Origin of the sequence: Butyricicoccus sp. OF27-2pH9A (genome assembly GCF_027693185.1) — a bacterium.
Taxonomy (GTDB): Bacteria; Bacillota; Clostridia; order Oscillospirales; family Butyricicoccaceae; genus Agathobaculum; species Agathobaculum butyriciproducens.
Genome location: NZ_JAQEXK010000009.1, coordinates 57,672 through 115,061 on the forward strand (window position 1 = coordinate 57,672; position 57,390 = coordinate 115,061).

The 57,390-nt window shown below is 57.1% G+C and carries 59 protein-coding genes, 1 riboswitch and 1 other annotated feature (2 of these 61 running past the window's edge); of the genes, 12 read left to right on the forward strand and 47 right to left on the reverse strand.

The genetic code is table 11. From position 1 onward, the window contains the following. The 16 genes from dxs to PG722_RS08465 all read right to left on the reverse strand — a co-directional run. Positions 1-1,644, reverse strand: the 5' portion of a protein-coding gene (dxs, locus tag PG722_RS08390) for a 1-deoxy-D-xylulose-5-phosphate synthase (protein WP_270580264.1). Its footprint begins 234 nt before the window's first position; the window shows 1,644 of its 1,878 coding nt (coding positions 1-1,644); its start codon is at positions 1,642-1,644; its stop codon lies beyond the left edge, outside the window. A 46-nt stretch (positions 1,645-1,690) separates the two neighbouring features. Beyond that, on the reverse strand, positions 1,691-2,275 hold the full coding sequence (locus PG722_RS08395) for a hypothetical protein (protein WP_199677294.1): 585 nt from the start codon (positions 2,273-2,275) through the stop codon (positions 1,691-1,693). Between the two features lie 861 nt (positions 2,276-3,136). Beyond that, on the reverse strand, positions 3,137-4,021 hold the full coding sequence (locus PG722_RS08400; protein WP_270580265.1) for a polyprenyl synthetase family protein: 885 nt from the start codon (positions 4,019-4,021) through the stop codon (positions 3,137-3,139). Next, positions 4,018-4,254: an exodeoxyribonuclease VII small subunit gene (xseB, locus tag PG722_RS08405; RefSeq protein WP_117490672.1), complete on the reverse strand. Its 237-nt coding sequence runs from the start codon at positions 4,252-4,254 to the stop codon at positions 4,018-4,020. Before xseB ends, PG722_RS08400 begins: the two co-directional genes overlap by 4 nt. Position 4,255: 1 nt before the next feature. Continuing rightward, positions 4,256-5,530, reverse strand: a complete 1,275-nt coding sequence (gene xseA / locus PG722_RS08410) for an exodeoxyribonuclease VII large subunit (RefSeq protein ID WP_270580266.1) — start codon at positions 5,528-5,530, stop codon at positions 4,256-4,258. A gap of 98 nt (positions 5,531-5,628) precedes the next feature. Continuing rightward, the gene (locus tag PG722_RS08415; RefSeq protein ID WP_270580267.1) at positions 5,629-6,558 is read right to left on the reverse strand and encodes a DNA-binding protein; all 930 of its coding nucleotides are present in this window, start codon (positions 6,556-6,558) and stop codon (positions 5,629-5,631) included. Further along, positions 6,551-7,030 carry a transcription antitermination factor NusB gene (gene nusB, locus PG722_RS08420; RefSeq protein WP_117750856.1) on the reverse strand — a complete coding sequence of 160 codons (480 nt, stop codon included), beginning with the start codon at positions 7,028-7,030 and terminating at the stop codon, positions 6,551-6,553. The genes PG722_RS08415 and nusB overlap by 8 nt, the downstream gene beginning before the upstream one ends. Positions 7,031-7,187: 157 nt before the next feature. Further along, positions 7,188-7,634: an Asp23/Gls24 family envelope stress response protein gene (locus PG722_RS08425; protein ID WP_110436702.1), complete on the reverse strand. Its 447-nt coding sequence runs from the start codon at positions 7,632-7,634 to the stop codon at positions 7,188-7,190. A 103-nt stretch (positions 7,635-7,737) separates the two neighbouring features. Beyond that, the gene (locus PG722_RS08430; RefSeq protein ID WP_117750857.1) at positions 7,738-8,268 is read right to left on the reverse strand and encodes a SpoIIIAH-like family protein; all 531 of its coding nucleotides are present in this window, start codon (positions 8,266-8,268) and stop codon (positions 7,738-7,740) included. 30 nt (positions 8,269-8,298) lie between these two features. Continuing rightward, on the reverse strand, positions 8,299-8,844 hold the full coding sequence (locus tag PG722_RS08435; RefSeq protein WP_270580268.1) for a hypothetical protein: 546 nt from the start codon (positions 8,842-8,844) through the stop codon (positions 8,299-8,301). Beyond that, entirely contained in the window at positions 8,841-9,317 is a 477-nt protein-coding gene (locus PG722_RS08440) for a stage III sporulation protein AF (RefSeq protein ID WP_270580269.1), read from the reverse strand. The genes PG722_RS08435 and PG722_RS08440 overlap by 4 nt, the downstream gene beginning before the upstream one ends. Further along, on the reverse strand, positions 9,314-10,426 hold the full coding sequence (locus PG722_RS08445) for a stage III sporulation protein AE (RefSeq protein ID WP_110436698.1): 1,113 nt from the start codon (positions 10,424-10,426) through the stop codon (positions 9,314-9,316). The genes PG722_RS08440 and PG722_RS08445 overlap by 4 nt, the downstream gene beginning before the upstream one ends. Further along, entirely contained in the window at positions 10,423-10,809 is a 387-nt protein-coding gene (locus tag PG722_RS08450) for a SpoIIIAC/SpoIIIAD family protein (protein WP_116705260.1), read from the reverse strand. The genes PG722_RS08445 and PG722_RS08450 overlap by 4 nt, the downstream gene beginning before the upstream one ends. A gap of 2 nt (positions 10,810-10,811) precedes the next feature. Then, complete coding sequence (spoIIIAC, locus tag PG722_RS08455) at positions 10,812-11,006, reverse strand: stage III sporulation protein AC (RefSeq protein WP_110436696.1); 195 nt, start codon at positions 11,004-11,006, stop codon at positions 10,812-10,814. Positions 11,007-11,019: 13 nt separating this feature from the next. Continuing rightward, positions 11,020-11,538 carry a stage III sporulation protein AB gene (locus PG722_RS08460; protein ID WP_270580270.1) on the reverse strand — a complete coding sequence of 173 codons (519 nt, stop codon included), beginning with the start codon at positions 11,536-11,538 and terminating at the stop codon, positions 11,020-11,022. After that, positions 11,532-12,428, reverse strand: a complete 897-nt coding sequence (locus PG722_RS08465) for a stage III sporulation protein AB (protein ID WP_270580271.1) — start codon at positions 12,426-12,428, stop codon at positions 11,532-11,534. Before PG722_RS08465 ends, PG722_RS08460 begins: the two co-directional genes overlap by 7 nt. Positions 12,429-12,718: 290 nt before the next feature. After that, positions 12,719-12,969 (forward strand) — a binding site (T-box leader). A 78-nt stretch (positions 12,970-13,047) separates the two neighbouring features. Here PG722_RS08465 and aroF point away from each other — a divergent pair. From aroF to PG722_RS08500, 7 genes are all read left to right on the forward strand, one after another. After that, entirely contained in the window at positions 13,048-14,064 is a 1,017-nt protein-coding gene (aroF, locus tag PG722_RS08470; protein ID WP_270580272.1) for a 3-deoxy-7-phosphoheptulonate synthase, read from the forward strand. Positions 14,065-14,191: 127 nt separating this feature from the next. After that, entirely contained in the window at positions 14,192-15,235 is a 1,044-nt protein-coding gene (gene aroB, locus PG722_RS08475) for a 3-dehydroquinate synthase (RefSeq protein WP_270580273.1), read from the forward strand. A 12-nt stretch (positions 15,236-15,247) separates the two neighbouring features. Next, a complete protein-coding gene (aroC, locus tag PG722_RS08480) occupies positions 15,248-16,342 on the forward strand; it encodes a chorismate synthase (protein WP_117750867.1) in 1,095 nt (364 codons plus the stop codon). Beyond that, positions 16,335-17,465: a prephenate dehydratase gene (pheA, locus tag PG722_RS08485; protein WP_117750868.1), complete on the forward strand. Its 1,131-nt coding sequence runs from the start codon at positions 16,335-16,337 to the stop codon at positions 17,463-17,465. Before aroC ends, pheA begins: the two co-directional genes overlap by 8 nt. A gap of 15 nt (positions 17,466-17,480) precedes the next feature. Beyond that, positions 17,481-18,752, forward strand: coding sequence for a 3-phosphoshikimate 1-carboxyvinyltransferase (aroA, locus tag PG722_RS08490; RefSeq protein WP_270580274.1), 1,272 nt, complete (start codon positions 17,481-17,483; stop codon positions 18,750-18,752). Positions 18,753-18,755: 3 nt separating this feature from the next. Continuing rightward, positions 18,756-20,141: a shikimate kinase gene (locus PG722_RS08495; RefSeq protein ID WP_270417974.1), complete on the forward strand. Its 1,386-nt coding sequence runs from the start codon at positions 18,756-18,758 to the stop codon at positions 20,139-20,141. A 99-nt stretch (positions 20,142-20,240) separates the two neighbouring features. Continuing rightward, a complete protein-coding gene (locus tag PG722_RS08500; RefSeq protein WP_270580275.1) occupies positions 20,241-23,243 on the forward strand; it encodes an S-layer homology domain-containing protein in 3,003 nt (1,000 codons plus the stop codon). Between the two features lie 323 nt (positions 23,244-23,566). Here PG722_RS08500 and brnQ read toward each other — a convergent pair whose 3' ends face one another. From brnQ to PG722_RS08520, 4 genes are all read right to left on the reverse strand, one after another. After that, on the reverse strand, positions 23,567-24,850 hold the full coding sequence (gene brnQ / locus PG722_RS08505) for a branched-chain amino acid transport system II carrier protein (protein WP_270580276.1): 1,284 nt from the start codon (positions 24,848-24,850) through the stop codon (positions 23,567-23,569). A 75-nt stretch (positions 24,851-24,925) separates the two neighbouring features. Beyond that, positions 24,926-26,068: a tRNA guanosine(34) transglycosylase Tgt gene (gene tgt / locus PG722_RS08510; RefSeq protein ID WP_118761531.1), complete on the reverse strand. Its 1,143-nt coding sequence runs from the start codon at positions 26,066-26,068 to the stop codon at positions 24,926-24,928. A 23-nt stretch (positions 26,069-26,091) separates the two neighbouring features. Next, entirely contained in the window at positions 26,092-27,117 is a 1,026-nt protein-coding gene (gene queA / locus PG722_RS08515) for a tRNA preQ1(34) S-adenosylmethionine ribosyltransferase-isomerase QueA (RefSeq protein WP_161273941.1), read from the reverse strand. An 80-nt stretch (positions 27,118-27,197) separates the two neighbouring features. Next, positions 27,198-28,904: a SpoIID/LytB domain-containing protein gene (locus PG722_RS08520; protein ID WP_270580277.1), complete on the reverse strand. Its 1,707-nt coding sequence runs from the start codon at positions 28,902-28,904 to the stop codon at positions 27,198-27,200. 94 nt (positions 28,905-28,998) lie between these two features. Beyond that, positions 28,999-29,181: riboswitch (Lysine riboswitch) on the forward strand. Between the two features lie 221 nt (positions 29,182-29,402). On the opposite strand from PG722_RS08520, the gene asd reads away from it, so the two are divergent. Genes asd through dapB form a run of 3 tightly spaced genes read left to right on the forward strand, consistent with a single transcriptional unit; the run spans position 29,403 to position 32,174 of the window. Next, positions 29,403-30,485, forward strand: coding sequence for an aspartate-semialdehyde dehydrogenase (gene asd / locus PG722_RS08525; protein ID WP_270580278.1), 1,083 nt, complete (start codon positions 29,403-29,405; stop codon positions 30,483-30,485). An 18-nt stretch (positions 30,486-30,503) separates the two neighbouring features. Next, entirely contained in the window at positions 30,504-31,394 is an 891-nt protein-coding gene (gene dapA, locus PG722_RS08530) for a 4-hydroxy-tetrahydrodipicolinate synthase (protein WP_270580279.1), read from the forward strand. Positions 31,395-31,409: 15 nt separating this feature from the next. Further along, positions 31,410-32,174: a 4-hydroxy-tetrahydrodipicolinate reductase gene (dapB, locus tag PG722_RS08535; protein ID WP_270580280.1), complete on the forward strand. Its 765-nt coding sequence runs from the start codon at positions 31,410-31,412 to the stop codon at positions 32,172-32,174. 79 nt (positions 32,175-32,253) lie between these two features. Here dapB and PG722_RS08540 read toward each other — a convergent pair whose 3' ends face one another. The 6 genes from PG722_RS08540 to PG722_RS08565 all read right to left on the reverse strand — a co-directional run bounded on the left by PG722_RS08540 (position 32,254) and on the right by PG722_RS08565 (position 38,787). Further along, on the reverse strand, positions 32,254-34,032 hold the full coding sequence (locus PG722_RS08540; RefSeq protein WP_270580281.1) for an Rqc2 family fibronectin-binding protein: 1,779 nt from the start codon (positions 34,030-34,032) through the stop codon (positions 32,254-32,256). A 12-nt stretch (positions 34,033-34,044) separates the two neighbouring features. Continuing rightward, positions 34,045-34,821 carry a Nif3-like dinuclear metal center hexameric protein gene (locus PG722_RS08545; protein ID WP_116705256.1) on the reverse strand — a complete coding sequence of 259 codons (777 nt, stop codon included), beginning with the start codon at positions 34,819-34,821 and terminating at the stop codon, positions 34,045-34,047. Then, on the reverse strand, positions 34,818-35,504 hold the full coding sequence (locus PG722_RS08550; protein WP_118645685.1) for a tRNA (adenine(22)-N(1))-methyltransferase: 687 nt from the start codon (positions 35,502-35,504) through the stop codon (positions 34,818-34,820). The genes PG722_RS08545 and PG722_RS08550 overlap by 4 nt, the downstream gene beginning before the upstream one ends. Positions 35,505-35,567: 63 nt before the next feature. Beyond that, positions 35,568-35,768: a DUF1858 domain-containing protein gene (locus tag PG722_RS08555; RefSeq protein ID WP_110436676.1), complete on the reverse strand. Its 201-nt coding sequence runs from the start codon at positions 35,766-35,768 to the stop codon at positions 35,568-35,570. 379 nt (positions 35,769-36,147) lie between these two features. Beyond that, positions 36,148-37,725: an oligosaccharide flippase family protein gene (locus tag PG722_RS08560; protein ID WP_270580282.1), complete on the reverse strand. Its 1,578-nt coding sequence runs from the start codon at positions 37,723-37,725 to the stop codon at positions 36,148-36,150. Between the two features lie 144 nt (positions 37,726-37,869). Then, positions 37,870-38,787: a helix-turn-helix transcriptional regulator gene (locus tag PG722_RS08565; RefSeq protein WP_270580283.1), complete on the reverse strand. Its 918-nt coding sequence runs from the start codon at positions 38,785-38,787 to the stop codon at positions 37,870-37,872. A 545-nt stretch (positions 38,788-39,332) separates the two neighbouring features. Here PG722_RS08565 and iolE point away from each other — a divergent pair. Together iolE and PG722_RS08575 are read left to right on the forward strand one after the other, a co-directional pair. Next, on the forward strand, positions 39,333-40,232 hold the full coding sequence (iolE, locus tag PG722_RS08570) for a myo-inosose-2 dehydratase (RefSeq protein ID WP_110436673.1): 900 nt from the start codon (positions 39,333-39,335) through the stop codon (positions 40,230-40,232). Between the two features lie 223 nt (positions 40,233-40,455). Beyond that, positions 40,456-41,472 (forward strand): Gfo/Idh/MocA family oxidoreductase, encoded by a 1,017-nt coding sequence (locus PG722_RS08575; RefSeq protein WP_116705252.1) that lies wholly within the window; start codon positions 40,456-40,458, stop codon positions 41,470-41,472. A gap of 135 nt (positions 41,473-41,607) precedes the next feature. On the opposite strand, the gene PG722_RS08580 is transcribed toward PG722_RS08575, so the two are convergent. The 21 genes from PG722_RS08580 to PG722_RS08680 all read right to left on the reverse strand — a co-directional run. Next, positions 41,608-42,408, reverse strand: coding sequence for a Cof-type HAD-IIB family hydrolase (locus tag PG722_RS08580; RefSeq protein WP_270580284.1), 801 nt, complete (start codon positions 42,406-42,408; stop codon positions 41,608-41,610). Positions 42,409-42,411: 3 nt separating this feature from the next. Beyond that, entirely contained in the window at positions 42,412-43,122 is a 711-nt protein-coding gene (locus PG722_RS08585) for a YoaK family protein (RefSeq protein WP_270580285.1), read from the reverse strand. A 162-nt stretch (positions 43,123-43,284) separates the two neighbouring features. Next, positions 43,285-43,686: an ATP synthase F1 subunit epsilon gene (gene atpC / locus PG722_RS08590; protein WP_117490615.1), complete on the reverse strand. Its 402-nt coding sequence runs from the start codon at positions 43,684-43,686 to the stop codon at positions 43,285-43,287. Position 43,687: 1 nt separating this feature from the next. After that, entirely contained in the window at positions 43,688-45,085 is a 1,398-nt protein-coding gene (gene atpD / locus PG722_RS08595; RefSeq protein ID WP_117750882.1) for a F0F1 ATP synthase subunit beta, read from the reverse strand. 99 nt (positions 45,086-45,184) lie between these two features. After that, complete coding sequence (atpG, locus tag PG722_RS08600) at positions 45,185-46,048, reverse strand: ATP synthase F1 subunit gamma (protein WP_117750883.1); 864 nt, start codon at positions 46,046-46,048, stop codon at positions 45,185-45,187. A 21-nt stretch (positions 46,049-46,069) separates the two neighbouring features. Further along, positions 46,070-47,575 carry a F0F1 ATP synthase subunit alpha gene (atpA, locus tag PG722_RS08605; protein WP_118359612.1) on the reverse strand — a complete coding sequence of 502 codons (1,506 nt, stop codon included), beginning with the start codon at positions 47,573-47,575 and terminating at the stop codon, positions 46,070-46,072. 5 nt (positions 47,576-47,580) lie between these two features. Beyond that, complete coding sequence (atpH, locus tag PG722_RS08610) at positions 47,581-48,129, reverse strand: ATP synthase F1 subunit delta (RefSeq protein WP_270580286.1); 549 nt, start codon at positions 48,127-48,129, stop codon at positions 47,581-47,583. 6 nt (positions 48,130-48,135) lie between these two features. Further along, positions 48,136-48,639: a F0F1 ATP synthase subunit B gene (gene atpF, locus PG722_RS08615; protein ID WP_118359616.1), complete on the reverse strand. Its 504-nt coding sequence runs from the start codon at positions 48,637-48,639 to the stop codon at positions 48,136-48,138. A 241-nt stretch (positions 48,640-48,880) separates the two neighbouring features. Next, complete coding sequence (atpE, locus tag PG722_RS08620) at positions 48,881-49,138, reverse strand: ATP synthase F0 subunit C (RefSeq protein WP_110436663.1); 258 nt, start codon at positions 49,136-49,138, stop codon at positions 48,881-48,883. Positions 49,139-49,192: 54 nt separating this feature from the next. Then, positions 49,193-49,915: a F0F1 ATP synthase subunit A gene (locus tag PG722_RS08625; RefSeq protein WP_270580287.1), complete on the reverse strand. Its 723-nt coding sequence runs from the start codon at positions 49,913-49,915 to the stop codon at positions 49,193-49,195. A 4-nt stretch (positions 49,916-49,919) separates the two neighbouring features. Further along, positions 49,920-50,294, reverse strand: coding sequence for an ATP synthase subunit I (locus PG722_RS08630; RefSeq protein ID WP_110436662.1), 375 nt, complete (start codon positions 50,292-50,294; stop codon positions 49,920-49,922). 5 nt (positions 50,295-50,299) lie between these two features. After that, a complete protein-coding gene (locus PG722_RS08635; RefSeq protein ID WP_158557226.1) occupies positions 50,300-50,557 on the reverse strand; it encodes an AtpZ/AtpI family protein in 258 nt (85 codons plus the stop codon). Positions 50,558-50,899: 342 nt separating this feature from the next. Further along, a complete protein-coding gene (locus PG722_RS08640) occupies positions 50,900-51,310 on the reverse strand; it encodes a hypothetical protein (RefSeq protein ID WP_117490610.1) in 411 nt (136 codons plus the stop codon). A gap of 147 nt (positions 51,311-51,457) precedes the next feature. Continuing rightward, complete coding sequence (locus PG722_RS08645) at positions 51,458-52,603, reverse strand: D-alanyl-D-alanine carboxypeptidase family protein (RefSeq protein ID WP_270580288.1); 1,146 nt, start codon at positions 52,601-52,603, stop codon at positions 51,458-51,460. Positions 52,604-53,123: 520 nt separating this feature from the next. Continuing rightward, on the reverse strand, positions 53,124-53,489 hold the full coding sequence (locus tag PG722_RS08650) for a CPCC family cysteine-rich protein (protein WP_270580289.1): 366 nt from the start codon (positions 53,487-53,489) through the stop codon (positions 53,124-53,126). Next, positions 53,482-54,237, reverse strand: coding sequence for an exodeoxyribonuclease III (locus tag PG722_RS08655; RefSeq protein ID WP_110436656.1), 756 nt, complete (start codon positions 54,235-54,237; stop codon positions 53,482-53,484). The genes PG722_RS08650 and PG722_RS08655 overlap by 8 nt, the downstream gene beginning before the upstream one ends. Positions 54,238-54,249: 12 nt before the next feature. Then, positions 54,250-54,633, reverse strand: a complete 384-nt coding sequence (locus tag PG722_RS08660; RefSeq protein ID WP_110436655.1) for a VOC family protein — start codon at positions 54,631-54,633, stop codon at positions 54,250-54,252. A 9-nt stretch (positions 54,634-54,642) separates the two neighbouring features. Continuing rightward, positions 54,643-55,809, reverse strand: a complete 1,167-nt coding sequence (locus PG722_RS08665; protein ID WP_270580290.1) for an aminotransferase class I/II-fold pyridoxal phosphate-dependent enzyme — start codon at positions 55,807-55,809, stop codon at positions 54,643-54,645. A gap of 5 nt (positions 55,810-55,814) precedes the next feature. Next, entirely contained in the window at positions 55,815-56,537 is a 723-nt protein-coding gene (locus tag PG722_RS08670; protein WP_270580291.1) for an alpha/beta fold hydrolase, read from the reverse strand. A gap of 2 nt (positions 56,538-56,539) precedes the next feature. Beyond that, the gene (locus PG722_RS08675) at positions 56,540-57,010 is read right to left on the reverse strand and encodes a VOC family protein (protein ID WP_118359680.1); all 471 of its coding nucleotides are present in this window, start codon (positions 57,008-57,010) and stop codon (positions 56,540-56,542) included. A gap of 156 nt (positions 57,011-57,166) precedes the next feature. Further along, positions 57,167-57,390: the 3' portion of a hypothetical protein gene (locus tag PG722_RS08680; RefSeq protein ID WP_270580292.1), read on the reverse strand. It continues 22 nt past the right edge of the window; 224 of the gene's 246 nt are visible here — the last part of the coding sequence; the start codon falls outside the window, past its right edge; its stop codon occupies positions 57,167-57,169.

Genomic DNA, 57,390 nt, shown 5'->3' on the forward strand with positions numbered 1-57,390 from the left:
CTCCTCGGCATACGCCTGTTCCAGTCCGCTGCCGATTTCATTTACCTTGTAAACCTGTGCGCGGATGCCCTCGTGCATGAGGATTTCCGCGGCGTCGATCGCCTGATTGACCATAATGCCGTGTGTGACGATCGTCACCTCGCTGCCGGATTGCTCGTGTACGCACACGAGCGGCTGTGCCGACAGCTCCCTGCGGTACGCGCCTTCGCTGCCGCGCGGGTAACGGATAGCGACCGGTCCGGTCTCCCTGTAAATCGCACGGGACAGCATGGCTCGGAGTTCCGCAAAGTCGGACGGACAGAAAATCTTCACGCCCGGGACAGACCGCAGGAACGCGATATCCAGCACACCATTATGCGTTGCGCCGTCCGCGCCGACAATGCCCGCGCGGTCCACGCACAGGACAACGTGCAGACCTTCGATTGCAATATCGTGAACGATCTGGTCATAAGCGCGCTGCAGGAAGGTCGAGTAAATGGCCGCTACCGGCACCAGTCCCTGTGCCGCCATACCGGCCGCCATACCGATGGCGTGCTCCTCGGCGATGCCGACATCGAAAAAGCGTTCCGGGAATTTCTCGGCAAAGCGGGTCAGTCCCGTGCCGGACGGCATAGCCGCTGTGATCGCGCAAATGCGGTTGTCCTTCTCGGCCAGTGCGCAAAGCTCTTTGCCGAAGAACGCAGAGAAGTCCTCCTTCTTCGCGGCAAGCGGTGCGCCTGTTACGCGGTCGAACTTGGAAACGCCGTGGTATTTCTCCGGCTGCTGCTCACTCGGGGCATATCCTCTGCCCTTCTGTGTCATAACGTGCAGCAGAACCGGTTTTTTCATTTTTTTCGCCAGTGCGATGAACTCACACACGCTCTTGATGTCATGACCGTCCACCGGACCGAGATAGGTAAAGCCCATCTGCTCGAACAGCGAGGTCGGCAGGACAGCCCGCTTGATCTTCGCCTTGAAGCGCGATACCGCGCGCGTGATCGTTCCGCCGCCCGGAATACGGCTGAGCCGCTCCTTGATGCGGGTTTTTGCACGCAGATACTGCGGACTGACGCGCAGGCGCGACAAATGGCGGCTGAGTCCGCCGACATTCTTGGCGATTGACATATTGTTGTCGTTGAGCACCACGAGCAACGGCTCCCGCGAGGTGCCGGCGCTGCTCAGCGCCTCATATGCCATGCCGCCGGTCAGTGCACCGTCGCCGATGACCGCGACAACGTGGTATTTCTGGTTTTTAATCGTGCGTGCATGCGCCATGCCGAGCGCCACCGAAACCGAATCCGAGGCATGTCCCGTGATGCACGGGTCGGTGATGCTCTCCTCCGGCTTCATAAAGCCGCACAGGCCGCCATACTGCCGCAGCGTGTCAAAGCGATCGCGCCGACCGGTCAGGATCTTGTGGACATAGCACTGATGGCCTACATCGTAGATGATGCGGTCGCGTGAGGAGTCGAACTCGCGCTCGAGTGCGACAGCCAGCTCTACAATGCCCAGATTGGACGCCAAATGACCGCCGGTCTGCGACACCGAGTCCACAATGAACTCGCGCAGCGCAGCGCACAGCACGCCGAGTGTGTCGTACGACAGTCCGCGCAAATCGGCAGGACTGCTTATATTGTCTAAAATTCCGTATCGTTTCTGCTTCATCAATATCCCCACCTTTGGAAAGGCAGATTTATCTAAAATATCTTTGTTACTTTCTGTTATCCAGCTTGAGCGGCAGAACGGACAGCACGCGTCCGCAGAGCGCCAGCACCTTGCTGCTGCACATCACCGCGATGCCCTTGCCGGCTGCCTTGCCGCCGATGGTCAGTGCCGAAATCAGACCGGTAATCAGCAGCGATACCACAACCTTGAGTCCCGCACTCACACCCGAGGTGATATGTGCAACAATGAGTGCTCCGGTCGCACCGGAGATAATGCCGCAGATATCGCCCACCACATCGTTGCAGATGCTGGAAACCTTCTCTGCGTTTCGCACCATCCAGACCGCCTCGCGCGCGCCGCGCACACGGTGGGCCGCCATCGAGTGAAATTCCTTCTCGGTCGCCGAGGTGGATGCTACGCCGATCATGTCAAACACAATGCCGAGCGCAATGAAGAGCAGCAGCACAGCAAAGGACAGAATCGTGCCCGCACTGGCCAATGCTTCGTTCGAGATATAGGACATGACAACGCTCAGCGCAAAGCTGATGACAGTGATCAAGCCGACCCATGCGGTATTAACAGCCTTGGGCTTTTGCGGCGGTTTTTTCTTTTGTTTGTCGGTCGTATCCACTGAAGATAACTCCTTCACCGATTTTTGCCCCGGATTTATTCCATAATAGCAGAAAATTGCGGCAAACCGCAAATTCCGCCGCCGGGACGTATAGACAATACCGCATAGCAGTGTTGCCTTTATAACCGCTTTCGCGGGTTCTTTATTAAGGTAAGTGACGGCAGACCGAGTAAATCTTGCGGCTTGAGGTTCGGTTGGTTTTCCCCGCGGACTGCCTCGCGTCGCCGTCAAGGGGGTTTCCCATTAAAGTCCGTGCCGAGATGTTACCATGTTCGGGACCGAATTGCCACTGAGTCCGCACTGCAATCCACGGTCTGCCTCGTTAGAATAGCCTAGGTGATTTCCACTACAGTCAAAACGATTCTTAGCCTCTTTTGCAGACATGGTTTCAAAAGTCAATTCCCGCGGCATTCCTGGCCGGGAAACCGCAGGCGGATACCTTATTCACCATGGCCACTCAAGGCAGGCTACACTGCACACAGCACTTTGGTCCTTACGTCGGTGATCAATCCTTTGTAACTTCCGCTGCACCGCATTGCAGGTTTCATCCCGTGCCGTTGGACGTCCATCAATCTCTTATGAAATGCTATAGGCATCCGACAGTCACGGGTCTCCACGGCAGGAGGGTCGGTACTTCATGCCATTGAAGCGCGCCCTCAAGCCTTAACCTCCAGCATCCACCCCAAACTGGGCGTAAGAAGCAAACACCAGAGACTTCATCGATATGCCCGTCTACGGATTTTTAGGCCCGTCTTGGGAATCGCATGAACTGACTAGGATACTACGTCACTTATCTGTTATATTAACACAGAACGCATAAATATTCAAGAAATGTGTGTAAATTTTATGTGAATGTGTGTCTTACCTGGTGCGGCCGGTCAGGCTGCGTGCCAGTTCGACGAGGAATGCATGACCGTTCAGCGGTTTTACCGCGTCCACCGCGTCCTCGGTCAGCTTTGCCGCAAGCTCTCGGCATTCCTCCAGACCGAGCAGAGACGGAAACGTGGATTTCTCGCTGGCCGCGTCCTTGCCGATGGATTTTCCGAGTGTTGCGGCATCTCCCTCAATATCGAGGATATCGTCCTCAATCTGGAACGCCAGACCCAGCTTTTCACCGTAAGCGCGTGCCCGAGTGAGGGTATCCTCGTCAGTCGCACCGGCAGCCGCACAGCCGAGTTCACACGCCGCACGGAGCAGGCACCCGGTCTTGAGCTTCTGCAGCAGACGCAGCTCGTCGAGCGAGATTTTGCGGTGCTCGGCGCCCATATCGAGCACCTGACCGCCGATCATGCCATTCATGCCCGCGTTTTCGCCCAGAATACGAATGCAGCGCACGATGGTTTCTGCCGAAACATCCTTTGCCGCCGAAGCCGTCTCAAAAGCCGCCGTCAGCAGTCCGTCACCCGCGAGGACCGCCGTCGCTTCATCGAAAGCCTTGTGGCAGGTCGGTCTGCCGCGGCGCAAGTCGTCGTTGTCCATACACGGAAGGTCATCATGGATGAGTGAGTAGGTATGGATCATCTCAAGCGCACACGCGAACGGCAGCGCCTTCTCGATATCGCCGCCGCACAGGCGGCAGAATTCCAGCACGATTACCGGACGCAGGCGCTTGCCGCCTGCCATCGCGGAGTACTTTGCAGCCTCGAAAATGCGGTCGTAGCCCTCGCCGGTCTCCCGCGAGAGGTATTTCTCCAGTGCAGGTTCAATGAGCGCAATATCTGCCTTTAACTGCTCGGAAAACGTCATTTTGCTTCCTCCTCTGCCGCAAACGGCTGCTCTGTGAGTTCACCCTGCATGTTCTCCTGCATGACGGTGACCTTCTGCTCGGCCTTGTCCAGCAGCTTGCCGAGGGACGCGGACAGTCTGGTGCCCTCCTCGAACAGCTTCATGCTTTCGTTCAGCGGTGCTTCACCGCGCTCGAGCAGCCGCACAATCTCTTCCAGACGTGCCATCTGGCTTTCAAATGTTCTTTCCGCCATGTTACTTGTCCTCCTCGATATCGGTCACGCGGCAGTCTGCCGCACCTTTTGCAAATTGAATATGCAGGGTGTCTCCCTGCTTGAGTGCCGCTGCATCGGTTACAACCGTATGCTTGACACCCTTGGTCGCTACCGCGTAGCCGCGTCCCAGAACGCGCAGCGGGCTCATTGCGTCGAGTGTCGCTACGGTCTGTGCGAACCGCAGTTTACAGCGGTGCAGACCGCTTTGTCCTGCCGTGAGCAGGCGCTGCCGCAGTCCGTTCAGTCGGTTGCGCTCGGTCTCCAGCCGCGCCGGAACCGCCGAAAGCAGGCGTTCCTCGGTCTGGGTCAGCAGCAGGCGTTTTTCCTCGATGTATTTCATCGGTGTGCGGTTCGACAGCCGCTCCTGCAGACCGTCCAGCAGCTTTCTCTGCTGCTCTGTTCTGCGGTGCGCCGCCGTGTGCAGACGGGCATCCAGTGTGCGTAAGTTCAGCGCGTACTCGGCTCTGTCAGGCACGGCAAGCTCCGCCGCACCGGACGGCGTAGGCGCACGAAGATCGGCAACAAAGTCCGCAATCGTGAAATCCGGCTCGTGACCGACCGCAGAAATCACCGGAATCTCGGAGTCAAAAATCGCCCGTGCGGTCACTTCCTCGTTGAACGCCCACAAATCCTCCATCGAGCCGCCGCCTCGGCCGCACAGAATGACATCTGCTTCGCCGATGGCGTTCGCCAGAGCGATCGCACGTGCAATACTCTCTGCCGCGCCCTGTCCCTGCACCTGCGCAGGATAAAGCACGACCTTCGCCAGCGGCCACCGGCGTCCTAAAATGCGGATCATATCGCGCACTGCCGCGCCGGTCGGCGAGGTCACGAGCGCAATGCTGTTCGGACAGGTCGGAATCGGCTTCTTGTACCGCTCGGAGAACAGGCCTTCCGCCTGCAATTTAGCCTTGAGCTGCTCAAACGCAAGGTTGAGCGCACCTGCACCGTCCGGAATGATCTCGGAGACGTAAAGCTGCACCGCGCCTGTGCGCGGGAACGAGCTGACGCGCGCCTTGACGATGACCTTCATGCCGTTCTGCAGACGGAATTTCAGCCGCATCGCATCCGAGCGGAACATGACCGCATTGATGGCCGCATTTTCGTCCTTGAGCGTCATGTAGTGGTGCCCGGACGAATGCGCCTTGTAGTTCGAGATTTCGCCCTGCACCATTAACCCGCGGTAGCCGGGAATTGTATCGAGCAAGTCCTTTATTTCATTGTTTAATTGAGATACTGTGTAAATCGTTGCCATTCCAACAAGTTAGGAGTGAGGAGGCAGGACTGAGGAGTTTGGTTCATTTTCCATCCTCCATTTTCAATTTTCCATCCCTACCACCGAACTCCTACCTCCTATCTGTTACAGAGTTTTGCCGCCAGCACTGCCACACCCACAGCATTATCTCCCGAAAGTGTCGGCTCCGCGAAGGAGATCTCCCCGCCGAACCGCTTATTCATGCGGGCACGGATGATCTGGCTGGCCATGACGCCGCCGGCGCATAAAATCGGGCAATAATACTGCTCGCGCGCCTGCTCGGTCGCCTTGATGACGGCATTCGCCACGGTCTCGAGTGCAAAACGTGCCATCTGCTTCGGTTCGGCGGTCTTGAACTTGTTTTCTACCTGATTCTGCATCCCGGAGAGCGAGAATTTACACTCGTTTACCTTGGGTTTGAAACCCTTTTCCGGCTCGGCGGTAAGCGCCAGCTCATCGAGTGCGCCGCCGGACGGGAATTGCAGCCCGAGCAGGCTGCCTGCCCGGTCGAGCAGCTGACCGGCCGCGAGATCGGTCGTACCGCCGATGCAGGTACAGTCCGGCAGACCGTCCGCACCGCAGCGAACGTGCAGCAGCTCACTCGTGCCGCCGGACAGATGCCACGCTAAAAATTCGCCGTCGAGCAGGTCCAGCTTGCCGGCCGACAGCGCCGCCGCCGCGATATGTCCCTGCTGATGAGACACGGTAAAAAGCGGCACGGAAAGCAAATGCGCCGCGCTCCGCGCGACGCTCTCTCCTGCCAGAAAACACGGCATATACGAGCCTTCCACCGCGCGGGGACGGGTGCTGACGCCGATGGCGCGCACCTCTCCCTGCGGCAGAGCCTCGATTTTTTCATGCAGACGCACGGTATGCTGGAACAGCGCATCCGACTGGCGCAGACCGATCGCGCCTTCCGGCACGGTCAGCAATCCGCCGCGATTGACCCACTCACCGGTCTCGGCGTTGTAAATCGCCGCTGACGTGCGATAGTTGGACGTATCAATTCCCAGAAAGCGCTCAGGCATTGGTGCTCTCCTGCTTTCCCTGCGGGAACTCTGCACGAGCGGCAGAGCCGAGCACGCCGTTGATGAAGGAAGCCGCATCCTCGGTGTCATACTTCTTCGCCAGTTCAACGGCCTCGTTGATGGCTACGCCAACCGGAACGTCGTCCACATCGCGCATCTCAAAGAGTGCCAGACGCAGTACCGCGATCGTCATGTGGGACAGGCGGTTGAGCGACCAGCCCTTGGAATTGGCCTCGATAATGGTATCGAGCACCGGCAGGTCGTTCGCCACGCCCTTTACCACCGCGCGGATATACGCGGTCTGTTCCTCGCTCAGCTTGCCCGCATACAGTGCGATATCGCCGCTGATGGACTTCATGATTTCCTCATCCAGTCGCTCGTTCAGGTTTTCTTCTTCAAACTGCTGGAACCCCATCTCAAAGATCAGGTGCAGCGCAATTTCTCTTGCTTTTGTTCTGCTCATCACACTCATGCGGCAGGACCTCCTATATTTACGCAAATTTTCGCCTACTATTCAGTATAACTATTTTATCCTATTTTCGGGCAAAACGCAAGGCGGTATTCCATATTTCATAAAACCGGGCAACAGAAAAACAGGCACAGCCGCAGCCATGCCTGTTTTGCTCATGTTACTCAGCGTCTGCCGTCTCCGCCGGAGTTTCGGTCTCGGACGGTGCCGGCTCGGCCTTTTCCTCAGCCGAAGCGGACGGCTTGAAGGTCACGCCGCCGACATGCACGTTGATCTCGACAACGCGCAGACCGGTCATGGACTCGATCGAGGACTTGACGTTCTCCTGCACTTCCTTTGCCACATCACAAATGTTGTAGCCGAACAGTGCGAGGAAACCGATCTCTACCTTAACGGTATCATCGTCGCCGAGTTCGATACGAACGCCCTTGGACAAATTCTTTTTACTGATAAAGCCGACAATGTCGCTCGTCAGGCTGGAATACAAACCGCTGACACCCTTGGTTTCCGAGGCCGACAGTGCTGCGATAGACGCAACAACATCCTCAGAGATACGGATAGAGCCTTGATCGCTTTCGGTGGACCAGTACTCCTTGTGATCTGCCATAGTGCTCACTCTCCTTTTTTGAGACAATCCCATCATCCGGCATTGTCTAAGAGCATTATAGCACAGTTTGTGCAAAAAGCAAAGTAAAAATACACGCTGTCTATTAAGATGCTTCCACAATTTTGATCTGCCCTGCCGTCATGCCGGTCTCCGAGATAACGATATCGCGGATAACAGCCACGTCCTCAGCCTGCAGACCACCGTCCGGCGGCGCTACCACGATATTCGCGCTGCTGTCACCGAGCATCACAACTGCGTCCTCGTAGCCTTTGGCGCGAATCAGGCTCTCGATGTTGGCTTCGGCCACCGTGTCGTCCGCCAGTGCGGAAATTTGTGCCGCCGCATCGTCTTTTGCACTCTGGTCTGCGGTGTCACTCTCACTGAGCTCCTTGAGCGTGCTCACCGCTTCGTCTCTCGCCTGCGTGCGCGTCAGCCGTGAGGATGCAAAATAATCGCCCTCACCGGCGGTGCTGTCCGCCGAGGCATCGGTCTGCGTATCCGCCTGCGCGTCGGTCTGCTGCGCCGCAAGAAGGTCCTCCGGCGTGTCAACGTAGCTCCAGTTCAGATAAGCCGCTGCGCACAGCAGCAGCGCGATCACACCGTAGACCGCTCCGCGTTTTTTGATCTTCTTCATCTGCCTGCCCTCCTAACGAATTGCTATACCTTATGTATCGGATTGCATTTTCAGAACCGTAACTTTGTCTGCACCGATGCCGCACACCGTGCTCACCGCCTGTGTGACGGACAGCCGAACGGATGCGTCATCCGCGCCATCGCACAGCACGACCGCACCACGGAATACCGGCAGAACGCGCTTGACCGTCACGGGCGTTTCGCCATAGCTGCCGTTCGATACCACGCTGACATCGCTCTCCAGACTGCGGCTGTCACTCCCGCTTGTCTGGCGGGTGTTGACCGCGTAGACCGATTCCTCGGTCTGGTCGAGCGACAGCATGAGCTCCACACGGCCGGCGCCGGAAATCCCCGAAAGTCTCGTCTGCAGTTCTTGTTGAAAATCGTTCAGGTCGAACGACTGCGAAACCGTTGTATCCGTACTTGTGGTCTGCACCTGCTCCGTGTTTCCGCTGTGCCCCGAGGTGAGCAGCAGCACGCCCGCGAGCAATACCGCCAGCACGGCCCGGTATTTCTTCAAAACCGGCAGGATCTTCTCCTTGACAGCAGTTAAGTTTTCGTTATCCGGCAGTTTCATCTTGCGATCAGCTCCTGTCGTTCTGCGGGTACGCCGCATTCCTTGGTCAGCAGACTTTGCAGCTCGGACAGGCGATTCGCCGCTGTACTGTCGTAGTACACGGTTACCTTATCGACCTGCAGCAGTCCGTCCGCATCATTCGCCATCTCCACATTCACCGTGCACGGAATACCGGCTTCCTCCGCACGCTGCTGCACCGCCTTCGCAATGCTCGCCGCGACCGTGCTCATCGTGGTCTGCATGTTGCTCGCCTGCATTTCGTCTATGTCGCTCTGCGAGACGCTCCCCTGCCAGTTCCACGACAGCAAGTGCAGTCCCGCCAGCGGCTGCAGGAGCGCCAGCAGCATGAGCAGACCGGCGGCTGTCCGCACAACCTCTTTTAAGGCTCCGCCGCCTGCCAGCTTGAGCGCCACCGCAGACGCGGCTCCCGCGATCGTCACGCGCAGTAATATCGTTTGCAGTAATTCAGTCATATTGGTTTCACCATCGCCACCATATACACAAGTTCGAGAAACAGTATCATGCAGCAGGTGCTCAGCATGCCGAGCAGCAGACCGAAACCGGTGCCTACGTTTTCGAGGAACCGCTTCATGCCGTCCGAGCACAGCGGCGAAAGCACAGCTGCACCCGCCTTGTAGCACAAATAGCTTGCTCCCGCCCGAACGAACGGCACAAAGCAGATCGCCGCTACACACAGCATCCCGAAAATGCCGATTGAGCCGCGCAGCAGAGCCGCACCGGACAGCATGGTTTCGGTCGCGTCCGAAATCACGCCGCCGACCACCGGAACCGCACCGGACACGGCAAGTTTCGCGGTCTTAAGCGTCATGCGATCCACGTTGCCGGAAACACCGCCCGCTATCGCAAGATATGCGGTGAACAGCGTTAAAATGAGTTTAAGTACACCCGAGGTCAGGGATTTTATGCCGTCTGCGATGCCGCGCAGCATGCCGTTGCCTGCCGCAGCATCCACCGCCGTGATAGCAAGATACGCACACGCCGCCGGAACAAGCAGGGCGTTCACCAGCCGTATCACAAGATCAAACACCACCATGGTCGCCGCCTGTAAAACCGTTGCGGTCGCCGTGTTGCCGCCGGTCGCAAGTACAGTGGCGAGCACCGGCTGAAGTGTGCCCGAAAACACGCTGATCTGGTCGAGCGTGTCGCGGCAGAGCGACAGCACACCCGTGAAATCCCGCAGGAGCACTGCCGCACAGCCAAGTGCCGCCGCCATGTCGATCCAGTCGTTGGCCTCGCCGCCCGCCGCCGCAGAAAAGCCGCGCGCCGCCGAGGCCAGCAGCACAATCACGGCTACGCGCAATAGTCCGCCAAGTGCAGTCCGAATCGCACTTTGGCTGTCCGAGGTCATGTTTTCCAGCACGCGGGAGACCGAATCCGACAGCGTGTCCGCGTTTTCCGGCGATACGCCGTCAAGGTATTGCCGCGCACTGTTCGGCATAGCGTCAGTCAGACTGCTGCCGCCGACTGACTGCACCTGTTCCTCACTCACAGCCGCATGCGCGAACGGCAGGAACAGCAGGAGCACGAGAATGGCATTCAGCGCCAGTTTGCATTTGCTCATACCGCCCACTCCGTAATAAGGTCGAGCACCTGCTCGAAAAGGGGCAGGCACACGGAAAGCGTCAGGACAGCGCCTGCAATCTCCACCTTGGCGGCAAGCGCGGATTGACCGGCGTCCCGACATAGCGCGGCTGTAATCCGCACCACGACTGCCACTCCGACTGCCTTGCACACCGGCAGATACAGCGCGGAATCCAAGCCGCACTGCGAGAGCAGACCGGAAAAACGCTGCGCCGCACTTCCGGCCGCGCTGAACACCCGCAAAAGTAAAATCACCCCTGCCGTCAGCACCAGCAGAAACGCGATAGCGGGCGCGTCCTTTTTCAGCACCAGCGACAGCGTGAGCGCCGCAAGGACAATGCCGCAAATCAAGCCTAATTCCATAGTCAAAACCCAAATACATTTTTCATCATGGTGAACAGGCGGTCGATTTCCTGAACAATCAGCATCAAAACGACAATTAAACCCGCGAGTGTCGTCATCAGCGCTTGCTCCTCCCTGCCCGAGCGGGAGAGCAGCTGTCCGAGCACCGCCACTAAAATTCCTACCGCCGCAATGCGGAAAATCAGATCAACATCCATCATTTTCCTCCGCTTAGATCAGCACCAGAATCACCAGCAGACCGAGCGCAATGCCGCAGGTCCGGTACAGATTTCCCCGATTTGCCAAATCCTCCTGCACTGCCTCCCGCGAGGCCGCCAGCCGCCGTTCCACCTGCGTAAGACCGGTCAGCTGCTCGTCCGCATCGTAGCGGCCTAAGTAGTTTGCGGCGTCGCACAGAATGTCGCATTCCTGCGTGCCCAGTCCGACCTGTGCGCGGCAGTCCCGCAAGGTGCTGCGCCACAGGTAGCCGAGCGACAGACCGTTCTGCTCCCGCAGGCGGCGCTGCAGCGTGCGAAAGACTTTGCGGATAATCGGCTGCTCGTTTTCCGTCAGCAGGCCGACAATTTCCGGCATGGGTGTCCGTCTTCCGGAAATCTCGCTGCGGATAAGACCGAGCGCAAGCAGCATGGCGTCTGCCGCCGCCACTCTGCGCCGCAGATTTTGCCGCGCGGACAGTCCGAGCGCCGCACATGAGCCGAACACCATCACCGAACCGATCAGCTTTAACATTTCGTCTCCTCCCATCGTTCCATGCGGTAGACCCGCTGTCCGTCCTGTTTTTCGATAATAACCGCCTGATGAAATGCGCCGAGTGCGAGCAGCTCACGGTAGATCGGCCGCTGCCGCAGATCATCCAGTCCGGCCGCGTGTGCACACGCAATCACAGCCGTTCCGCAGTGCGTGCAGAGCGATACCGCCTTTGCGTCCTCAGGCGCAGTAATTTCATCAAGAGCGAGCAGGGCAGGCGACATGGTTTTGAGCAGCATGACCGCCGCCTGCCATTTTGAGCAGCCTTCCATCACATCCGTGCAGCGCCCGACCGCAAGCTGCGGTACACCGTCCGCGAGAGCGGCAATCTCGCTGCGCTCGTCCGCAATCGCGGCAGTGAAACCGCGGTCGGAGAAATAGCGCACCCACTCTCTCAGCAAGGTCGTTTTGCCATATCCCGGCGGTGACAGGAGCAAGGCAGACTGCGGCTCGTCCGTTCCTATCCAACGGGCAATCTGCGCCTGTAACTCCTCGGCTTGATGTGCAATACGCAGGTTGATTGAACTCAGGCCGCGCACCCCGAGAACGCGGCCGTCCTCTTCGGCGGCTGTGCCGCAGATGCCCAGTCGATGCCCGCCGGATAACGTCAGAAAGCCGTGCCGCAAACTATCTGTATAACTATGCACGGAATACTGTGCTGCGCGGCTGAGCATCTCGCGCAGCTCCGCCGATGTGACCGCCTCAAGCGGGAGCGGCCGTTCTCCGACGGCTGTTTTCGCCGCAGGCGGCTGTCCCGCGCGAAAGCGTAATTCCTCGATGTCCTCCGGCCTGTCCAGCCGCTCCAGCTGCGCCCGCCGTATCGGCGGCAGGCACGAAATCGCCTGCCGGAAAGCCGCTTTTCGTTTGTCCATTTTCATCACCACTATAGACTATGCCGCAGATTACTAAAGTAGAAGAGTAACTTGAGAATTGAGGATGGAAAATGAATGTTGTGATTGACCATTATCCTTCATTGCCAATCTGTATTGCAGGGCAGGATGACCTCATCTCGCCCTGCGGTGGTTCATTACACATCCGCTTAACGTGCGGAAGGCCAGGGACTTGTCAGAATACATGAAAATTTATGCATTTTTTCATCGAACCATGTCAAATCAGTCATTGACAACTCGCCCGTCCAGCGATATAATAATCACAAATATTGCACAAAGCGATGACAGAGGAAAGTAATCGTTCCAAGTGCGGCTTTCAGGGAGTGTCCGGCATGACTGGAAACGGACGCAGACGCCGGCACGATGAAGTTCCCTCCTGAGCTGCGGCGCTGAACCATACCGTATTAGGCGCTGACGGATTTCCTCCGTTAAAGGGATAGGATATATTTGTATCCGAAAAAGTGCGGCATTGTTATGCCGAATGTGGGTGGTACCGCGGAACCGTTTGTCTTTCGTCCCTCTTTGTGGATGAAGGGCTTTTTTTATACCCATTCTGCCGTGACAAACAGCAAATACCACCTATATAAAGGAGATACACAACATGATCATCATTATGAAGCAGGGCACGACCCACGAACACGTTGAGGAACTGTCCCAGCATATCGAGCGCTGGAACGTAAAAGCAAATCCGATCTACGGCGAGGGCACCATCGTTATCGGTCTGGTCGGCGATACCGGCGCTGTTGACAAGGACGCACTCATGCTTGACCCGCAGGTTGAGAACATCATCAAGGTGCAGGAGCCGTTCAAGCTGGCAAACCGCAAGTTCCATCCGGATAACTCCACCGTTGAGATTGCACCGGGCGTTACTGTCGGCGGCAAGAAGCTGGTCGTTATGGCAGGTCCATGCTCGGTTGAGAGTGAGGAGCAGATCATCGACGTGGCGAAGCATGTGCAGGCAGACGGCGCTACCGTTCTCCGCGGCGGCGCGTGGAAGCCGCGTTCTTCCCCGTACTCCTTCCAGGGTCTGAAGGCTGAGGGTCTGGAGCTGCTGCACAAGGCACACGAAGCAACCGGTCTGCCGGTTGTCACCGAGATCACCAATCCGGCGCACATTGACATCTTCATGGACAAGTGCGACTGCTTCCAGGTCGGCGCACGCAATATGCAGAACTTCGAGCTGCTGAAAGAACTCGGTCAGACCCGCAAGCCCATCCTGCTCAAGCGCGGCTTCGCAAACACCATGGAGGAGTTCCTGATGAGCGCCGAGTACATCATGGCGGGCGGCAACGAGAACGTTATCCTCTGTGAGCGCGGCATCCGCACCTACGAGAAGTACACCCGCAACACGCTTGATATTTCCGCCGTTCCGGTGCTCAAGCGCATGAGCCATCTGCCGGTCGTCGTTGATCCGTCCCATGCAGGCGGCATTTACTGGATGGTCGAGCCGCTGGCCAAGGCTGCTGTTGCAGCCGGCGCAGACGGTCTGATGATCGAGGTTCACAACGATCCTGCACACGCTCTGTCCGACGGTGCACAGTCGCTGACCTACGATTCGTTCCACCACACCATGAACGCACTGCGCGCTGTTGCAGCGGCAGTTGACAGAGAAATCTGATACGCATTATAATGTAAGATAGCCGGAGGTCGGTGTTCCACCGACCTCCTTCGCAAATATAAAGGATAACGGCAATTACTAATTCCCCATTCCTAATTACTAATTCAACCAAAAGGGTGTTGTAAAAATGGCAGAAACGCTGAGTCTGACGGGCGCGAACGGCGTGTCCGAAATTCATATCGAAACCGGATTGCTGGACCATGCGGGCACGGTAATCCTCGAAACCTTTTCGCCCAGCCGCGTGCATATCGTGTCGGATTCAACGGTAGCGCCGCTGTATCTCGAGAAGCTGGAAAAGCAGTTCTCCCTGCCGGTGACGCACACGGTCATTCCCGCCGGTGAGGAGCACAAGCAGCTTTCCACGGTCGAAGGCATTTACCATGATCTGCTGGCGGCAGACATGACGCGCAAAGACCTGATTATCGCGCTCGGCGGCGGTGTTGTCGGCGACATCACCGGCTTTGCGGCGGCGACCTTCCTGCGCGGCGTATCACTGTGCCAGATTCCGACCACGCTGCTCGCGCAGGTGGATTCCTCGGTTGGAGGCAAGACCGGCGTTGATCTGCCCGAGGGCAAAAACCTCGTCGGCGCGTTCTATCAGCCGCGGCTCGTGCTCATCGACCCGAACGTGCTCGCTTCCCTGCCGGACAGCACCTTTGCGGACGGCATGGCCGAGGTCGTCAAGTACGGCTACATTTCCAACCGGGAAATCCTGACGATGGTTTCTCAGCCGAACTACAAGTCCAACATTGAGAATATCATTTACGAGTGCGTTAAGATCAAGCGCGATGTAGTTGTCATCGACGAGCACGACACCGGACTGCGCATGATACTGAACTTCGGCCACACCATCGGCCACGCGGCAGAAAAACTGGGCAACTACACCGACCTCACCCACGGTCAGGCGGTGGCGATCGGCATGGTGGCCGCGATGCGGCTCTCTGCCCTGCTGGGCAACGAGGATCTGACCGCGCCGCTCATCGACATTCTGAAGCACATCGGTCTGCCGACCGAGCTGAACTACGACCGCGAGTCCATCTTTCATGCTCTGCTGTCGGACAAAAAGAAATTCGGCGCAACGGTCAACTTTATTCTCGTGCGAGAAGCCGGTCGGGCAGAAATTACCCCGATTGATGCAGAAAAGCTGCACGAATACGTTCTGAAGCTGTAAGGAGGGAGAAGCATGGGTTCTACCTGGGGCAATACAATCAAAATTTCCATTTTCGGTGAATCGCACGGCACGGGCATCGGCGTTGTGATCGACGGATTCCCGTCCGGTGTGGCGTATGACGAGGCGTTTGTCCTGCGCGAGATGGAGCGCCGCGCACCGGGCCGCAACAAGCAGTCCACCGCGCGCAAGGAGCCGGACAGGCCGGAAATTCAGTCCGGCATCTACAACGGCAAAACGACCGGCACGCCTATCTGTGTCGTCATCCGCAACACCGATCAGCGCTCGAACGACTACGCAGAGCTGGCGGCGCAGCCGCGTCCCGGCCACGCAGACTACACGGGTATGCTGCGCTACGATTCCTGCAACGACCCGCGCGGCGGCGGCCATTTCTCCGGCCGACTGACGGCTCCGCTGGTGTTTGCCGGTGCGCTGTGCAAGCTGTGGCTCAAGGAACAGGGCGTGACGGTCGGCTCGCACATCCAGTCCATCGCGCAGATTCAGGATATGCCGTTCGACGATGTAGAAGTCACCGCCGAGCAGCTGGATGCGCTGCGGAACGCCGAATATCCGGTGAACAATCCGCGTGCGCTCGAGGCCATGCTGGCCGCCATCGAGGAGGCCCGCGAGGAGCAGGATTCGGTCGGCGGTGTCATCGAGTGCGCCGCAGTCGGACTCCCCGCCGGTATCGGCAGCCCGATGCTCGACAGCGTGGAGAGCCGTCTGGCCTCCATCCTGTTCGGCGTGCCCGCTGTCAAGGGCGTGGAGTTCGGCGCAGGCTTTGCCTTTGCGGCGCTGCGCGGCTCGCACGCAAACGACCCGTTTTATGAGGAAAACGGGGTTGTCAAGACCGAAACCAACAACAACGGCGGCATCCTCGGCGGCATCACGAGCGGCATGCCGCTCATCGTACGCGCGTGCATCAAGCCTACGCCGTCCATCGGCATGGTGCAGGATACGCTCAACATCCGCACCGGCAAGGTCGAGCCGCTGTCCATCCACGGCCGCCACGACCCATGCATCGTCACCCGCGCCGCGCCGGTGGTCGAGGCCGCCTGTGCCGTTGCACTGGCAGATCTTCTGAGGGAGGCGAAGGGTTATCATGCGTGAACTTCCCGAAATCCGTCAGGACATCAACCGCGTTGACTCCGCTATCCGCGAGCTGTTCCTGCTGCGTATGTCGCTGGCGCTCGAGGTCGCAAAGACCAAGGCCCAGTCGGACGACAAAATCTACAAGCCCGACCGTGAAGCGGAAATCGTTGAAAAGCGCTCCGCCGGTATGGAGGAGGAGCTGCAGCTCAAGTACGTTTCCCTTCTGCAGAGCATGATCCGCGCGAGCCGTGAGTATCAGTACAGTGAGATTCTGCGTCAGGCGCCGGAAAAGTTCCCATTTAAGCCAAATGAATCGCTTATCGAGCCGAAAACCGTGTTCTATCAGGGGGTTCCGGGCGCATATCAGGAGCTGGCCGCGCGGGCGCTGTTCCCGAACTGCGAACCGCACAACGTCCCCACCTGGGAGCAGGTTTTCCAGTCCGTCCGCGACGACAAGGCCGACATCGGCGTCGTACCGGTCGAGAACACGACGGCAGGCACGGTCAGCGAGGTCTATGACCTTCTGCTCGACTACGACCTGTACATCAACCGCTCGTACATCAAGAAAATCTCGCACTGTCTGGCGGCGGTGCCCGGCACAAAGCTCGAGGATGTCAAGCGTGTCTGCTCGCATCCGCATGCGCTGCCGCAGTGCCACAGCTTCATTTCCGAGCACGATCTGGAGGCCATCGAGGTGGCGAACACCGCCATCGCGGCCCAGAACGTGCAGAAAAAGGGCGACAAGAGCCTTGCTGCCATCTGCTCGCAGGAGGCGGCTGTGCGCTACGGTCTCGACATTCTCGCCGAGGGCATCAACGACATGCAGCACAACGAAACACGCTTTATCGCCGTCAGCAGAACGCTGACCTGTCAGCCCGAGGATAACCGCATCGAGATCGCATTCCACATTCCCAATGCGTCCGGTACGCTCATCACCGTGCTGGACACCATCGCGCACTACGGCATCGACATGACCGAAATCCACTCGCGTCCGCTTAAGGACAGCCCGTGGTGCTATGTGTTCTATGTCGATTTCACCGGCAACATGCGCGACCATGCGGTGCAGTCCTTGCTGTATCAGCTTCATGAGGAGCTTCCCTATATCAAAGTAATCGGCAGCTATTGCGTGCCTAACGAATAAAAGGAGTACAAACCCATGCAAATTCAACCCTGCGGCCCTTTGCGCGGTGAAATTACCGTGCCGGGCGACAAATCCATCTCGCACCGTGCCGTTATGCTCGGCGCACTTGCCAACGGCACCACCCACATCACCGGCTTTCTGATGGGCGAGGACTGCCTGTCCACCATTGACTGCTTCCGCAAGATGGGTGTCGAGATCAACATCACCGATGACGAGGTTATCGTGGAAGGCGTTGGTCTGCACGGTCTCGAAGCGCCGTCAGAAGCGCTGTACACCGGCAACTCCGGCACGACCACCCGCCTGCTGTGCGGCATTCTGGCCGGTCAGCCGTTCACCGTTACCATGAGCGGCGACCCGTCCATCCAGAAGCGCCCGATGGGCCGCGTGATGAAGCCGCTGCGCGAGATGGGCGCATCCATCGAGGGCAAGAACGACAATTTCTGCCCGCTGACCCTGTTCCCGAGCGAGCTGCACGGTATTGAATACCGTCTGCCGGTAGCATCCGCTCAGCTCAAGAGCGCCATCCTGCTGGCAGGTCTGTACGCCGAGGGCCAGACGACCGTTATCGAGCCGGCTCCCTCCCGCGACCACACCGAGCGCATGTTCCGCGCACTCGGCGTTGAGATTGAGACCAGCGGCAGCACCATCACGCTCGACCCGCCGGAGGATCTCCATGCGGTCGATATTGCGGTTCCGGGCGATATCTCGTCCGCGGCGTTCTTCCTCGTTGCCGGTGCGATCATTCCGGGCAGTGAGCTGACGATTAAAAACGTGGGCGTCAATCCGACCCGCACGGGCGTTCTGGACGTTCTGCGCAACATGGGTGCGGACATCACCGAGTCGAACTTCCGCGATGAGGCCGAGCCGATGTGCGACCTGACCGTCAAGTACAGCAAGCTGCACGGCGTGGAAATCGGCGGCGCTATCATCCCGCGCCTGATCGATGAGCTGCCCGTTATCGCGGTAGCCGCTGCATTCGCTGAGGGCGAAACCGTTATCCGCGACGCGCAGGAGCTCAAGGTCAAGGAGTCCAACCGCATTGCCGCTATGGTCGCAGAACTGACCAAGGCCGGCGTAGCTGTCGAGGAGACCGACGACGGCATGATCGTGCACGGCGGTGCAAAGCCGCACGGCGCATCGTTCGAGACCTATAAGGACCACCGCATTGCGATGAGCCTTGCCGTGCTCGGTCTGGCAGCCGAGGGCGTAAGCCGCATTGACGAGCCGGAGGTCGTTGCCATCTCCTACCCCGATTTCTTCAACACCCTCGAACGTCTGGGGGACTGAGTTATGCTGTTTTCCATGGACGAATTTCGCGCTTTCGAGCCGAAAAAGACCACCTATGCCCTGTTTGGCTGGCCGCTCGGTCACACCATGAGCCCGGAGCTGCACGCGCAGCTGTTCGAAGCCTCCGGTCAGGATGCGGACTACATCGGCGTTGCCGTTCCGCCCGAGGATTTACCCGAAGCGTTCGAACTGGCAAAGCGCAAGCTCGGCGGCATTAACTGCACCATCCCACACAAAAAGGCCGTCATCCCGCTGCTGGACGACATCGACACCGCCGCCCGCGACCTGCACTCGGTCAACACGGTCCGCTTTGCGGACGGCAAGGCGACCGGCTTCAACACGGACATCCTCGGCTTTGCGGAGTCACTGAACCGTGACGGCGTATCGCTTCAGGGTAAAAAGGTGCTGCTGCTCGGCTATGGCGGCGCGGCTTCCGTGATGGCATACCACTGCGTGACGCAGGGCGCGTATCTGACCATCACGGGACGCAATCTCGAGAAGGCTGAAGCGCTGCAGAAGCAGCTGACCGATGCCGTTCCGGGCGCACGCATTTCCGTGTTCAGCCGCCGGCACATTCCGCGCGATATTCATATCGTGCTCAATTCCACGCCGGTGGGCATGTACCCGAAGGAAAACGCGGCTCCGCTGCATTATCTGCCGCACAAGACCGAGTATGTGTTCGATGCGATCTACAATCCGCCGGTGACCTCGACCATGAAGCTCGCCAATCCGCGCAAGGCCAAAACACGCGACGGACTGTTCATGCTGGTCATGCAGGCGGCGCACGCGCAGACCATCTGGACCGGCGTGACCTTTGAGCCGCAGGCGTGCGAAACCATTCTGCGCCGCACCTACGGCAAAATGGCGGTCAAGCGTCTGCACGAGAAGCATGGCAAGAAAAACCTGGTGCTGTGCGGCTTTATGGGCAGCGGCAAGACCACCATCGGCCGTAAGCTGGCGCGTCTGACCGGACTGGAATTTATTGATGCGGACATCTACCTTGAGGCGAAGGAAGGCAAGAAAATCTCCGAGATTTTCGCTGAAAAGGGCGAAGCCTACTTCCGCAACCGCGAGACCGCGTACATTAAAGAGCTGGCGCAGAAAGACGGCATCGTGCTTGCGCTCGGCGGCGGCTCTGTCCTCCGTCCGGAGAATGTGGCGGCTGTCAAGGAGACCGGTCTGCTCATCTTGCTCGACACACCGTTCTACCGCATTATGAAGAACCTTTCCTATTCCACGAATCGCCCGCTGCTCGATAAGCCGGACAAGCAGGCGGAAACACGCCGCCTGTACAATGCACGCAAGGCGCTCTACCATCGAGTGGCCGATATCGCGGTGCGCAGTCCCAGGCTGTCCGAGGTTCTGGAAAAAGTAGTAAAAAGCGTGTAAGGCACTGGACAAATCCACCAAATGCGTTTACAATTAGGGACATACTGAAAAGTATGTCCCTTTTTCACACCCGCAATAAAAGGAGGAACTCAAAGGATTATGAGAACATCAGCCAAACATCCCTGCCGCCTGATTGCAGCCGCGCTTGCCGCTCTGCAGCTATGCGCAGGTGCTGCCGGAGCCGTTTTCGATAACAGCTTCAGCTACACCTACTCTCTCGGCAGCGGCCTGCAATACAGCCGCACCGAGGGCAAAAACAGCGCCGGTCTGCAGCGCGCGAACGTGCTGACATACTCGCCGAACACCGGTGTAACGCCCATCATGGTCTACGCCGATGAGCAGCTGTACGGCAGCAAGGCCACTATCACAAACGCGGTGAAATATCTGCAGAATCAGGACAAAACCGTGCTCGGCGGCACGAATGCCGACTTTTTCGTTATGTCCACCGGCATCCCGATCGGTCTGGTCATCGACAGCGGCGAGCTCATTTCGTCCGATGCCTGGCAGTACGCGGTTGGCTTCAAGAAGGACGGCACAGCTGTCCTCGGCCGCCCGACTATGGGCATCCGCGTGAGCGGCAAGAGCGGCACGGTCAACGTATCCTACTTCAACAAGACGCGCACGACGGCCGGCGCGTACCTGCTCGATCACAACTACGATGACTCGACGCACTTTGCAGCCAAGGGCACGAGCATTATCCTCGAGCGCGTGGATGATACACCGGTCAAGGTCAACGGCTCGGTCAAGCTCAAGGTCGTGAACAAGGGCACGGGCAGCAGTCCCATTACGATCACCAAAAACCAGATGGTGCTCACCAAGTCGGACGGCGCAAATGTGCCCTCGTGGGTGGATTTCGAGGTTGGCGAGGAAGTCACGCTGTCCATCGCATCGAATGACAGCAGCTGGAGCGACGTGCAGTACGCAGTCGGCGGCAAGCTGCTGATGGACAACAGCACGATTACGACCGACGGCATTGACGCAGGCTCGACCCGCAGAGCACGCAGCGCAGTCGGCGTGAAGGCAGACGGCACGGTTGTTCTGTATGAAATCGACGGCAACCAGTCCTCGTACAGCGTCGGCCTGACGGCGGCAGAACTCGGTCAGGAGCTGAAGGAGCTCGGCTGTGTCCGCGCCATCTGTCTGGATGGCGGCGGCTCCTCCGCAATGGCGGTCCGCAATCCCGGCGAGAGCACCGCAGCTTTGATCTCCCAGCCGTCGGACGGCTCACAGCGCGCGTGCGCCAACTACATTTTCTTTGTCAACAACATCGCGTCGGACGGTGTGACGGCTCATGCTGTGCTCACGCCCAGCCACCGCTATGTGCTCCCGGGCGGAAGTACCTGGTTCTCGGTCAAGGGTGCAGATGCGTCTTACGCCTCGGCAGACGCACCGACCGACCTCAGCTACACGGTGAATGATGAACTGGGCACGGTCTCCGGCCAGACGTTCACCGCGGGCAGCAAGACCGGACGTGCGGCCATTACCGGCTCAAACGGCACGGTTTCCGGCTCGATGAACGTGTGCATCACTACCGGTGTGGACTCGATCGCACTGCAGAGCGGCGGCAAAGCGCTCAACTCTATCTCGGTCAAGCCGAACCAGACCGTCAACGTGGATGCGCTCGCGTACCACCTCGGCCATACGATGGGAGCTGCGGATTCCTGCTTCAAGTGGAGTGTGTCCGGCGATGTCGGTGCGGTAAATGCGGACGGCGTGTTCACTGCGGGCAGCCAGATGGCCTCCGGCACGCTCACCTGCTCGTATGGCAGCGTGAGCAAGTCCATTCCGATCAATGTCGGTATGGGCGATGCGCAGAGCGCTTACACCGTTGCGGATTTTGAAAACGGTCTGAACAATCTGACCGCATCGGACGGCGTAACGCTCTCGCGGGTGACGGATTACACCTCGGTGGCACGCGGCACCGGTTCGCTCCAGGCGATGTGGAACGGCACCGGTACGGACGGCTTTACGATTTTCGTTCCGGCGGCTGATGCTTCGAGCATGAAGCACCTGACACTGTGGGCGCACAGCAGGAACACGGCAGGCACGCTCACGGCGGTGTTTGCCGACGCGGAAGGCAATGAGCTGACCGCTCCCCTGTCCGCTGCAACCGGCAACAGCTGGAAGCAGCTGACAGCAAGCGTGCCGGACGGCGCACAGCAGTTCACCGGTCTGCGGTTTGACAAATCCGGCGCAGGCTCCGGCGGCTCGGCGCTGTACCTCGACCAGATCGTACTGAGCGCAGATCACGCGGTGACGAATACGGATGCGCCGTCGGTCAAGCTGAATACGACCTCGGCAACGGTCAGCATCGGCACAAATGCCGCGCTTTCCGGCACTGCCACCATGGAAAACGGCAAATATCCGGTGCGCGCAAGCAATATTGCGGTCAAGGTGGACGGCAAAGCCGTTTCCGGTGCAGCTGTGATGAGCGGCTCGACCATGACCATTACAACCGGCACGCTGTCTGCCGGTACGCATACCGTGACTGCCGACGTGTCCGATGATGCAGGCAACCGCACGCGCGTTTGTGCGACCATAACCGCCGGTTCGGCATCCAACGTGTTCGCGGATACCGCGTCGCACTGGGCGAACGGCTACGCTTCCCTGCTGAGCGCGCGCGGCATCATGAAGGGCGAAACCGCAAACGGCAGCACCTATTTTCGCCCGAACCGCAACCTGACTCGTCAGGAGTTCGCGGTGACGATGGCGCGTCTGCTGAATCTGGATACCTCCAGCACCTCCGGCACGCTCGGCTTTGCCGATGAGGACAGCATCCCGAGTTGGGCACGCGGCGCAGTTGCCGCAGTTTCGCGTGCGAACATTATGAACGGCTCGGGCAGCAACGGCAAGCTGTACTTCAACCCGCAGGCCACCATGACGCGCGCTGAGGTTATGACGGTCATCGGCCGCTGCCTGCCGCGCGGCTATGCGGCGGTCAGCCTGAATTACACGGACGCGTCCGTAATTCCATCGTGGGCGACCGAGCAGGTCAAGACCTGCGTTTCCGCCGGTGTCATCGGCGGTTACTCGGATGGTACTATCCGACCGAACGGCAATATCACCCGCGGTGAAATTGCGAAAATTCTGGCTCTGTTCTAATAGCCGTTCCGGAACTGCAGTTTTACAACAGCAACACCCGTCAAGAAGAATCTTGACGGGTGTTCAGTCTGTCAAAAAAGCAGCATTCCGACCCTCGTACTTCGTGCGGCAGCACGCATAAAATAGAATTTGCGGAGCAAATTCATAAATTCCGAGAGCATGTATCTCGGAATTTATACAAGGGAAGAAAAAATGTGCCTGCAAGGCGCGGTTTTTCTTCGGAATTCGATCGAAAGCGTGGTTTCGATCGAGAGGCTGCTCGAAAAACGTTAGTTTTTCGACAGCCTCAACACCCGTCAAGAAGCATCTTGACGGGTGTTTTCTTATGCCTTTTCAGCTTTCTTCGGAACCAGCAAGCCAATCAACAGACCGACCGCAGCCGGAATCAGCCAGCCGAAGCCGAGTGCGTTCAGCGGCAGTGCCCGCAGAAGCGGCGACAAAACCGGAATCGGGAATGCCGCGGCAATGCTCTGCACCGCAGTAAAGGCAATGCAGAGGCGGTAAACCGCACCGTGTTTCTCCGGCTTCGGGAGAAACGACAGCACGATCAGCACGATAGCGACCGGATAAATCGCGTTCAGCACCGGCGTGGACAGACGGATAATACCCGCCAGACCGATATTCGAAATAATCATGCTGGCCGCAGCAAAGAACGCCGCAATGGCCGGATACGGAATACGCGGCAGCAACTCATGGAAATACTGACCGACGCAGGCAATCAGGCCGACACAGGTATTGAAGCATGCAATGACGAAAATTGCGGCAAGCAGCACCTGCCCGATCGGGCCAAACAGACCTCTGGCAATATTGCTCAGCGTGTCCGCGCCAGTCGAGCCGCCCGGCCATGCCGCACCGGACAGTGCGCCAACGTGCGTCAGCATCGCGTAAATCAGAAGCAGCATTGCGCCTGCAATCCAGCCTGCACGGATGGTGCTGCGGCGCACCTGCTGTTCGTCCTCGATACCGTAATCCCGAATATTCAGCGCGATAACCGCGCCGAAATTGAGTGCCGCCAGCGTATCCATTGTCTGGTAGCCATTCAGAATGCCCGTCAGGCCCGGCAGCGAAGCATAGTCTGCGGTCGGCACGCCGTAATGCTCTGCCACCGGATGAAACAGGCAGCCGAAAAACAGCACGAAAATCAGTACGATCAGCGTCGGACACAGAATGCGTCCGAGCCAGCTTGTCAGCTTTTCCGGGTGCAGTGCAACGAAAAACGCTGCCGCAAAGAACACGATAGAGTAAATCAGCTGCCGCATTGCATCTCCGCCGATGAGCGGCGCGAGCATTTGGAATGACGTACTCGCCGTGCGCGGGATGGCCAGACACGGGCCGATCGACAGGTAAACCAGCAGCGCAAAGATCTGCGCAAATCGCGGATGCACACGCCCGGCCAGCTCGGACAGTCCGCCTGCACGCGCGACAGCGATCACGCCAATAACCGGCAGACCGATCGCGCTGACCGCAAATCCGACAAAGGCCAGCCACGCGACAGTGCCCGCCTGTGCACCGAGATACGGCGGGAAAATCAGGTTTCCGGCGCCGAAAAACATAGAAAACAGCGTAAAACCTACCAGAAGCAGGCTTCTTCGGTTTAACTTTTGCATAGCAGTTCTCCTCTTCCTTATGAATAGTGAAAGCGCCATCATCGCGGAACAATGGCGCTTGGGTTTGCATCCGAGTCAGATGCGTTTGCTCATTTTTTCGCTGTATTCTGCGCGGTAAGCCTCGAATGTGCCGTTATCGAGTGCGTCGCGGATTTCCTGCATGAGGTGGTTGTAGAACCACAGATTGTGCATGACAAGCAGCCGCTGAGACAGCATTTCACCGCTCTTGAGCAGGTGGCGCAGATAGGCGCGGCTGAACCGCTGACAGGTCGGGCACTGACAGCCTTCTTCGATCGGACGGTCATCGGTCTGGTACTTGGCATTCATAATGTTCAGGATGCCGTTATGCGTGAACAGATGACCGTGACGCGCGTTGCGGGTCGGCATAACGCAGTCGAAGAAATCAATGCCGCGAGCGACACCTTCAATGATGTTGCTCGGTGTGCCGACACCCATCAGGTAGCGCGGCTTATGCTCGGGCGCATGCGGCAGAACAACATCGAGAATATGGTACATGACCTCGGTGCTTTCACCGACGGCAAGACCGCCGATGGCATAACCCGGCAGGTCCAGCTCCGCAATCGCTTCCATGTGCTCGATACGCAGGTCGTCATAAGTGCCGCCCTGATTGATACCGAACAGCAGCTGGTGCGGGTTTACCGTATCCGGAAGCGTGTTCAGACGGTCAAGCTCGGTTTTACAGCGTTTGAGCCAGCGCGTGGTACGGTCAATGGAGTTTTTAACATACTCACGCGGCGCGGGGTTCTCGATACACTCGTCGAACGCCATCGCAATGTCCGAGCCAAGGTTGGACTGGATTCGCATGCTCTCCTCCGGTCCCATGAAAATCTTGCGGCCGTCAACGTGCGAGTGGAAGGTTACGCCTTCCTCCTTGATTTTGCGCAGGGTCGCCAGCGAAAACACCTGAAATCCGCCGGAGTCGGTCAGCATCGGACCGTCCCAGCGCATGAATTTGTGCAGACCGCCCATCTGCTTGACGATCTGGTCGCCCGGACGGACGTGCAGATGATAGGTGTTGGACAGCTCAATCTGGCACCCAAGCTCCTTGAGGTCGAACGCGTCAACCGCACCCTTGATGGCACCCGCTGTGCCGACATTCTGGAATACCGGCGTCTGTACCACGCCATGTGCCGTGCAGAACTCGCCGCGACGGGCGCGGCCCTCGGTTTTGATTAGGTTAAATTTTCCGATTTCCATAATTCCCTCTTATCCTGTTTTTATTAGTACAAAAGCATCGAATCACCGAACGAGAAGAAACGATATTCTTCCTTAATGGCTTCCTGATACGCATTCATGACCATTTCTCGTGTCGCAAATGCCGAAATCAGCATCATCAGCGTGCTCTCCGGCAGATGGAAGTTGGTCACAAGATGATCGACTGCCTTGAATTTATAGCCCGGATAGATGAAAATATCCGTCCAGCCGGACTGTGCGCGCACGGTACCGTCGTCAGCCGCGATGGTCTCCAGCGTGCGACTGGCTGTTGTGCCGACCGCCCAGATCTTGCCGCCTGCGGCACGCGTATCGTTGATGATCCCCGCGGTCTCTTCGTCCATGATATAATACTCGGAGTGCATGATGTGGTCGGTGATCTCATCCTCCTTGACCGGGCGGAACGTACCCAGACCGACATGCAGCGTCACGAACGCCAGTTTTACGCCCTTGGCTTTCAGCGCGTCAAGCAGCTCGGTCGTGAAGTGCAGGCCGGCGGTCGGTGCAGCTGCAGAGCCCGGTGTTTTGGAGTAAACCGTCTGGTAGCGTTCGGGATCATCCAGCTTCTCCTTGATATACGGCGGCAGCGGCATGGTGCCGAGCTTGTCGAGGATTTCCAGGAAAATGCCCTCATAGTGGAAGCGGATCAGGCGGTTGCCGTCCGGCTGAACAGCCTCAACGGTTGCGGTCAGCAGGCCGTCACCGAAGGTCAGCTCTACGCCGGTGCGGGTCTTTTTGCCCGGACGCGTCAGGCATTCCCACAGGCCGTCGCCCTTGTCGGTCAGCAGCAGCACCTCGATCGGCGTAACATGGCCGACAGCGTGACCCATCAGGCGCGCCGGAATGACGCGGGAATTGTTGAACACCATGCAGTCGCCCGGCTGAACGTACTCCAGCAGATCGCGGAAATGGCGGTGTGTCACCGAGCCGTCCCTGCGGTCGAGCACCATCAGGCGGGACGCGTCGCGCTGCTCCAGCGGATGCTGGGCAATCAGGCGTTCGGGCAAGTCAAAATAAAAATCGCTTTTCTTCATCACAAAGGCAAGGACGCTTTTAAGACAATATCGCCTAAGCGCCCCTGCCGTTTTTCCTCCCTTGCGTGTTTTTTTATAGATTACTCGGCAATCTCAATGCCGGTAAAGTAGAATTTCAGAATCTGGTCATAGGTGAAGCCCTTCTGCGCCATTGCGTAAGCGCCCCACTGACTCATGCCGACGCTGTGTCCCCAGCCTGAGCCGCTGAACGTATAACTGGTCGGATTGGTAACGGTCGGCGTGGTATTCGAGCCGGTATTGCCCGAATTACCGCTGTTTGTGTCCCCGTCATCGCCGGAATAGTCACTTGTGGTTTTGACAAGCACAGTGCTGCTTGCGTTGTCGAAGTCAACGTCAAAGCCAATCGACTTGCCGATATCGCGCAGCTTGTAGTAGTTGTTGCCGTTGATGATGTAGCCGTCCAGTGTGGTCTCCTCGCCGTCGAACACAATCGTCGAGGTGGATTTGCCGATTTTCTCCACCGCCGTGGACGAATCCGCAAGCTCGCCGCCAACGGTCTCATACGCCGTGCCGGAGGTCAGCAGAATGCGTTCATTCTCCTTATCCCAGCGGACGTTGAACTGACCTTTGGTGCCGCTCAGCAGATATGCAATATCGCGCAGCTTGAAATAATTGTTGCCATACTGCGTGCCGTTTACAATGTAATACCCCTGCGGAGATACGGTTTTGCCGTTGACCTTGACGTTATGCGTCGAAGCCTTGACCTGCAGACTGGTCTTGTTGCCCGAGCCGCCGACCGGCGTGATCGTGTAGCGAATGCTCTTGAGACCGAACACTGTGCGGACGCTGCTCCTGGAAATCGTAACCGACTTGCCGCTCGTATCCGTCACGGTGACTTCGTTTACGTTATCGGTCGCGGTGTGCTTTGTGACCTGCACATTTGCTACCTTGCCGATGGAGTAGCCTGCGGCATTCACCTTCTGCTGAATCTCATCTGCGGTGAGCGTCACCGTCCACTTGTCCTTGTTCGGGTCCTCATACGGGTCAATCTTGCCCTTGAGGTACGCGTAATCGCCGCCCCAGACGTTCGCTGCGTCCTCGGTTGCGCCGCCGTCCGACGAATAAAAGTAACCGATGACCGAGCTGCCGTTGTACGACAGCGTTTCACCCTTGGTGGCGTTCACTGCGGCATCCGAGGCCTCGGTCGCGCGGTTGGCGCCCAGATACACCTGACAGTTCGTGGTGTTGCACAGATCGTAATCACTGCCGTGCTTGTGTGTGCCGAGTGCAAACGAACGAGCACACACTGCCTGCGCCTTCTGCGCTTCGGCAGGCCAGTCCGGGTCGATCTCATACGGCAGCACGCCCTTCACATAATCCTCCACACCCACATAGTTTATAACAGTGATGCTGCCGTTCGATGCACGGCGGTACACAAAATCGCCGTACCACTTGTAGCCCTTGAACCACGTCAGCGTGCTGTTCGGACGAATGGCGATATGGTCTGCACCCGCTGCGGACGTATACAGCACCGAGCCGCTGTCGGTATCGCTGACCTGAAAGGCATCGTTCACCAGCTTGACGGTCAGCGCACTGCTCGTGATCGACTTGCTGCCGGAGAACGCGGTGCCGCTGACGGTGCCGACCGTGTAGCCGGTCCTGTAGCCGCTGACATTTTCAAGCTGCGGCGCAGCAAAGGTGGAAGCGCCGCTGATCGTCAGACCGACACGCAGGCGTGTATCGCTGCTCGCTGCATGTGCCGGAACAGCACCGATGCAGGTGACCGTCATCACGGCGCAAAGCAGCATGGATAACAGCTTTTTCATTTTTATCAACTCCTGTTTTATTTTTTATCCTTGTTTCGCCTTGTTCTTATTGACAAACTCAAGGGTATATTCTAAAATAAAAAGCGAAAGTATCAATACAGATAGAGGTGCGGTTTTCATCAGTACCGGTTGGAAGGGTCCGCAGACCCGATAATCACCCGGGAAAGGGACCTCCGCCGAAGCCGGTGCTTGTTGCGGAAAGGCCGTGCTGGACGCCGTCGGAAAATATCCCAGCGTCTGTCATCAGCGGAAACGCCGGTGGAGAGCTATTCTGTTTAGAGTGCAGCGGTTTGTTCCGCTCCCTCTATTATAGTATAGATCATACCGGTTTTTCAACCGGTATTTTTCTTTTGAGGTAACTCTGTACAATTCGTCTGCGGCACTTTGCGGAAAATTGCTCTTGCCGAATCATCCGAAGTCACCTCTGGATATTCTTTCTGTATGTTTTTCATCACATAATTTCTTTGTTAGAATACCTTTTGGAAGGATTTGATAAACATGAAGCAGTACAAAGTAGGCATCGTCGGCGCGACCGGTATGGTCGGTCAGCGCTTCACCCTGCTGCTGGAAAACCACCCGTGGTTCGACGTCGTAGCACTCGCTGCATCCGGCCGAAACAAGGGCAAGACCTATGCCGAGGCTTGTGAGGGCCGCTGGAAGATGACCGTTCCGATGCCCAGCAAGTACAAGGACATGGTTATGTACGACGCAACTGCCGACGCAGAGGAGATTGCCTCCAAGGTTGATTTCATCTTCTGCGCAGTAGATATGAAGAAGGACGAGATCCGCGCCCTTGAGGAGAAGTACGCAAAGCTCGAGTGCCCGGTTTGCTCCAACAACTCCGCTCACCGCGGTACCCCGGATGTTCCGATGATCATTCCGGAGATCAACGCTGACCATGCCGAGATCATTCCGGCACAGCGCAAGCGTCTGGGCACTAAGCGCGGCTTTATCGCCGTTAAGTCCAACTGCTCTATCCAGTCCTACGTTCCGGCGCTGTCCGCTCTGATGGACTTCGAGCCGACCGAGGTTTCCGTCTGCACCTATCAGGCAATCTCCGGTGCCGGCAAGACCTTTGAGACTTGGCCCGAGATGGTAGACAACGTTATCCCGTACATCGGCGGCGAGGAAGAGAAGAGCGAAAAGGAGCCGATGAAGATCTGGGGCCACATCGAGGGCGACCACATCGAGTCTGCGACCACTCCGGTTATTTCCGCACAGTGCCTGCGCGTTGCATGCTCTGACGGTCACATGGCTGCCGCTTCGGTCAAGTTTAAGAACAAGCCGAGCAAGGAAGTTATGATCGAGCGCTGGAACAACTTCAAGGGCCGCGCACAGGAACTGAACCTGCCGTCCGCTCCGGAGCACTACCTTACTTACTTTGAAGAGGATAACCGTCCGCAGACCAAGCTGGACCGCAACCTTGAGAATGGTATGGGTGTTTCCATCGGTCGTCTGCGTGAAGATACCATTTTTGATTACAAGTTTGTCAGCCTGTCGCACAACACTCTGCGCGGCGCAGCAGGCGGCGCTGTTCTGATGGCAGAGCTGCTTTGCGCCGAAGGCTACATGGACCGTTAAGGAGGTCACCGTTTTATTATGAAGAAGCCTGTTTTTACCGGTGCTGCGGTTGCTATTATCACGCCGTTCAAGTCCACCGGTGAGGTCGATTACGAAGAATTCGGCAAGATTATCGACCACCAGATTGCACATGGCACGGATGCCATCGTTGTCTGCGGCACCACCGGTGAGGCATCTGCCCTGCACGATAAGGAGCATCGCGAAGCCATTGCCTGGTGCTGTGAGTATGTCAACCATCGTGTTCCGGTCATTGCCGGCACGGGTTCCAACGACACCGCATACGCCATTGAGCTGACCAAGTTTGCAGCTGAATGCGGCGCTGATGCCGGTCTGTCGGTTACGCCGTACTATAACAAGACTACGCAGCGCGGTCTGATCGCACACTACACCGCAATCGCAGACTGCTGCGATCTGCCTGTCATTCTGTACAACGTACCGAGCCGTACCGGTGTTTCCTTCACCGCCGATACCCTGTATGAGCTGTCTAAGCACCCGAATATCAACGGCCTCAAGGCTGCTTCCGGCAACTTCTCGCTGCTGGCTGAAACCATGGCGAAGTGCGGCGACAACCTGAACGTATGGTCCGGCAACGACGACCAGATCGTCCCGCTGATGTCTCTTGGCGGCAAGGGTGTTATCTCGGTGCTGTCCAACGTAGCACCGCAGGTTGCACACGACATTACTCAGCTGTGCCTCGACAACCGTTATCCGGAAGCTGCTAAGCTGCAGCTGCAGTATCACGATCTGATCGATGCACTGTTCTGCGAAGTCAACCCGATTCCGGTCAAGAAGGCTATGGAGCTGCTCGGCTGGAAGGTCGGCGGTCTGCGCCTGCCGCTGGTTGAGCCGAGCGAGGAGCACATCGCGTACATCAAGCGCGAGCTGGAAAACGCCGGCTGCAAGATCTAAAGGAGCTATAAAAAGATGTTGAAAATTGCACTTTCCGGCTGCTGCGGCCGTATGGGCCATGTCATCAACGACATTGTCAGCGGCAGAGAAGGTATGGAGATCGTTGCGGGATTTGATATCAATACGGTGCAGTATGCAGGTTTCCCGATTTTTGCCGATCCGTTTGAGTTTACCGGCGAATGCGATGTAATCATCGACTTCTCCAACGCCGCTTCTACCGAGCGCCTGCTCGATTACTGCGAGCAGCACGGCATGCCGGTCGTTATCTGCACCACGGGTCACTCTGCGGCGCAGCTGGACCGTATTCGTGCGGCTTCTGCAAAAATCGCAGTATTCCGTTCGGGCAACATGTCGCTCGGCATCAACCTGATGAGCGAGCTGCTCAAGCAGTCCGCCGCTGTTCTGGGTGACAAATACGACGTGGAGATCATTGAGAAGCACCACAACCAGAAGCTGGATGCTCCTTCGGGCACGGCTCTCATGCTGGCTGACGCAGTTGCGAGCGCACTCCCCTATGACGCGGAGTACGTTTACGACCGTCACGAGCGCCGCGAAAAGCGTCCGGCACACGAGATTGGTATCTCCGCCATCCGCGGCGGCACCATCGTCGGTGAGCACAGCGTGCTGTTCTGCGGCCGCGATGAGATCATCGAGATTAAGCACACCGCCCTGTCCCGCGAGGTTTTCGCGGTCGGTGCGGTTGATGCAGCCGCTTTCATGGCCGAGCGCACCCAGCCGGGCATGTACGACATGAGCGACGTTATCGCATCCCACAAGTAAAGCAAAAGGGATTCTGTTTCTGACAGAATCCCTTTTTTCGTGTAAAAACCGCTCTTGAAAGTTCGAGAGCGGTTTATTTTTATTCTACGCGGAGCTTTTCTACTTCGGCTTCGTCCGGCGTGACATACGCGGTCTGGTACACATGGTAGATGACCATGCCCGGCTTCGCGCCCGCAGGCTTTTTCACCTGGCGAACCGGCGTATAGTCCACCGGCACCAGAGAGGACGAGCGTCCTCGCGAATGGTACGCTGCGATCATGGCAGCCTCGGTCATGGCCTCATCAGTCGGCTCCCTGCCGTCCGTCACGAGGATAACGTGCGAGCCGTGAATCTTCTGCGTGTGGAACCAGATATCGCTCTTGAACGCGGTTTTGAGTGTCAAAAGATCGTTTTGCAGATTGTTTTTTCCCGCAAACACGTCAAATCCGTCGCTCGTGCGATAATGGAACGGCTTGGCCTGCACCGGCTTGCCGCGCAGCTTCTTGTTGCGCGTCTGCTTGGCAGAGAGCACACCGGACTGCGTGAGCTCCTCGCGCAGCTGTGCAAGATCACGCTCGTTTTCGGCTTCGCTGAGAGCAGCGAGGACACTTTCCAGATAATCCAGCTCAGCTGTGCCCTGTTCGATCTGCTGTGTGAGCACTTCCTCGGCGGTCTTGGCCTTGTTGTACAGCTTGAAATACTTCTGTGCGTTCTGCTGCGGCGTCAGGCGAACATCCAGCGTGATCTCGACCTCCGGACAGTTTTCTGCGTAGTAATCGACCACTTTCGCCTTGTTCATACCCTTTTCCAGCTGATACAGGTTCGCGGTGATGAGCTCACCGGTGCGCTTGTACTGCTCACGGTTGTGTGTAGCCGCGAGTTCCTTTTTCTGCGCCGCCAGCTTGCGGGCCACACGGTCACGCGCGTTTGTGACAGTCTTGTGCAAATCACCGGTGCGGCGCTGCATCCGCTCAACCTTGCCCTTTTTCTCAAAGAAGGCTGCAAGCAGCGCACTGAAGCTGTCTGCCTGCGTGACATTCATCAGACCCTCATACTGCGTCACCGGCAGAAAGGTGAAGTCGAACACCGCACCGTCCTCGACCTTGGTCAGCAGGAAAGGCTTGGCTCGGTCATCCTCGACATACGACATGAAATCGTCGTACACCTTGCCGAGCTGCTGACGGTTCTCGTCCGTCATGCGTGCGATCGGCTTGGCTGCGTCACCGGTAGCGCGGAAGGACAGCTCGCGGCAGAGCAGCGGCGAAAAACCCAGAAGCTGACTGAGCAGCCAACGGTCGAGCGTCTGCCCTTCCTCGGCCTGCGATACGGCGGCGGCAAGTCCCGTGCCGGAAACCGTGAATGGGTCGTGCTTGTCCTGTGCGGGCGGCATACGGTAAAACAGACCGGGCAAAACCTGTCGCTTGCCGGACAGGTCGCCGTCTACACGGCGCAGAGCGTCAATAATGCGGTTATCTTCGCCGCACAGAATGACGTTAGAGTGCTTGCCCATCAGCTCGCAGATGAGGTGCTTTTTGCAGGGCACACCCATTTCATCCGTCGTATCCAGTTCGATGGTGAGCATACGCTCGACCGCCGGCTGGCTCACTGCCGCAATCTTTGCGCCCTGCACATGCTTGCGCAGCAGCATGCAGAACATCGGCGGCGCCGCCGGATTCTCTCGAGCCGCGTCAATGAAATGCACGCGCGGCGAGCCTGCCGCGATCGACAGCAGCAGTCGGCGCGGACCGCCCTGACCGCCGCGTGTCTGCAGCACGATTTCATCGCGGTCCGGCTGATAGACCTTCTCTACACGACAGCCTGCCAGTACGTTATTGAGTTCATTTGTCACTGCCCGCAGGCAGATCGCATCTAATGGCATATCAATTCTTCCTTAAACAAATTGGATACAGTCCGCGTGCCGCTCGGAAACCTCGGTAAGCACCTGCGGGAATGCGGCTGTGATTTTATCGGCGAACACGGCCGCAACCGGATTTTCGGTCGGGAAGTGTCCCGCATCCACCAGAGACAGACCGATGGCCTGCGCACGCTGCATGAGATCGTAGCTGCAGTCGCCGATGACGAACGCCTGTGCGCCGCCTGCGACTGCATAGTCCATCAGCTTGCCGCAGGCACCGCCGCCGACCGCTACGCGCGTGATCGGCTTGCCGCCGTCACAGAAGCGCACACCGCCCGCACGCAGGCATTCCTTGACATAGAGTGCAAATTCGCGCGGCTGCATTTCGCGCGGCAGATCGCCCACACGACCGAGCATGCCGTTCTCGCCTGCCTCCATGCTCACCACGTTGGTGAGGAACAGCGCGGACGCGAGTGCGTCATTGACACCGCCCTCCGCACAGTCTGCGTTGGTATGCATGCAGATAATAGAAATATCGTGCTTGATCGCGTAACGCAGCACTCGACCGGTCGTATCGTCCGATGTCACGCGGCTGACTGAGGTGAAGATCGCCGGATGGTGTGCGACAACAAGCTGCGCACCGCGCTCAGCCGCTTCCTGCACAACCGTTTCTGTCACATCGAGCGCACAAAGCACGCTCGTGACCTCCTGCGCACGATCACCGCACAGCAGGCCGACATTGTCCCAGCTTTCCGCCAGCTCGTAAGGAGCAAGGCCCTCCATAAATGTCAAAATATCCTGAACTGTCGTCATTTCAGTTCCTCCCTTGCAGATTGGATGCACTGCACCAGCGCACGCTGGTACGCGAGACGCTTGTTCTCCGATGCGCCCTGTTCCATGCCGTCCAGTGCCTTTTTCTCCCGCAGGTAGAGCTGCTCAAGATAATCGGCAGCCCCCTCTGCACGCAGCAAGGCCGGAGAAACCGCACATTCGCTCAGCGGTATTTCCCGCTTCGGTGCACCGCCGCGTACGCTGAGAACGACGTAACGCCGTCTGTCCTCGCGACACAGCGTTTCACGCTCGATGGCGTAGCCGTGCGCGTACAGCCACCGGCGCAGCTCGGCAATCATGGTCATCGGCTGGAGCAGCAGCAGATGGTCACCTTGGGCGGTCCACGGTGCAGCAGTCAAAATCTCTGCGATGGTCTGGCCGCCCATGCCTGCGATTGTTACGGTGTCGCATTCCTCCGCCCGTACGGCCTCCAGGCCCGGCGCAAGCCGCAGGGACAGGGATACGTTATGCTCTTTCGCATTGCGCTCCGCATGTGCCAGCGGTCCTGAACGGATATCCGAGCCGATAGCCGATGCAATATGCCCATCCAGCAGCAGTGAGATCGGCAGCTTGCCGTGATCCGTTCCGATATCCGCCAATCGAGCATTCTGCGGCACCAGAGCCGCCATACAGGCCAGCCGCGGTGTTAAAATCATACTTTCCATGTAAAACTCCAAAAAAACAGAGCCGGCAAACAATGCCAGCTCTAATTTTCTTACTCACTCGACTTATTCGCCCAGAAAAGCGTTGAGCTTGGCAACCAGTTCATCTGCATTGGTGCCGTGTACCATGCAGGCCTCCTCGATGCTCTCGCCCTGAGATGCCGGGCAGCCGAGGCAGTGCATGCCGATTTCCATAAAGAAACGAGCGGTCTCGATGTTCATATTCAGAACCTCACCAATGGTGGACTTCTTCGTAATAGCAGCCATGATAGTAGCCTCCTGTTGCTTTTTGTTTGTTTATAGTATACCGCAAAAATCCGTACTATTCAAGTAGTAAATAGTATTCCCTGTGAAATCGGCCGGAAAACTGCGTAAAACAGACAAATCATGTATTCACCGAGAAGTTCCCGCTGTGCGAATCATCTCCGGCTGCTGCAGAACTGCTTCATCCGGATTTCCGAGCAATGACTGCAGGAAGCTCCGGAGCACGCAAATCCGATGATACTCATACAAAAACAGAGCGTTTCACTGCTGTGAAGCGCTCTGTTTTCATTTTTTATTCCTGCAGCAGAAAAGCCGGCGCCTGCACAGCGGCAACCCGTTACCCTTTCTCCAATCTTCACGCTGATAGCACTTCTCTATTTTCCTACCACAGGAATACCGGAAGGACTGCCGGATTTTCCACGCGATGTGCCAGATACCGCCCGAGACGGATGCCGAGCAGCCTCAGCACGAGCAAATACAGTATGATAGCCGACACGAGTGCTGCCGTGAGGGCGGTCACGGTGTTATCAAACCGGCAGGCGAACGTCTGCGCGAAAAAGCGAGTCCACAGAAAAACCGCAGCGCTGCAGAGCAGCGGCACGCCGAACCGCCGGAAGGGTTTCAGGCGGAACGCTGTCCGTCGGTGCAGGATGGCAAGGTTGACCGCAGCGGCGCTCGCTCCGGTCAAAAACATGGCAAGCAGGTAGCCGTAAATGCCGAGCGTTGGCCTTGCGCACCAGCGGTACAGCAACGCAAGCTGGCACAGCTCCGCAGAGATGGCGGTTGCCACGTTCCACCTTTGCAGGCCGAGCGCATTGAGCAGGCTGCCGGTCGCCATCTGGTAGTAGGCCGCCACGGCTGCCGCGCCGAGCAGCGCGGCGTAGCCGCCGGTGAGTGGCTGGCGGAAAAACATCTCGCTCAGCTGCGGTGCCAGCGGCACGAGAACAGCAGTTGCCGGCATGCCGATGAGACCTACAGTCGTAACGGCACGGCCGGTCAAAACACGCACGCGTGCCTGCTCACCGACCGCCTGCGCTGCCGTAACGGCAGGCAGCAGCGCTGTGCAGACCGAGCTGACGAACGCGACCGGAAACAGCAGCAGCGGCATGGCCATGCCCGAGATCACGCCGAGCGCGGACAGCGCCTGCTCATAGTCCAGACCGGCCGCCATCAGGCGCTGCGGCAGCAGGACGGCGCCTGCCGAGCCGAGCATATTGCCGATCAGCGCCGAGGCGGATAATGGCGCGGCAATGCCGAAAAACTGACCGTAAAGTTCCTTATCCGGCCTTGTAAAGCGAATATGCCGCATATTTCGTCGGAACAGCCGCGTGAGGAAAAGTGCGCTGAACACTTCGCTGCACACCATGCCCGCAAAGATGAGCATGGCGATTCTGCCATAGTCACCGCTGCCATATTCGTACAGCAGAAAGCTGACCGCGAATATGCGGATAAGCTGCTCACCGACCTCGGAGCAGGCCGTGTACTGCACCCTTTCCAGTCCGATAAACAGCGATTTAAAAATATTTTCCACGCCGGTGAGTGCGAGACACAGCAGCATGTACGGAAACGCGCGCGCACAGCGTCCGTCACCGAGCAGGTTTGCCGCGATGCCATCGCCGCACAGCAGAACCACCGCTGTGCAGGCCGCACTCAGCGCAAAAAAGGCGCGGAACGCCAGCCGCAAAACCGCGCCTAACCGGTTGCTCTCCCCTCTTGCTTCGCACGCCGCGCTCAGCCGCGAACACGCCGTTGTCACGCCGGACAGACAGCCTGCATTCAATACTAAATACACCGAATTGACCAACCGATACACGCCCAGACCTTCCGCACCCGCAAAGCGGCTGAGCACCACGCGATAGACAAATCCGAGCACCTGCAGCAGCACATTTCCGCACGCGAGCACGCCTGCTGCGTATAAAATCGTTCCTTTTCTGACCCGCACAGCATGACCCCATTTCACGAAATTCTATGCGGATTTTGGATGGAATATGCGTACAAAAACTCCCGCAGCAAACCGCCCGTTCTGTACACGAGAATGCTTTTTTCCGCAGTTTTCCTCATTAAAAAATCCCTGCACAGAATTCTCACTCTGTACAGGGATTTTTTACTTGCGTTTGCGCTTAGGCTTCTCCTCGATGCCGGTGGACACAATATAATTCTGCCGGAACTTATTCGGCGGCATGCCGACGTTTTTGGTAAACTGCAGATTGAAATAACTCTGCGTGTCATATCCCACCATCTCTGCGATACGCGTGATGGACAGGTCGGTCGTGATCAGCAGCGTCTGTGCTTCACCGATGCGGCGGCGCAGCAGATACTGCACGGGCGAATACCCGCTCATCTGCTTGAAAACATGCGATAAGTAATACGGACTGATGTGCAGCGCCTCACCCATGCTCTGCAGCGTGATCGGCTCCATATAATGCTTGTCAATATATTCCTTAATCCGTCTGCCGAGAATGTGCGGCTCCTCCAGCGGCTTTTCCGACTCCGCGTGAGAACCGGCGGTGACCGTCAGCACCGACATCAGCAGCGCGTGCATCAGCGAACTGCAGAACAACTCAGCATTCGGCTCGCCCGCCGACAGGGTGCGGAACATCATTTCAAACAGGCAGTGCAGATCAGCGAAATACTTGCCGGTCGGGAATACATAGCCCGCATCATCCGGAATGAGTGCGTTTTCGCGCAGACCGGGCATATGCAGCCCGCCGACGGCAATGCAGTAGCTGCCGACTTCCATATTCGGACCGGAAACCTCGTCGTGCACCACGCCTGCGTTGTATACGAGCAGATCACCCGGCTTGATGATGACTTTTTTATCGTGAATCAGGTATTCGCTTGAACCGCTGCAAATAAGAATCAGCTCGACAAAATCCTCATGCGCATGCATGACACGCGGATGCGCACTGGCATCCGGTCGGATTTCACTGACGTAAAGCAGCTTCGGCTGATTCTCCCCCTCAAAAATTGATTTAACTTCCTTCTCTACAAAGCACTGTACGTTCAGGCTTGCCTTCGGCATAGTTTTTTGCAGCTCCTCTCTTTCTCTGACGGTGATTTTACTCTTATAAAAGTATAGCACACGGGTCCGTTGTGCGCTAGCACATATTTGCTTTTGCAGACCGCCGTATATCGTGCTTTTTTGCGGTCGGGCTGAGAATAATTATAAATTCTTGCTATTTGCAGATTCTTGTTTTTTGTTCTCGCTTATTTATAGTATAGCATATCCGACCGAGAATCTTCCGTATGTTTCTCTGCGGTTTTTCAGCTTTCGCAAACCTGCCGATTCGCCGGTCTCCGACCGGCAAAAAGCAGGATTTATAAAAACAAGCGCACAGCCTCAAACCCGCTCCGAAAAAATACTGTGCATTTTTACCGCCGCTTTTACCTCTAATATATTATATATATGGGATTTTCGGGTGTCCGAAAAAAAGTTTCCGTTTTTTGAATCAAGCCAAGAATCTAAAAGAAACCGTTCGCCATATCTGCTAAACTATAAGCACAAAGAGAAGAAAGAATCTCACAGCTCAGTTGTGAGATACAACAAGAATGAAAGGACGAAGCATTATGTTAGATCCCAAAAAGGTTAAAATCGGTATCGCGCCTATTGCATGGACCGAGGACGACATGCCGGAGATGGGTGCTGAAAACAGCTTCCTGCAGACGATCAGTGAAATCGCTCTGACCGGTTATGTTGGCACCGAGATCGGCTGCCAGTTCCCGCGTGATCCGGCGATTCTGAATAAGGAGTTTGGCCGCCGCGGTATTTCCGCCATCACCGGCTGGATCAGCACCTACTTAAATGAACTGCCGATGTGGCAGAACGAGCGTGCGTTCGTTGACCACATGAACTTCCTGAAGTCGATCGGCGCTACGATTATCAACACGTCCGATCAGTCGTTCTCCATTCAGCATCAGTGGAACACTCCGCTTTCCAACAAGAAGGTGCTGAACGACGATGAGTGGGAGGTACTGACCAAGGGTCTGGATCACCTCGGCAAGATCGCTTATGACAGCGGCATGAAGATCGTGTACCATCATCACATGACGACTACCGTGCAGAAGACCGACGAAATCGACCGTATGCTCGCTATGACCGACCCGAAGTACGTCAGCATGATTTACGATACCGGTCATCTCACCTTCTCCGGCGAGGACCCGATCGAAATTCTCAAGAAGCACCACGACCGCATCGGTCATGTCCATCTCAAAAATGTCCGCAAGCCTGCAATGGATAAGTGCTACGCCGAGAACAAGAGCTTCCTCCGTTCGATTCCGGAAGGCGTGTTCACCGTTCCCGGCGACCCGGAAGGCTGCGTAGACTTCCCGACCGTATTCAAGCTGCTCGACGAGTACAACTACGAGGGCTGGCTGGTCGTAGAGGCTGAGCAGGATCCGGCTATCGCAAATCCGCTCGAGTACGCCCGCATGGCCCGCGCCTACGTCAAGGAGCACACCGGACTGTAAGTTAACCCATTATTTTCAAGGCAATACCGCATAATTGGACAAGAGCGATTTGCGAGTAAATTTTGCGTACTGACGAGGCGCGGTTTTGCGGTAATACTTGACGTATTACCGTGAAATCGCAACAAAGTCAGGGCACAAAATTTCCGCAAAGCGCCGCAGCTTTAATTGTGCGGTGTTGCCTTAATAAAAAGAGTAAGAAAAGATCACAAAGGAGGGTATTACTATGAAAAAGTTGAAGATTGGTATCATCGGTGTAGGCCGTCTGGGTTATGAGCACGCCTGCAACATTGCAAACCGCGTTCCGGGTTCGGAGCTGGTAGCTATCGCAGACGCAAACTTCGACCGCGCAAAGCAGGTCGCTGAAGAACTGGGCGTAACCGCCGTTTACAACGACCCGAAGGATCTGTGCGCTGACCCGAACGTTGAGGCCGTTGCCATCATCACCAACACCGCTTCTCACGTTGAGATGATCAAGATTGCGATGGACGCAGGCAAGCACGTTTTCTGCGAAAAGCCGCTGGCTGACACGGTTGAAAAGTGCAAGGAGGCCGAGGCCATCATCGCCGCTCACCCGGAGCTGACCTTTATGCTGGGCTTCATGCGCCGCTATGACCACTCCTATCAGGTAGCCAAGAAGAAGATGGAGAACGGCGACATCGGTGATGTTATTCTGGTTCGCTGCTACTCGCAGGACCCGATCTCCATCATTGAGGGCACCCTGGAGTACGCTCCGCGCTCCGGCGGTCAGTTCATCGATATGTCCATTCACGACTTCGACCTGATTCGCTGGCTGACCGGCTCCGAGGTCAAGGAGCTGTGGGCAACCGGCGGCTGCTACGAGTTCAAGCAGTACAAGGACTGGGACGACGGCGATAACGTTTCCGGCCTGATGAAGATGGAAAACGATGCTATGGCATTCTTCTTTGCCGGTCGTGCAGCAGCTCACGGCTCTCATGTTGAGACCGAAATCGTTGGTACCCGCGGCACGCTGCGTATCGCTTCCGTTCCGACCGACTCTCTCGTAGAGGTTATGAGCCAGCACGGCGTATGCCGCGAGTGCTATCAGGACTTCATCACCCGTTGGCACGATGCATACATCACTGAGATTGAGGAATTCTGCGACTGCGTAGCAACCGGCCGCAAGGCAACTCCGGGCGTTATCGACGGCACCCAGTCCACCAAGATCGCCTTCCGCTGCAAGGAGTCCTTCCTGACCGACAAGAAGCTGACCCTCGAATAATCGTTCTCGAAACCGCATTCTTATTCCACATTCAATTTATTCTCTCTTATTTATATTCAAGTCTCCAAACAGAATACAAATACAGCCTAATTCAAAAAGAAACCCGAGAATCCTTCGATTCCCGGGTTTCGCTGTTTATTCCACCGCCAGCACGCTGCGGATCGTGCGGCACACGCCGTCCTCATCATTGGACGGACAAACATGCTTTGCGACCTTCTTGAGCCGCTCATGTGCATTCGCCATCGCGTAGGACTCGCCCACCGAGCGCAGAAGCTCCACATCATTCAGATAATCGCCGAACGCCATGCACTGCGCGGGTGTGATGTGCAGATTATCGCACATAACGCCCACGGCCACGCCCTTGCTCAGCCCCAGGCGCATCAAATCCACCCAGTCCGCGCCGGAGAGTGCTACCTGCAGCTTATCGTCGAACATCTGCCGATAGTACGGCAGCACGTTGGTTTCCGCTGCATTTTTGCAGAAAAGTGCCGCCTTGCACACCGGCTCCTGCTGCACGGCTTCAAGCAGATCAGGCACCTTTTTGCGACGTGCGTAGTACATCGCCATGTTCTCCACGAACACCGGATCGTCGTCCTCGTAGGCCGCGCCGTCCCGCATGGACGCGATTGCGTGCACATTCGGCAGACCGCGCGCCAGCTCCACAGCCGCGCACACCAGCTGCTGCGGCATGGCCTCGAACGACACGATTTTGCGTCCGTCGCACACCATGCCGCCGTTTTCGCTGATGTACATCAGCTCGTCCGCGATCTCGCCGAACTGCTCGTACAGGTTGTAATACTGCCGTCCGGATGCAGGCGCGAAGCGTACGCCTATCTTTTTCAGCGTGCGCACCAGCGGAAAAAAGCCCTTGGGCAGCTGCTTACGGCTGGACAGCAGCGTGCCGTCCATATCTGCGGCGATCAGTTTGATCGACATGGTTTACCGTTCCTTTCCGGCGGTCTCCTCCGCCTCGAGCGTATGTTCTTCCTCGACAAACATGACTGCAAAGACCAGACTCAGCGGGATACAGGTCAGCAGCAGCGCTTTTTCGCCAATTCTCGCGGTTGTCAGTGCGCCAATCGCACCGCCGAGGATAAAAAACAGGATGATTGAGTAATAGTTGCGCGTTTTGCGGATCGCATTCCGGTCGCCGGTCTGTGCCCAGATTACAAGCTGCTCGGTGCCCGAACGCAGGTTGCCTGTACACATCGTGGTTGCAAATGCGCTGCCGCGCACCTTGCGGAACGACTCGACCTGCATCGCGCAGATGAACGAGATCATGATGTTGACCGTGGTATTCAGCGTCTGCGGCAGGAATGCCGCTGCAATCAGCAGCACGATCTCGACCAGCACGACAATCTGTCTCCAGTGGATGTTGATGTCGCTCTGGCGTTTTTTGTACCGCCGCTTGACAATCTCCGCCGCCACAACGCCCAGTGCGAACGCCAGAATCGGCAGGAAATATTCGGCTGCCCGCAGCCAGTTGCCCTCGGCAATATTCGCGCCGAACAGGACAATATTGCCGGTCTGCGCGTTAGCAAACACCTTGCCGCGGCAGAGATAGGTATATGCGTCAAAAAAACCGCCGGCCATAGCCAGCAGTGCACCCAGCAGCAGCGATTCCGACATCTGCCCGTGCGCTCGTTTCATGGAAATTCCCCCATTTCATTTCGGCAGAGAATTTTTCTTTGTCTTCCAGCGGCTATTATAGCACAAAAAATCCCCCGATTCAATCAAATCGAGGGATTTATATTCGGTCAATATGCCGAATTATTCAGTAATGCTGATACAATTCCTCTGCCGGAAATTGTATCATTTGCTCTCCGCGATGCGAATACGGTTTACCGCCTTTTTCAGCTTGCCCTGTGCGATATCCATTTCACGGTCGCCGGCCTTTTTCTGCAGAATCGCTTTCGCACGGTCTGCGGCCTCACGGGCACGGGCAACGTCGATTTCGTCGGCCCACTCGCAGGTACGCGCCAGCACGACCGTCTGCTCTGCCGAAACATCCACAAAACCACCCGAAACCGCCGCTACACGGCGTTCGCCGTTCCGGATAATGGTCAGGCCGCCGGTGCCGAGCGCCGCAACATACGGCACATGGTTCGGCAGGATGCCGACATCGCCCTGTGAGGTGCGAACCACGATACGGTCCACTTCACCGTCGAAAAACTGCTTATCGACCGTGAGCACCTTGAGATGAAAGGTAGCCATATTATGCCCCCTTCTTAGCCTTCTCCACTACCTCGTCGATCGTGCCGGCAAACAGGAACGCCGACTCAGGCAGATCGTCATGCTTGCCCTCAAGAATCTCCTTGAAGCCGCGGATAGTCTCAGCGACCGGCACATACTTGCCCGCCATACCGGTGAACTGCTCTGCAACATGGAACGGCTGCGAGAGGAAGTTCTGGATCTTACGGGCACGGGCAACGGTCAGCTTGTCCTCGTCGGACAGCTCATCCATGCCGAGGATGGCGATGATATCCTGCAGATCCTTGTACTTCTGCAGAATGGACTGCACCGCACGGGCAACCTCGTAATGCTCCTTGCCGACAACGTCCGCCGACAGGATACGCGAGGACGAATCCAGCGGATCAACCGCCGGGTAAATACCCATGGATGCGATATCACGCGACAGAACGACCTTTGCATCCAGATGCGAGAACGTGGTAGCCGGAGCCGGGTCGGTCAGGTCATCGGCAGGCACATAAACAGCCTGTACGGACGTGATCGAGCCCTTCTTCGTCGAGGTGATTCGCTCCTGCAGTGCGCCCATCTCGGTTGCCAGCGTCGGCTGATAGCCTACGGCAGACGGCATACGGCCGAGCAGCGCGGAAACCTCCGAGCCAGCCTGCGTGAAGCGGAAGATGTTGTCGATGAACAACAGCACGTCCTGACCCTCGACATCGCGGAAATACTCCGCCATGGTCAGACCGGAAAGTGCAACGCGCATACGCGCTCCGGGCGGCTCGTTCATCTGGCCATAAACCAGCGCAGTCTTGTTGATAACGCCGGATTCCTGCATCTCGTTGTACAGATCGTTGCCCTCACGGGTACGCTCGCCTACACCGGTGAATACCGAAATACCACCGTGCTGCTTTGCGATGTTGTTGATCAGCTCCATGATGATAACGGTCTTGCCGACGCCTGCGCCGCCGAACAGACCGATCTTGCCGCCCTTGGCGAACGGCGCGATCAGGTCAACGACCTTGATGCCGGTCTCGAGGATCTCGGTCGTGGACTGCTGCTCCTCGTAGGACGGCGCCGGACGATGGATCGGCCAGCGCTCCTCGCCCTCGACCGCCGGCTTGTTGTCCACCGGCTGACCGAGCAGGTTGAAGATACGTCCGAGGTTCTTGTCGCCTACCGGCACCGTGATCGGGCTGCCGGTATCGACTGCCTTCATGCCGCGCACCAAGCCGTCGGTGGATTCCATTGCGATGCAGCGCACGGTATCCTGACCGATGTGCTGCGCAACCTCGACCGTGATGATCTGACCGTGGTTGTCGATCGTAATAGCATTCAGCAGCTTCGGAAGCGCGTCAGCGGCAAATTTAATGTCAAGCACCGGTCCGGTGATCTGGACAACGGTGCCAATATTCTGCTCACTCATTGGCAAAACTCCCTTTTGTGAAAAGAGTGAAGAGTGCAGAGTTCACAGTGAAGAGACGAGAGGTATCTCCGCTCTCCACTCTTCTATCTCCACTCTCGATTAAGCTCCTACCTCGCCCGAGCCGGCCACGATCTCCGTAATTTCCTGTGTGATCGCTGCCTGACGCGCACGGTTGTAGGACAGATTCAGATTTTCGATCATCTCGCCCGCGTTATCCGACGCAGCCTCCATTGCCATGCGGCGCGCCGACTGCTCGGAGCAGTAGCTTTCGACTACCGCGCCGTACAACACGCCGTACAGATACTCCGGAATGACTGCATCAAACACGCTCTCCGGCGAGGGATCGTATTCGGTCAGAACATGGGCGCCTGCCGGCTGCTTGTCTGCCGCGTCAAAGTGCGCGGGCAGCAGCTTGAGGCACTTCGGCTCCTGCTGCAAGGGAGAAATGAACTCCGTATAGCACAGGAAAACCTCGTCCACCCTGCCCTCGCGGAACAGCTTCAGCATGTCCTCCACGATGGGATGCGTATCACTGATGCGCATGGTCTCGGCAATGCCGGGATAGTCCGCCGCCACCGTTACCGGACGCTTTGCGTAATGCTCCTGCGCCTTTTTGCCGATGGTGATGACCTGCGCCTGCTTGCCCTGCATCTCGGCAGCGGCGAGCTTGAACAGGTTGGCGTTGTAGCCGCCTGCCAGTCCGCGGTCGCCCGCGATGACGATGTACAGGCTGTTCTTGACCTCACGCGGTCTGGTATAAACCGATTCGCTGCCGCGCGTTGCACCCGCCAGACGCGTAATCGTCTGGTACAGGGCGTTGAAGTACGGTCTTGCGCCGAGCGCACGCTCCTTCGCGTGGCGCATCTTGGAGGACGCGACCAGCTCCATCGCCTTGGTGATCTGCATGGTGGACTGCACCGATTTGATACGGCGCTTGATGTCCTTCATATTTCCGGAAGCCATTTTCAGTCCCTCCCTTTCGCGTTAGTGCTCGGAAAGGAACTTACTCTTGCATTCCTCGATTGCCTTTGTCAGCTTTTCCTTCACATCATCCTCCAGCTTGCCGGTGGTGCGGATGGACTCCGGAATGTCGCCGTAAACGCTGTCCACGAAGGAGAACAGCTCCTTCTCGAACTCGCCGATCTGATTTGCCGGAATATCAAGCAGTGCGCCCGAAACAACGGCATAGATGATGATAACCTGCTTCTCGACCGGAATCGGGCTGTTCTGCGGCTGCTTGAGCACCTCTACGATGCGCGCGCCCTGTTCCAGACGCTTCTTGGTGTCCGCGTCCAAGTCGGAGCCGAACTGCGAGAACGCCTGCAGCTCACGGAACTGCGAGTACGCCAGCTTGAGCGTACCGGCTACCTTTTTCATTGCCTTGATCTGCGCGTTGCCGCCGACGCGGGATACCGAAATACCCGGGTTTACCGCCGGACGGATACCGGAGTTGAACAGCTCGGTCTCGAGGAAGATCTGACCGTCGGTAATGGAGATTACGTTGGTCGGGATATATGCCGAAACGTCGCCTGCCTGCGTCTCGATGATCGGGAGTGCGGTCAGGCTGCCGCCGTTCTGGATGTTCGCTGCACGCTCGAGCAGACGAGAGTGCAGATAGAATACGTCGCCCGGATAAGCCTCACGTCCTGGCGGACGGTGAAGCAGAAGGGAAAGTGCACGGTAAGCTACCGCGTGCTTGGACAGATCGTCGTAAATGACCAGAACGTCCTTGCCCTTGTGCATGAAGAATTCACCGATCGAGCAGCCCGCGTACGGTGCAATGTACTGCAGCGGTGCAGACTCGGATGCGGTTGCGGCGACGATGCAGGTATAATCCATCGCGCCGTTGGCAGCAAGCGTCTCTGCAACCTGTGCAACGGTCGAACGCTTCTGACCGATTGCTACATAGATACAAATAACGCCTGTGCCCTTCTGATTGATGATGGTGTCCAGACAGATCGCGGTCTTGCCGGTCTGACGGTCACCGATGATCAGCTCACGCTGACCGCGGCCGATCGGGATCATGGAGTCGATCGCCTTGATACCGGTCTGGAGCGGCACATTAACGGGAGCTCGCTCGATGATGCCCGGTGCGGGCATTTCGATCGGACGGCTCTCCTTGGTTTCGATAGCGCCCTTGCCGTCGATAGGCTTGCCGAGTGCGTCGACAACGCGGCCCAGCATGGCTTCACCGACCGGGACCTCCACGATTCGCTTGGTGCGCTTTACCGTGTCACCCTCGCGGATGTTCTGATCCGAGCCGAGGATAACCGCGCCGACCAGCTCTTCCTCCAGGTTCTGCGCCATGCCCTGCACGCCGCCCGGGAATTCGAGCAGCTCGCCTGCCATGCAGTTTTCAAGGCCATGGATATGCGCGATACCGTCACCGACGGTAACGACAGTACCTACGTCGGTCAGCTTGATCTGGCTCTGATAATGCGTGATCTGCTCCTTGATAATGCTGCTGATCTCTTCGGAGCGCAATTCCATAAAAATCACCTGCTTTCCTGTGTACCGGTCAACCGTGCTGCAAGCTCTTCCAGACGGGTGCGCAGGCTGGTATCGAACTGCTCGTTGTTGACTTTCACAACGATGCCGCCCATAATACTCGGATCGACCGAGCATTTCAGCTCTACCTTTTTACCCGTAACCTGTTCCATCTTGCCGCGCAGCTTGTCGGTCAGCGCCGCACTCATCGGCACCGCCGTGACCGCCAGCACCTCTACGATGCCGTTTTCAAAATAATACTGCTCCTTATATGCCTGACACATCTCGTGGATAAGACCGATGCGGCCCTTATCCGTTACGAGCATCAGGAAATTGAGCAGAAAAGGCTCGATACGTCCCTCGAACACGGCTTTCAGGACCTTTTGCTTGTCCTCCGCCGCGATAGAGGGCGTTGTGAGCATTTTGAGGAAATCCGGTTCGCTGTCAAACGCCGCGCACACCTCGGTCAGCTGATCGAGATACAGCTTTTCCTGCTTCTCGTCCTGCGCGACCTCGTAAAGGCTCAGTGCGTAGCGCTCGCTTACCATATCCGCCATGTTTGCTCACCCCACCTTGTCAATAAAGTCTTCGATAAAGCGTTCGTGATCCTCCGGCTTTACATCGCGCTCCACGATCTTGGAGGCGATCATCACGGACAGATCCGCAACCTCATCCTTGAGTTCCTTGTGCGCCTTGATGCGCTCCTGCTCGATGACGCGCTCGGCCTTCTTGACCATAGCGGATGCCTGCTGCGAGGACTCGCGCAGGATCTCATCGCTGCGCTCTGCGGCACGGCGGGTAGCGGAGCCGACGATCTCGGCAGCCTCCTCCTTCGCCTTGGACAGACGCTCGGTGTATTCGCTGCGCATCTGCTCGGCCTCGCTCTGCGCCTTCTCGGCGGTGGCGTACATGGACTGTACCTCCTCGCTGCGAGCAGCGAGCATCTTGCGCACCGGCTTGTACAGAAACTTCTTGATGATCAGGAACGTAATGAGCGTGTTGCACATCGTCACGAGGATCTCCCACCAGCCGATGCTGACAAACGCTTCATATAATGCTGCTGTCACTGGTTTACCTCCTTCCCAAACGGAAGAATCCGTTTCGTCTTTTCAATCATAGACCGCTCAATACGCGCGGTCTATGAAGAGGCAATATTTCAACTGGCAAGAGCGATTTGCAAGATAAAATTGTGTGCGAACAAGGCGCGGTGCCGCAGCAATACTTTGTGTATTGCAAGGTGCCGCAACGAAGTTCCCGCGCAATTTTTCCGCAAAGCGCCGCAGACAGTTGGGATATTGGCTCTTCCAATTAAAACTGGCCAACGAACGGATTGGCAAACAGCAGGATCAGCGCGATAACCAGCGCGTAAATACCGGTGGACTCTGCCATTGCGATACCAAGGATCATGGTACGGGTGATATCGCCCTGTGCCTCCGGCTGACGGCCGATTGCGGAGCACGCCTGACCGGCGGCATAACCCTCGCCGATACCAGGGCCAAGGCCGGCGATCATTGCCATACCTGCACCAAGAGCGGACATACCTGCTACGAATGCTTTGGGATCCATACTTTTCTTCCTCCTAATTCAGATAACGAAATTGGAATTTGTTTTTTCTTCACGTCAGCTGCTGCGTGCGTCGCCTACATAAGCCATGGTGAGCATACTGAAGATGAACGCCTGCATGCAGGCCGTGAAGCAGTCAAAATACAGCGACAGCACACCGGGCAGACCGATCTGCAGCAGCGCGATATTATCGGGCAGGAAACCCAATACCGCATTAGACAGCACCTTGAGTGCGCCCATGATGAGCGTGGTGATAACCAGGCCGCCTGCCATGTTGCCGAAGTGACGGAACGACATGGAGACCGGCGTTGCGATCTCGCTGAGCACGTTGAGCGGCGCCATGACGAAGATCGGCTCGAGGAACCCCTTCAGGTAGCCCTTGATGCCGCCGTACTTGATCTTATTGAACGTGATCAACGCGAACGTGATGATCGCCCAGCCGAGCGTGGTGTTCAGGTCTGCCGTGGTAGAGCGCATCCAGAACAGGCTGGCCAGTGAACCGAACAGCGAGCTCATCATCAGCGTCATAATGTACGGCGAGAAAGCCTGACAGCCTTCTCCCATCGTGCTCTCGACCAGACCGTCGATCATCAGCACCGCCTTTTCGGCCAGTGCCTGCTTGCCTTTGGGGATCTTCTGCATGCGGTGTGTTAAAAAGATACACAGGAACAGGATAAACGCCATGATGATCCATGAGTTTCTCATGGTCTCCGTGATCGGCAGATTGGTATTGCCGAACAAATAACCCAGTATTTTAGGACCGTTTATTTCGACGTTCAACCGTTTAACCTCCTTTCCGCTGAACTGCGTGGCGCCAGAGGAGCAGCGCCTTGGTGAAAAACAGCGGAATGACCGCTGCAGCTGCGTTCAGATACGGCAGCTTGATCGCCGCGATAACGAACACCGCCGTGAGCATGTAGCGAACTACATAGCCGCGCCGCGTAATGCGAATGCCCTGTGCCGGCGGAAAGGCGGTTGCCCTTACCGTGCTCCTGCCGATCATGTAGAACAGCAGCAGCGCGAACGCCGTACCGAGCAGAACGCTTGCGCCGGACCGAGCGATACCCTGTCCGCAAAGAGCGAACACACCGAAGGTCACCAGCGCCAGCGGGAGCATGCCGCGCAGCATGCGCTTCGTTTCCTCATAAACGATGTGCATTCCCGTCACAGCTCCTTTTCTTTCTCTGCACTTTCTCTGGCTTTGCGCTCGGTGAATCGCAGAAAATCACGCAGGCTGCAGGCTGCAACCGCGATGCCGAGCAGGATTCCGATAATCACCACACCGTTGCCCCAACCGAACCGGTTGCGGAGCCATATCGCTCCGAAGCAGCAAAGCACCGGCGGTGTGATCACTGTGAAGCCTACCTGAGAAAAATAGATCAGGTAGCGCAGCACACTAAAGCCTTCTTTCCCTCTTTGCAATCGCATTCCCCCTTCATGAACGCCATAGCAACATTGTACAAAATGCAGCGTGCTCCCTCGGCACGCTATATTACTTATTATAAACAACTTACCCAAAAAGTAAAATACTTTTGCTCAGAAAAGCTAAATATTTTTTGTGGATTTGTGTCGTATCATACATTCTGCACAAATTATTCTTATTAAGTATATACAAAATGCCAGATTGTCTTTTTTATCACAAAGGGAAAAAGACACAGCATTCCCCATTGTTTTTTCTTACCAGCACGGCTGCGGGCAAAAGAAAAAAGCAACGACTTTCATCGTTGCTTTTTTGTGCTTGCGATATGTATTTCCGTTTAAGGATTACAGGAAACGCTTCATGTCTTCGGTAGCAGACTCCGGCTCCTCGCTGAGCGAAACGGTGAAGTTTACGCTGTGCTTGGAAGAGAATGCGTCCAGAGCGGTGAGGAACTCCTCAGCCTTGGCTGCGTCCTTGCCGCCGATGATCTTGTACAGACCGTCGATGAAGACACGGGTGATATCGTAGTTGCCGGCATGCAGACCGCCGACAAAGCCGAGCAGGCTTGCGATGTCGCTAACCGGATAATCCGCTGCGTCGATCAGACGCGCGTCATGCGAGATATCGAAAGTCAGCTTGTTGCCGCGGGAAATACAAACGACACTGCCCTTTTCTTCTTTTACTGCAGCGTTGACCTGATCAATAAGCTCCTTGGTCTTACCGGAACCGGTACCGCCAATAATAAGTTTTACCATAGTTTTTATCCTCCCAACCTTTGAGGTTGCTATTAGTGTACCATAGTTTAGCCAAAATCACAAGTCCGAATTGCAAACTTTCCGTCATTTTGTATGGTAAATTTCTCAGCCTTTCCAATTTTGTTCGGAAAACGTCGGATTTTGACGTTATTTTTCATCTTTTACAACATTTCCTGCAAGGCCGCGCACAAAGGAAATAAGCAGCTCAGGCAGTCCGAGCGCGTCCACACCGGCTTCGGCGATGATTGGAACGGTCAAAACCGTCTCTCCGCCGGCGGATACCGTCATTTCGCCCAACCGCTGACCGGCCTGTATCGGCGCGGTGAGCGTCTCCGGCAGGTCGAACGTGGTCTGCATATCCCCTGCTCTCGTCTTTTCAATCACGAACGAATCGCTGCCCTCGAGCACCGGCTGCACGGTCTCCGCGGTGCCGAGCGTCACCGGAATGGGTGCCAGATCGTCAGCCGCAGGCATGTACGCCGTGAAGTTGGCAAAGCCGTAATTGAGCAGCGCGGTCGCGTCCGCTGTGCGGTTCTCCTTGGTGGGCGCCGCCATCACAACCGCTACAAGGCTCAGTCCGTCCCGCTCGGCACTTGCAGAAATGCAGAAGCCGGCCTCGCGGATATAGCCGGTTTTAAGACCGGTCAGACCCTGATAGCTTTTGAGCATCTTGTTCGTGTTCGCCAGACCGAATTTACCGCCGCGCACGGTGTCCATCCAGATGCCGGTGTACTCCAGTATTTTCGGGTGGCGCAGCAGTTCGCAGGAAATAAGCGCAAGATCGCGTGCCGAGGTCAGCGTCTTCTGACCTTCGCCGTCCAGTCCGTTGGCGTTGATGAACGTTGTGTTCGTGCAGCCGAGTTCGCGTGCGCGTGTGTTCATCCGTTCAACAAAGGCGGCCTCTGTGCCCGCCAGATGCTCCGCTACCGCAACCGCACAGTCATTCGCTGAACCGACCGCAATCGCCTTGAGCATTTCATCCAGTGTCAGCTGCTCGCCTGGCTCCAGCCAGATCTGCGTGCCGCCCATCGAGCAGGCGTACTCACTGCCGGTTATCATCGTGTCCAGTGTCACCTCGCCGCGCTCGAGCGCCTCCATCGCCAGCAGCATGGTCATGATCTTTGTCACCGACGCAGGCTGCAGCTGCTCGTCGGCGTTATAGACGTAAAGCTCCTGCCCGTTTGCCGCATACAGCGCCGCCGATTTCGCGTAGAGCGCGCCCATTTCGGGCAGCGCCGCCGCCTGCACCGTAAACAAACCGCTGAGCAAAGCGGCACAGATCAATTTCCGCACATCCACTCACCCTTTCAGCATAGCTTATGTGCGGCGGAACGCAATTATGCAGTAATTGAAAATTGAGAATGGAGAATTGCGCTATCCTTGCGCAGCCTCCAGTTGCGCTGCGAACATAACGATAAAGTTTTTCCGTAGGGTGTGGCGCCCTCAGAAGGTGAATTGCCCGAAGGGCAAGAGAGGCCACCCTGGGGTGCCACGCCGTGTGAACCGCCTGCATATTGCAAAGAATTGTATTGTTCTTCCAGTGTTCCGGATTTCTTGGCGAGAAATCACTATTTCTTGGCGAGAAATGGGCATTTCTTGGCGAGAAAGTACACAGAGCAGAGAAGAGTACAGAAGAGCAGAGAACAGTACAGTACAGTAGAGCAGACCAGAGCAGAGAAGAAAAGAGTAACAGAGCAGAACACTCTGCATTTCTGACTGATCTGACGGAAAGTGAATTTATTTCTGAATGAAAAAATGGAGAACGCTCTCCCATCGAGTTCATTCTCCATTCTCCATTCTCCATTCTCCATTTTCAATTCTCCATTACCTTCCACGGTGCGACCGTACCGAACGAATGAAAGTTCCACCGTGCCTCGGCAAGCGACAGCCCATGATTCTGGTCACTCGGCTTATCCGGCTCACCTTCGACATCGTAATCAATCTCCCAGCCGCACATCGGGCAGATATAACCCCAGGAAGGATTCTCGGGGATCTCTGCGCCGCAGCACGGACACGGCTCGGTCGGCGTTTCCGGCAGCCAGCTCATATCCGGCTCGGGTTCCTCGTCCTCGGGTGCGGCGTCCGGCCGGAAGTACGGGTCGAGTTCTTCCTCGTCCTCCTGCTCCTGCACACCGCCGAAAAACGCCTCCGGCAGAAAGGCATACTCGTCCTTATTCAATTTCGATCAGCACCGGACAATGATCCGAACCGAACACGTCGGTCAGGATACGCGCGTCCTTGACCCGCTGGGCAAAGCGATCGGACACGAGGAAATAGTCGATACGCCAGCCTGCGTTCTTCTCTCTGGCGTGGAAACGGTAGCTCCACCACGAATACACGCCCTCGAGCGTGGGGTTAAAATGGCGGAATGTATCCGTAAAGCCTGCGGCGAGCAATTCGGTCATCTTGCCGCGCTCCTCGTCGGTGAAGCCTGCGTTCTTGCGGTTGGTCTTGGGGTTCTTGAGGTCAATTTCCTCATGCGCGACATTCATATCGCCGCACACGATGACCGGCTTCTCCGCATCCAGCTTTACCAGATACTCGCGGAAGGCATCCTCCCACGTCATACGGTAATCCAGACGCTTCAGCTCATTCTGCGAATTGGGCGTATACACGGTAACGAGGTAGAATTCGCCGTAGTCAGCGGTGATGACACGACCCTCGTGGTCGTGCTCCTCAATGCCGAGACCATAGGTGACGCTCTGCGGCTCGGTTTTGGTAAACAGCGCCACACCGGAGTACCCCTTCTTCTCTGCCGAGTTCCAGTATTCGCGGTAGCCGCCCTCGAGCGGCACATCAGCCTGTCCCGGCTGCATTTTGGTCTCCTGCAGGCACAGCATATCCGGCTGCTCGGCGGCGACGAAATCAAGGAAACCCTTGCCCATGCACGCACGCAGGCCGTTTACATTCCATGAAATCAGCTTCATTTGCGTTCTCCTTCACGCTACGATGCGGACGGTATTGCCGTCCGGGTCAAGCACAAAACTGCCGTAGCAGCCATCCTTGCCGACGACAGGGCCATCCGTGATCTCATAACCCTCCGAGCGCATCTGCTCGGTCAGTGCGTCCACGTTCTCTCGGGTGCCCGCCTTGAACGACGTATGCGCCCAGCCGGTCCACAGACGCGAATGCTCGGCGTCCTCAAACTGCGGACGGGTCACGATTTCAAGCCGTGCGCCGTCAGCGAAGGACACAAAGCACGCCTGCGTGCCGGTCTCCTCATTCTGATACAGCTTGCCCGCCGTACCGTCAAAATATTTGGTGTAAAATTCACACAGGCGCTCTAAATCACGCGTGTACAGTGCAATATGGTCGATCTGCATAACAGAAACTCACTCCTTTACAATACCGCTCTTGTCAATGCGGCGAACCGCCTCTGCCATGCGCTCGGGCGGAACGACAAGCGCCATGCGGACGTAGCCCTCGCCCTGCGCACCGAAGGCGCTGCCCGGAACCACGATAACGCCGGTCTTTTCCATCAGCTCAATGGCGAAGTCCACCGAGGACGCAAAGCGCTTCGGAATCTTCGCCCAGACGAACATGGTGCCCTGTGCATCCGGCACGTTCCAGCCGATCGAGCGCAGACCGCCGCACAGCGCGTCGCGGCGTGCCATGTAGCCGGTGCGGTTGCTCTCTACCACATCCTGCGGACCGTTGAGCGCGGCAGCCGCCCCCGCCATGATCGGGTAGAACATGCCATAGTCGATCTGCGAGCGGAACGCGCGGAAACGGCTGATAACCTCGCGGTTGCCGAGTGCGAAGGACACGCGCATGCCGGTCAGGTTGTAGGTCTTGGACAGCGAGTTGAACTCAATGCCGACCTCCTTCGCGCCCGGAATGGACAGGAAGGACAGACCCTTTTCCCCGTTCAGCATAATGTCGGAATACGCGTTATCGTGCAGAACGATGATGTTGTGCTCACGCGCCCAGAGGACCAGCTTTTCGTAGAACCTGCGGTCGGCAACGGCGGTGGTCGGGTTGTTCGGATAGGAAACAACGATCGCCTTTGCACGCTCTGCCACGTCCTCCGGAATGTCGTTAAAGTCCAGCTGCCAGTTTTTCTCGGCGTACAGCGGGTACAGACCGACCGTTGCGCCGGTCATCATCGGGCCGAACGAGAAGATCGGGTAGCCCGGGTCCGGTGCAAGGATCAGGTCGTTCGGGCCGGCGAAGGCAAAGCCAACGTGTGCAATGCCCTCCTGCGAGCCGCACACAGCCATGATCTCGTCGTCGGCAAGCGTGACGTCATAGCGGCGCTTGTACCAGTTTTCTACGGCGTCGAGCAGCTCGCGCGTTTCGTTCAGCGAATACTTGTACATATCCGGGTCGAGTGCAGCGCGGCTGACGGCCTCCATCACATGCTTTCCCGGCTGAAAATCCGGCGTGCCGATGGACAGATTGATGACGTCCATGCCGCCTTCGAGGAGCGACTTCTTGCGCTCGTCGAGCTTGTTGAAAATATTGCTGTCTGCGATTTCTCCCGCTTTGATGAATTTCATGCTGATTATCTCCCAAGTAAAAATTCTATAACCGTCCGGTTGAAGCGGGACGGCTGCTTTGCTGCAACAAAGTGGTCGCCGTCGCGGAAAACCTCCACTTCACAGTGGGGAATGTGCGAGGCCATCTCCTTTGTCTGCTTTTCGCGTATTGCATCGTGCTCGCCGACGATGATGAGGGTCGGCATGGTCAGCCGCTCCAAATCGTTCATCGTCACCCCATACGGGTGCACCATCAGTCCAAGCACATCCCTTCGGCGCGCCGCCTTTTTGCTGAAACGGCTCAGCGCCGCAGCAACACCGTAGCCTACCATAACGGGCAGCTGCACCTGCGGCTTGACGCCGCTGAACATCTCCACATTGGCCGCGTTGAGGATGAGTTTATCTATATATTCCGGGTGCGTCAGTGCGAATTTGATCGCCAGATTGCCGCCGTCCGAAAAGCCGAGGAAGTGCGCTTTTTTCACGCCGAGCGTGTCCAGCACGGTTTTGAGATCCTCCGCCATCATTTCAAACGACAGGCCGTGCCCGCCGCTCCCGGAGGCGCCGTGCCCGCGGCTGTCCACCGCAATAACGCGGTAAAAGCGGGTCAGCTCGGGTATCTGGGCGTTCCAGTACGAGCTGTCCTCGCCGTTGCCGTGCAGCAGCACAAGCGGCTTTCCTCGGCCGACATCGTAATAAGCAATCCGGGCATCGCCGCACACGACGAATTCCGGTTCATAACCGAACATATCTATTTCAAACCCTTTCTGCATTGCTCCACAAAATCAGTCGGGTGATGGATGAGAGCGGCGGTTTCCTCCACGGAACGGCCCTCGTCCAGCAGGCGAAGTGCGATGTGCTCCATGGACTCACCGACCTCGATCATGTGCCAGTCCGGGTCGTACAGGCGCACCACACGCTGCTGCCACGCATGCGTCATCGGCGGATGCACCAGTTCCACGTCCAGGTGTCCGCGCAGCTTTTCCGTGAACGCGTCAAAGTCGTCCACCTCAAAGTAAAGCTCCATGTTGTGCGACTGGTGCAGGATCGTGGATTTGGGCACGCCGGTCAGCCTGTCAAAATCCTGCTGAACGGAAAAGCCGCCGGAAAACGTCACGTTTCCGCCTAAATCCAGCACAACCTCCTGATCGAACAGATCATGGTAAAATTTTTTTGAAATCTCCACATCACGCACCGCCAGCAGCGGCATTCGGAACTTTATCATAGTGCAGCCTCCATCAAACCAAACCCAAAGCGGAAAATCCGCTCGGAATAGAAACTAAATTTTCTGTTTGGCTTCTATTTTATCACATTTTGATGAATCGGTAAAGTAGGCATGGAAAAAGGGAATGAATTTTACTTCATTCCCTTCTTGCAATCAGATTGTCGCCAGCACGCTCTTTGCAGGCTCCAGCTCCGCGCGTTTAACGTAGATCTTGTAAACGAATCTCACCTCGGCATTCATGCCGAACGTGCCGGATGAACGCCGGTTTTCCAACAGACCACCGCTCATCAGATCGACCGTTTTCGTGGTCGCGTCTATGCCTTTCGCGCTGAGTGCCTTGACGATTTTGTCCATCTCCTCCATGGTGGAGACTTCGG

Bases quoted from the DNA above. Each gene is read 5' to 3' on its own strand.
- PG722_RS08550 (WP_118645685.1), bottom strand. From the start codon at position 35,504: ATGGAAAGTATGATTTTAACACCGCGGCTGGCCTGTATGGCGGCTCTG.
- iolE (WP_110436673.1), top strand. From the start codon at position 39,333: ATGTTAGATCCCAAAAAGGTTAAAATCGGTATCGCGCCTATTGCATGG.
- PG722_RS08640 (WP_117490610.1), bottom strand. From the start codon at position 51,310: ATGGTAAAACTTATTATTGGCGGTACCGGTTCCGGTAAGACCAAGGAG.
- brnQ (WP_270580276.1), bottom strand. From the start codon at position 24,850: ATGCAAAAGTTAAACCGAAGAAGCCTGCTTCTGGTAGGTTTTACGCTG.
- aroF (WP_270580272.1), top strand. From the start codon at position 13,048: ATGATCATCATTATGAAGCAGGGCACGACCCACGAACACGTTGAGGAA.
- PG722_RS08630 (WP_110436662.1), bottom strand. From the start codon at position 50,294: ATGCACATCGTTTATGAGGAAACGAAGCGCATGCTGCGCGGCATGCTC.
- xseB (WP_117490672.1), bottom strand. From the start codon at position 4,254: ATGGCGGAAAGAACATTTGAAAGCCAGATGGCACGTCTGGAAGAGATT.
- PG722_RS08660 (WP_110436655.1), bottom strand. From the start codon at position 54,633: ATGCAGATCGACCATATTGCACTGTACACGCGTGATTTAGAGCGCCTG.
- PG722_RS08520 (WP_270580277.1), bottom strand. From the start codon at position 28,904: ATGAAAAAGCTGTTATCCATGCTGCTTTGCGCCGTGATGACGGTCACC.
- PG722_RS08415 (WP_270580267.1), bottom strand. From the start codon at position 6,558: ATGCCTGAGCGCTTTCTGGGAATTGATACGTCCAACTATCGCACGTCA.
- PG722_RS08565 (WP_270580283.1), bottom strand. From the start codon at position 38,787: ATGCCGAAGGCAAGCCTGAACGTACAGTGCTTTGTAGAGAAGGAAGTT.
- pheA (WP_117750868.1), top strand. From the start codon at position 16,335: ATGCGTGAACTTCCCGAAATCCGTCAGGACATCAACCGCGTTGACTCC.
- PG722_RS08495 (WP_270417974.1), top strand. From the start codon at position 18,756: ATGCTGTTTTCCATGGACGAATTTCGCGCTTTCGAGCCGAAAAAGACC.
- PG722_RS08440 (WP_270580269.1), bottom strand. From the start codon at position 9,317: ATGACTGAATTACTGCAAACGATATTACTGCGCGTGACGATCGCGGGA.
- aroC (WP_117750867.1), top strand. From the start codon at position 15,248: ATGGGTTCTACCTGGGGCAATACAATCAAAATTTCCATTTTCGGTGAA.
- tgt (WP_118761531.1), bottom strand. From the start codon at position 26,068: ATGGAAATCGGAAAATTTAACCTAATCAAAACCGAGGGCCGCGCCCGT.
- PG722_RS08540 (WP_270580281.1), bottom strand. From the start codon at position 34,032: ATGCCATTAGATGCGATCTGCCTGCGGGCAGTGACAAATGAACTCAAT.
- dapB (WP_270580280.1), top strand. From the start codon at position 31,410: ATGTTGAAAATTGCACTTTCCGGCTGCTGCGGCCGTATGGGCCATGTC.
- PG722_RS08555 (WP_110436676.1), bottom strand. From the start codon at position 35,768: ATGGCTGCTATTACGAAGAAGTCCACCATTGGTGAGGTTCTGAATATG.
- PG722_RS08450 (WP_116705260.1), bottom strand. From the start codon at position 10,809: ATGGAATTAGGCTTGATTTGCGGCATTGTCCTTGCGGCGCTCACGCTG.
- PG722_RS08670 (WP_270580291.1), bottom strand. From the start codon at position 56,537: ATGTTCGGTTATGAACCGGAATTCGTCGTGTGCGGCGATGCCCGGATT.
- PG722_RS08655 (WP_110436656.1), bottom strand. From the start codon at position 54,237: ATGAAGCTGATTTCATGGAATGTAAACGGCCTGCGTGCGTGCATGGGC.
- dapA (WP_270580279.1), top strand. From the start codon at position 30,504: ATGAAGAAGCCTGTTTTTACCGGTGCTGCGGTTGCTATTATCACGCCG.
- PG722_RS08500 (WP_270580275.1), top strand. From the start codon at position 20,241: ATGAGAACATCAGCCAAACATCCCTGCCGCCTGATTGCAGCCGCGCTT.
- atpE (WP_110436663.1), bottom strand. From the start codon at position 49,138: ATGGATCCCAAAGCATTCGTAGCAGGTATGTCCGCTCTTGGTGCAGGT.
- atpA (WP_118359612.1), bottom strand. From the start codon at position 47,575: ATGGAATTGCGCTCCGAAGAGATCAGCAGCATTATCAAGGAGCAGATC.
- PG722_RS08435 (WP_270580268.1), bottom strand. From the start codon at position 8,844: ATGAAACTGCCGGATAACGAAAACTTAACTGCTGTCAAGGAGAAGATC.
- PG722_RS08575 (WP_116705252.1), top strand. From the start codon at position 40,456: ATGAAAAAGTTGAAGATTGGTATCATCGGTGTAGGCCGTCTGGGTTAT.
- PG722_RS08585 (WP_270580285.1), bottom strand. From the start codon at position 43,122: ATGAAACGAGCGCACGGGCAGATGTCGGAATCGCTGCTGCTGGGTGCA.
- PG722_RS08465 (WP_270580271.1), bottom strand. From the start codon at position 12,428: ATGGACAAACGAAAAGCGGCTTTCCGGCAGGCGATTTCGTGCCTGCCG.
- PG722_RS08545 (WP_116705256.1), bottom strand. From the start codon at position 34,821: ATGACGACAGTTCAGGATATTTTGACATTTATGGAGGGCCTTGCTCCT.
- PG722_RS08400 (WP_270580265.1), bottom strand. From the start codon at position 4,021: ATGACGTTTTCCGAGCAGTTAAAGGCAGATATTGCGCTCATTGAACCT.
- aroB (WP_270580273.1), top strand. From the start codon at position 14,192: ATGGCAGAAACGCTGAGTCTGACGGGCGCGAACGGCGTGTCCGAAATT.
- spoIIIAC (WP_110436696.1), bottom strand. From the start codon at position 11,006: ATGGATGTTGATCTGATTTTCCGCATTGCGGCGGTAGGAATTTTAGTG.
- xseA (WP_270580266.1), bottom strand. From the start codon at position 5,530: ATGGCAACGATTTACACAGTATCTCAATTAAACAATGAAATAAAGGAC.
- atpH (WP_270580286.1), bottom strand. From the start codon at position 48,129: ATGGCGGATATGGTAAGCGAGCGCTACGCACTGAGCCTTTACGAGGTC.
- nusB (WP_117750856.1), bottom strand. From the start codon at position 7,030: ATGAGTGTGATGAGCAGAACAAAAGCAAGAGAAATTGCGCTGCACCTG.
- PG722_RS08425 (WP_110436702.1), bottom strand. From the start codon at position 7,634: ATGGCAGATCACAAGGAGTACTGGTCCACCGAAAGCGATCAAGGCTCT.
- asd (WP_270580278.1), top strand. From the start codon at position 29,403: ATGAAGCAGTACAAAGTAGGCATCGTCGGCGCGACCGGTATGGTCGGT.
- atpG (WP_117750883.1), bottom strand. From the start codon at position 46,048: ATGGCTTCCGGAAATATGAAGGACATCAAGCGCCGTATCAAATCGGTG.
- atpD (WP_117750882.1), bottom strand. From the start codon at position 45,085: ATGAGTGAGCAGAATATTGGCACCGTTGTCCAGATCACCGGACCGGTG.
- atpC (WP_117490615.1), bottom strand. From the start codon at position 43,686: ATGGCTACCTTTCATCTCAAGGTGCTCACGGTCGATAAGCAGTTTTTC.
- queA (WP_161273941.1), bottom strand. From the start codon at position 27,117: ATGAAGAAAAGCGATTTTTATTTTGACTTGCCCGAACGCCTGATTGCC.
- aroA (WP_270580274.1), top strand. From the start codon at position 17,481: ATGCAAATTCAACCCTGCGGCCCTTTGCGCGGTGAAATTACCGTGCCG.
- PG722_RS08460 (WP_270580270.1), bottom strand. From the start codon at position 11,538: ATGTTAAAGCTGATCGGTTCGGTGATGGTGTTCGGCTCATGTGCGGCG.
- PG722_RS08665 (WP_270580290.1), bottom strand. From the start codon at position 55,809: ATGAAATTCATCAAAGCGGGAGAAATCGCAGACAGCAATATTTTCAAC.
- PG722_RS08430 (WP_117750857.1), bottom strand. From the start codon at position 8,268: ATGAAGAAGATCAAAAAACGCGGAGCGGTCTACGGTGTGATCGCGCTG.
- PG722_RS08445 (WP_110436698.1), bottom strand. From the start codon at position 10,426: ATGAGCAAATGCAAACTGGCGCTGAATGCCATTCTCGTGCTCCTGCTG.
- PG722_RS08580 (WP_270580284.1), bottom strand. From the start codon at position 42,408: ATGTCGATCAAACTGATCGCCGCAGATATGGACGGCACGCTGCTGTCC.